This is a genomic window from Pseudomonas fluorescens group sp. PF-69, assembly GCF_054481235.1.
The window spans coordinates 4,756,572-4,814,242 of the sequence record NZ_JBTMNC010000001.1 but is presented as its reverse complement, the minus strand read 5'-3'; the positions used below and the strand labels follow the sequence as shown (position 1 = coordinate 4,814,242).

General features: G+C 60.1%; 50 protein-coding genes and 2 tRNA genes (2 of these 52 cut by a window edge). 22 read left to right on the top strand and 30 right to left on the bottom strand.

Annotated features, from left to right (window positions below):
* Positions 1–190, top strand: partial view of a hypothetical protein gene (locus ACX3YF_RS22670; RefSeq protein WP_458974295.1) — the 3' portion only. 119 nt of this gene lie to the left of the window's left edge; 190 of the gene's 309 nt are visible here — the last part of the coding sequence; its start codon lies off the left edge, out of view; it ends in the stop codon at positions 188–190.
* A gap of 402 nt (positions 191–592) precedes the next feature.
* Here the strand turns inward: ACX3YF_RS22670 and istB are convergent, their stop codons facing one another.
* From istB to adhP, 5 genes are all read right to left on the bottom strand, one after another.
* A complete protein-coding gene (istB, locus tag ACX3YF_RS22665; RefSeq protein WP_198131909.1) occupies positions 593–1,348 on the bottom strand; it encodes an IS21-like element ISPsy14 family helper ATPase IstB in 756 nt (251 codons plus the stop codon).
* A gap of 20 nt (positions 1,349–1,368) precedes the next feature.
* The gene (istA, locus tag ACX3YF_RS22660; protein ID WP_458974294.1) at positions 1,369–2,883 is read right to left on the bottom strand and encodes an IS21 family transposase; all 1,515 of its coding nucleotides are present in this window, start codon (positions 2,881–2,883) and stop codon (positions 1,369–1,371) included.
* A gap of 283 nt (positions 2,884–3,166) precedes the next feature.
* Positions 3,167–3,391: an IS66-like element accessory protein TnpA gene (gene tnpA, locus ACX3YF_RS22655; protein ID WP_223272751.1), complete on the bottom strand. Its 225-nt coding sequence runs from the start codon at positions 3,389–3,391 to the stop codon at positions 3,167–3,169.
* A gap of 169 nt (positions 3,392–3,560) precedes the next feature.
* A tRNA-Cys gene (locus ACX3YF_RS22650) sits at positions 3,561–3,634 on the bottom strand.
* 408 nt (positions 3,635–4,042) lie between these two features.
* On the bottom strand, positions 4,043–5,053 hold the full coding sequence (gene adhP / locus ACX3YF_RS22645) for an alcohol dehydrogenase AdhP (protein WP_130211630.1): 1,011 nt from the start codon (positions 5,051–5,053) through the stop codon (positions 4,043–4,045).
* A gap of 461 nt (positions 5,054–5,514) precedes the next feature.
* Here adhP and ACX3YF_RS22640 point away from each other — a divergent pair, with 461 nt between their 5' ends.
* The 6 genes from ACX3YF_RS22640 (at position 5,515) to ACX3YF_RS22615 (ending at position 11,391) form a co-directional block, all read left to right on the top strand.
* Complete coding sequence (locus ACX3YF_RS22640) at positions 5,515–5,955, top strand: VOC family protein (protein ID WP_458974293.1); 441 nt, start codon at positions 5,515–5,517, stop codon at positions 5,953–5,955.
* Between the two features lie 289 nt (positions 5,956–6,244).
* Positions 6,245–6,634: a DUF2946 family protein gene (locus tag ACX3YF_RS22635; RefSeq protein ID WP_198132010.1), complete on the top strand. Its 390-nt coding sequence runs from the start codon at positions 6,245–6,247 to the stop codon at positions 6,632–6,634.
* Between the two features lie 111 nt (positions 6,635–6,745).
* On the top strand, positions 6,746–8,833 hold the full coding sequence (locus tag ACX3YF_RS22630) for a TonB-dependent receptor (RefSeq protein WP_458974292.1): 2,088 nt from the start codon (positions 6,746–6,748) through the stop codon (positions 8,831–8,833).
* 60 nt (positions 8,834–8,893) lie between these two features.
* Positions 8,894–9,187 (top strand): hypothetical protein, encoded by a 294-nt coding sequence (locus ACX3YF_RS22625; protein WP_458974880.1) that lies wholly within the window; start codon positions 8,894–8,896, stop codon positions 9,185–9,187.
* Positions 9,188–9,349: 162 nt separating this feature from the next.
* The gene (locus ACX3YF_RS22620) at positions 9,350–10,411 is read left to right on the top strand and encodes an aromatic ring-hydroxylating oxygenase subunit alpha (protein ID WP_130211416.1); all 1,062 of its coding nucleotides are present in this window, start codon (positions 9,350–9,352) and stop codon (positions 10,409–10,411) included.
* 29 nt (positions 10,412–10,440) lie between these two features.
* The gene (locus tag ACX3YF_RS22615; protein ID WP_458974291.1) at positions 10,441–11,391 is read left to right on the top strand and encodes a PDR/VanB family oxidoreductase; all 951 of its coding nucleotides are present in this window, start codon (positions 10,441–10,443) and stop codon (positions 11,389–11,391) included.
* Between the two features lie 6 nt (positions 11,392–11,397).
* Here ACX3YF_RS22615 and ACX3YF_RS22610 read toward each other — a convergent pair whose 3' ends face one another.
* From ACX3YF_RS22610 to ACX3YF_RS22585, 6 genes are all read right to left on the bottom strand, one after another.
* Positions 11,398–12,111, bottom strand: coding sequence for a GntR family transcriptional regulator (locus tag ACX3YF_RS22610; protein WP_047529686.1), 714 nt, complete (start codon positions 12,109–12,111; stop codon positions 11,398–11,400).
* A 54-nt stretch (positions 12,112–12,165) separates the two neighbouring features.
* Positions 12,166–13,920, bottom strand: a complete 1,755-nt coding sequence (locus ACX3YF_RS22605; RefSeq protein ID WP_458974290.1) for an acyl-CoA dehydrogenase — start codon at positions 13,918–13,920, stop codon at positions 12,166–12,168.
* A gap of 43 nt (positions 13,921–13,963) precedes the next feature.
* A complete protein-coding gene (locus ACX3YF_RS22600) occupies positions 13,964–15,205 on the bottom strand; it encodes a thiolase family protein (RefSeq protein ID WP_130211419.1) in 1,242 nt (413 codons plus the stop codon).
* The gene (locus ACX3YF_RS22595) at positions 15,202–17,085 is read right to left on the bottom strand and encodes a feruloyl-CoA synthase (protein ID WP_130211420.1); all 1,884 of its coding nucleotides are present in this window, start codon (positions 17,083–17,085) and stop codon (positions 15,202–15,204) included. Before ACX3YF_RS22595 ends, ACX3YF_RS22600 begins: the two co-directional genes overlap by 4 nt.
* A 102-nt stretch (positions 17,086–17,187) precedes the next feature.
* On the bottom strand, positions 17,188–18,636 hold the full coding sequence (locus ACX3YF_RS22590; RefSeq protein WP_458974289.1) for an aldehyde dehydrogenase: 1,449 nt from the start codon (positions 18,634–18,636) through the stop codon (positions 17,188–17,190).
* 108 nt (positions 18,637–18,744) lie between these two features.
* Complete coding sequence (locus ACX3YF_RS22585; RefSeq protein WP_047529695.1) at positions 18,745–19,575, bottom strand: p-hydroxycinnamoyl CoA hydratase/lyase; 831 nt, start codon at positions 19,573–19,575, stop codon at positions 18,745–18,747.
* Positions 19,576–19,787: 212 nt separating this feature from the next.
* Here ACX3YF_RS22585 and ACX3YF_RS22580 point away from each other — a divergent pair, with 212 nt between their 5' ends.
* Positions 19,788–20,276 carry a MarR family winged helix-turn-helix transcriptional regulator gene (locus ACX3YF_RS22580; RefSeq protein ID WP_458945046.1) on the top strand — a complete coding sequence of 163 codons (489 nt, stop codon included), beginning with the start codon at positions 19,788–19,790 and terminating at the stop codon, positions 20,274–20,276.
* 5 nt (positions 20,277–20,281) lie between these two features.
* On the opposite strand, the gene ACX3YF_RS22575 is transcribed toward ACX3YF_RS22580, so the two are convergent.
* Positions 20,282–21,607, bottom strand: a complete 1,326-nt coding sequence (locus ACX3YF_RS22575; RefSeq protein ID WP_458974288.1) for an OprD family porin — start codon at positions 21,605–21,607, stop codon at positions 20,282–20,284.
* Between the two features lie 308 nt (positions 21,608–21,915).
* Here ACX3YF_RS22575 and mhpT point away from each other — a divergent pair, with 308 nt between their 5' ends.
* Positions 21,916–23,145 carry a 3-(3-hydroxy-phenyl)propionate transporter MhpT gene (gene mhpT, locus ACX3YF_RS22570; RefSeq protein WP_448646690.1) on the top strand — a complete coding sequence of 410 codons (1,230 nt, stop codon included), beginning with the start codon at positions 21,916–21,918 and terminating at the stop codon, positions 23,143–23,145.
* Positions 23,146–23,619: 474 nt separating this feature from the next.
* Here mhpT and ACX3YF_RS22565 read toward each other — a convergent pair.
* The 6 genes from ACX3YF_RS22565 to ACX3YF_RS22540 all read right to left on the bottom strand — a co-directional run bounded on the left by ACX3YF_RS22565 (position 23,620) and on the right by ACX3YF_RS22540 (position 28,146).
* A tRNA-Gly gene (locus ACX3YF_RS22565) sits at positions 23,620–23,695 on the bottom strand.
* A 63-nt stretch (positions 23,696–23,758) separates the two neighbouring features.
* Positions 23,759–24,319, bottom strand: a complete 561-nt coding sequence (pgsA, locus tag ACX3YF_RS22560) for a CDP-diacylglycerol--glycerol-3-phosphate 3-phosphatidyltransferase (protein WP_047529703.1) — start codon at positions 24,317–24,319, stop codon at positions 23,759–23,761.
* Positions 24,320–24,351: 32 nt separating this feature from the next.
* Entirely contained in the window at positions 24,352–26,175 is a 1,824-nt protein-coding gene (gene uvrC, locus ACX3YF_RS22555) for an excinuclease ABC subunit UvrC (protein ID WP_130211425.1), read from the bottom strand.
* Position 26,176: 1 nt separating this feature from the next.
* Positions 26,177–26,818 (bottom strand): response regulator transcription factor GacA, encoded by a 642-nt coding sequence (gene gacA / locus ACX3YF_RS22550; RefSeq protein WP_008015884.1) that lies wholly within the window; start codon positions 26,816–26,818, stop codon positions 26,177–26,179.
* 126 nt (positions 26,819–26,944) lie between these two features.
* Positions 26,945–27,388: a GNAT family N-acetyltransferase gene (locus ACX3YF_RS22545; protein WP_458974287.1), complete on the bottom strand. Its 444-nt coding sequence runs from the start codon at positions 27,386–27,388 to the stop codon at positions 26,945–26,947.
* Positions 27,388–28,146, bottom strand: a complete 759-nt coding sequence (locus ACX3YF_RS22540; RefSeq protein ID WP_458974286.1) for a carbon-nitrogen hydrolase family protein — start codon at positions 28,144–28,146, stop codon at positions 27,388–27,390. The genes ACX3YF_RS22545 and ACX3YF_RS22540 overlap by 1 nt, the downstream gene beginning before the upstream one ends.
* A 625-nt stretch (positions 28,147–28,771) precedes the next feature.
* Between ACX3YF_RS22540 and ACX3YF_RS22535 the strand changes: the two genes are divergently transcribed.
* From ACX3YF_RS22535 to ACX3YF_RS22475, 13 genes are all read left to right on the top strand, one after another.
* Positions 28,772–29,860 carry a 3-deoxy-7-phosphoheptulonate synthase gene (locus ACX3YF_RS22535; protein WP_288097680.1) on the top strand — a complete coding sequence of 363 codons (1,089 nt, stop codon included), beginning with the start codon at positions 28,772–28,774 and terminating at the stop codon, positions 29,858–29,860.
* A 287-nt stretch (positions 29,861–30,147) separates the two neighbouring features.
* Positions 30,148–31,029, top strand: a complete 882-nt coding sequence (locus ACX3YF_RS22530; protein WP_458974285.1) for an esterase/lipase family protein — start codon at positions 30,148–30,150, stop codon at positions 31,027–31,029.
* Positions 31,030–31,135: 106 nt separating this feature from the next.
* Entirely contained in the window at positions 31,136–31,417 is a 282-nt protein-coding gene (locus ACX3YF_RS22525) for a peptidylprolyl isomerase (RefSeq protein ID WP_047529711.1), read from the top strand.
* A 134-nt stretch (positions 31,418–31,551) separates the two neighbouring features.
* Positions 31,552–33,420 carry an extracellular solute-binding protein gene (locus tag ACX3YF_RS22520; RefSeq protein ID WP_448646693.1) on the top strand — a complete coding sequence of 623 codons (1,869 nt, stop codon included), beginning with the start codon at positions 31,552–31,554 and terminating at the stop codon, positions 33,418–33,420.
* A complete protein-coding gene (locus tag ACX3YF_RS22515; protein ID WP_288097689.1) occupies positions 33,420–34,481 on the top strand; it encodes a microcin C ABC transporter permease YejB in 1,062 nt (353 codons plus the stop codon). Before ACX3YF_RS22520 ends, ACX3YF_RS22515 begins: the two co-directional genes overlap by 1 nt.
* Complete coding sequence (locus ACX3YF_RS22510; RefSeq protein ID WP_130204043.1) at positions 34,481–35,503, top strand: ABC transporter permease; 1,023 nt, start codon at positions 34,481–34,483, stop codon at positions 35,501–35,503. The genes ACX3YF_RS22515 and ACX3YF_RS22510 overlap by 1 nt, the downstream gene beginning before the upstream one ends.
* 13 nt (positions 35,504–35,516) lie before the next feature.
* Entirely contained in the window at positions 35,517–37,094 is a 1,578-nt protein-coding gene (locus tag ACX3YF_RS22505; protein ID WP_458974284.1) for an ABC transporter ATP-binding protein, read from the top strand.
* 135 nt (positions 37,095–37,229) lie between these two features.
* A complete protein-coding gene (locus ACX3YF_RS22500) occupies positions 37,230–38,645 on the top strand; it encodes a sigma-54 interaction domain-containing protein (RefSeq protein ID WP_458974283.1) in 1,416 nt (471 codons plus the stop codon).
* Between the two features lie 288 nt (positions 38,646–38,933).
* Positions 38,934–40,325: a GntP family permease gene (locus ACX3YF_RS22495; RefSeq protein ID WP_090462260.1), complete on the top strand. Its 1,392-nt coding sequence runs from the start codon at positions 38,934–38,936 to the stop codon at positions 40,323–40,325.
* 7 nt (positions 40,326–40,332) lie between these two features.
* Positions 40,333–41,106, top strand: a complete 774-nt coding sequence (locus ACX3YF_RS22490) for a 3-hydroxybutyrate dehydrogenase (protein ID WP_130204047.1) — start codon at positions 40,333–40,335, stop codon at positions 41,104–41,106.
* 83 nt (positions 41,107–41,189) lie between these two features.
* Positions 41,190–43,145: an acetoacetate--CoA ligase gene (locus tag ACX3YF_RS22485; protein ID WP_458974282.1), complete on the top strand. Its 1,956-nt coding sequence runs from the start codon at positions 41,190–41,192 to the stop codon at positions 43,143–43,145.
* 288 nt (positions 43,146–43,433) lie between these two features.
* A complete protein-coding gene (locus ACX3YF_RS22480; RefSeq protein ID WP_130204049.1) occupies positions 43,434–45,971 on the top strand; it encodes a PAS domain-containing hybrid sensor histidine kinase/response regulator in 2,538 nt (845 codons plus the stop codon).
* Positions 45,972–46,035: 64 nt separating this feature from the next.
* Entirely contained in the window at positions 46,036–46,311 is a 276-nt protein-coding gene (locus ACX3YF_RS22475) for a peptidylprolyl isomerase (RefSeq protein WP_007933743.1), read from the top strand.
* 48 nt (positions 46,312–46,359) lie between these two features.
* On the opposite strand, the gene ACX3YF_RS22470 is transcribed toward ACX3YF_RS22475, so the two are convergent.
* The 12 genes from ACX3YF_RS22470 to ACX3YF_RS22415 form a co-directional block, all read right to left on the bottom strand.
* Positions 46,360–47,295, bottom strand: coding sequence for a sugar kinase (locus ACX3YF_RS22470; protein ID WP_448646698.1), 936 nt, complete (start codon positions 47,293–47,295; stop codon positions 46,360–46,362).
* A gap of 116 nt (positions 47,296–47,411) precedes the next feature.
* A complete protein-coding gene (locus ACX3YF_RS22465) occupies positions 47,412–48,629 on the bottom strand; it encodes an amino acid deaminase (protein ID WP_458974281.1) in 1,218 nt (405 codons plus the stop codon).
* 39 nt (positions 48,630–48,668) lie between these two features.
* Entirely contained in the window at positions 48,669–49,433 is a 765-nt protein-coding gene (locus ACX3YF_RS22460) for an IclR family transcriptional regulator (protein ID WP_047529736.1), read from the bottom strand.
* Positions 49,434–49,577: 144 nt separating this feature from the next.
* Entirely contained in the window at positions 49,578–49,967 is a 390-nt protein-coding gene (locus tag ACX3YF_RS22455) for a RidA family protein (RefSeq protein ID WP_047529738.1), read from the bottom strand.
* Positions 49,968–49,997: 30 nt separating this feature from the next.
* Positions 49,998–50,795, bottom strand: a complete 798-nt coding sequence (locus tag ACX3YF_RS22450) for an amino acid ABC transporter ATP-binding protein (protein ID WP_196584927.1) — start codon at positions 50,793–50,795, stop codon at positions 49,998–50,000.
* Complete coding sequence (locus ACX3YF_RS22445; protein WP_047529742.1) at positions 50,792–51,454, bottom strand: amino acid ABC transporter permease; 663 nt, start codon at positions 51,452–51,454, stop codon at positions 50,792–50,794. The genes ACX3YF_RS22450 and ACX3YF_RS22445 overlap by 4 nt, the downstream gene beginning before the upstream one ends.
* A gap of 8 nt (positions 51,455–51,462) precedes the next feature.
* Positions 51,463–52,125: an amino acid ABC transporter permease gene (locus ACX3YF_RS22440; RefSeq protein ID WP_047529744.1), complete on the bottom strand. Its 663-nt coding sequence runs from the start codon at positions 52,123–52,125 to the stop codon at positions 51,463–51,465.
* Between the two features lie 51 nt (positions 52,126–52,176).
* On the bottom strand, positions 52,177–53,025 hold the full coding sequence (locus ACX3YF_RS22435; protein WP_458974280.1) for a transporter substrate-binding domain-containing protein: 849 nt from the start codon (positions 53,023–53,025) through the stop codon (positions 52,177–52,179).
* Positions 53,026–53,282: 257 nt separating this feature from the next.
* Positions 53,283–54,347: a hypothetical protein gene (locus ACX3YF_RS22430; RefSeq protein ID WP_458974279.1), complete on the bottom strand. Its 1,065-nt coding sequence runs from the start codon at positions 54,345–54,347 to the stop codon at positions 53,283–53,285.
* 225 nt (positions 54,348–54,572) lie between these two features.
* Complete coding sequence (locus ACX3YF_RS22425; protein WP_458974278.1) at positions 54,573–55,637, bottom strand: hypothetical protein; 1,065 nt, start codon at positions 55,635–55,637, stop codon at positions 54,573–54,575.
* Positions 55,638–55,862: 225 nt separating this feature from the next.
* Positions 55,863–56,927: a hypothetical protein gene (locus ACX3YF_RS22420; RefSeq protein WP_458974277.1), complete on the bottom strand. Its 1,065-nt coding sequence runs from the start codon at positions 56,925–56,927 to the stop codon at positions 55,863–55,865.
* Positions 56,924–57,671, bottom strand: the 3' portion of a protein-coding gene (locus ACX3YF_RS22415; RefSeq protein WP_458974276.1) for a hypothetical protein. The gene runs 2,987 nt beyond the window's last position; 748 of the gene's 3,735 nt are visible here — the last part of the coding sequence; its start codon lies beyond the right edge, outside the window — the gene reads right to left on this strand; its stop codon occupies positions 56,924–56,926. Before ACX3YF_RS22415 ends, ACX3YF_RS22420 begins: the two co-directional genes overlap by 4 nt.

Genomic DNA, 57,671 nt, shown 5'->3' with positions numbered 1-57,671 from the left:
GATCGAGTACCGTGCCTACTGCCCTATGAGCGACGACCGAATCTTCGCGGACTTAGCAATGTGGGACAGTCTTGAGAACGCACAAAAAGTGGCAAAGGCGTTCAACGATGGAGATCCGAGATTCTCTGAGTATATGTACGCTATTGAAAACCTGACGTTCATGAGTCACCTCGTTCCAGAGATGAGTTGACCCCGACAGACTGCCAGAGCAGGCAAGAGACACCGATGCCTTTGCTGTCAGGTATCGGTGTCGTCACTTCCAGTGTAAGTGTTCTCAGATCACCTATTGCGTAAGCGTCCAGCCAACACACCTTACGGAGTTGCTGCCGCATAAGTGGGCGCCCGTCTAACTGGCAAGGTGTGTTGGGCTAACTGGCCATCAGACACCAACCGCAAACTATGACGCTCTATGTAGGCGTTCCGGCAATACATCTTGCGGCCCATCACCAAGTGTGACGGTGTGCGTAGCCTGATACACAGAGCCTCGGTGCGGATTCCACGCCATCCGGCCACCCAGCCCACCAACATCCGGCCACCTATTCCACGGTCATCCGGCCAGGCAGTCGGAGCGCAGCGACGCAGGTTTGCATTGTTAGTCTGAAGTCCCTGCCGCCGTCAATTTCGTCACACGCCTGCGCATCGATTCGCCCTTCAGTTCGATCCTATATGCGTTGTGCACCAGCCGGTCGAGGATCGCATCGCCCAAGGTCGGATCGCCGATCAGTGCATGCCATTTGTCCACCGGCATCTGGCTAGTCACCAGTGTCGAGCGGTTGCCGTAGCGGTCGTCCAGCAGTTCGAGCATGTCGCGCCGTTGCGCGGCGGTAAAAGGCGCCAGGCCCCAGTCGTCCAGAATCAGCAAGTCGGTTTTGGCATAACCCGTCATCAGTTTCGCGAAGCGGCCGTCGCCGTGGGCCAGGCCCAGTTCTTCCATCAAGCGCGGCAGGCGCAGATAGCGCACGCTGTAACCGTCGCGGCAAGCTTTGTGAGCCAGCGCGCAGGCGAGCCAGGTTTTGCCTACGCCAGTCGGGCCGCCGATGATCAGGTTCAGGCCATCACGCAGCCACTGGCCGCTGCCGAGTTGCAGGATCAGTGCCTTGTCCAGGCCACGGGGGCTGCGGTAGTCGATGTCTTCCAGGCAGGCGTTATGGCGCAGTCGTGCGGCCTTGAGGCGAGTAGTCAGGCGGGCGTCTTCGCGCTCGGTCAACTCGCGGTCGACCATCAGACCGAGGCGTTCGTCGAAGCTGAGATCGTTGATGTCGGGTGTTGCGTGTTGTTCGTCAAGCGCCTTGATCATGCCGTGCAGGCGCAAGGTTTGTAGCTTGTCGAGTGTCGGGTTGGGCAGCATGTTGGTGCTCCTTTTTCAGGTCAGTGGTAGTAGCCGGGGCCGCGCAGGTTGATATGTTCTTCAGGCAGTAACGGCAGGTTTTGCTGGGCCAGTGGCAGCCGTTCCAGTCCTTGGCGCAGGATTGATTCGAGGCTTTTGTAACTGCACGCGCCTAGGGCCAGCGCACGCTGGCAAGCGGCTTCCAGCCGCTCTTCGCCGTGCTGCTTGCTCAGGCGCAGGATGCCCAGGCAGGCGCGGAAGCCGTGCTGCGGGTGGATTCGGCGTTCGAGGATGTGGGCGATGACGCCGGCAGTGTTCGGCCCGGTTTGCTCTGCCCAGCGGATCAGCCGTTGCGGCGTCCATTCGGCGTGTTCGCGGTGACTTTTGGGCATGTGCTCGGTGTGGGTGGTGTGGCGGCCTTTGTGCGACGAGCGAAGATGGCTGGCCACGCGCTGGTTGGCGTGGAAGCACTCGACGGTCTGTGCAGTCAGTCGCACTTCGAGTTGGTGCTTCACCAACTGGTACGGCACCGAGTAGAAGTGACCGTCGACCTCGACGTGGTAGTCGATGTGGACTCGCACCTTTTTCCATTCGGCGTAGACGTAAGGGTGTTCTGGCAGTGGTTGCAGCGCGGGCTGGTCGATGGTCTCGAAGGCCGAACGGCGTGAGCCGGGCAGCTTTTTGAAGGGCTTTTGGTTGAGGCGATCCAGCAGCAGTCCGATGGCCGTGTTGAGTTCACCCAGCGAAAAGAACTGCCGATTGCGCAGCACCGCCAGGATCCAGCGCTCGACCACTTGAACACCGACTTCGACCTTGGCTTTGTCCTTGGGTTTTCGTGAGCGAGCAGGCAATACGGCGACGCCGTAGTGCTCGGCCAGATCGCGGTAGCTGGGGTTGATATCGGGCTCGTAACGGTGCGCCTTGGTCACGCCACTGCGCAGATTGTCGGGCACCAGGATCTGTGCGGTGCCGCCGAAAAAAGCAAAACAGCGGGCGTGTGAGCCCAGCCAGTCGGGCAGTTTCTGCGACCAGGTCGCCTCGGCGAAGGTGTAGCTGGAGGCGCCGAGGACGGCGACGAAAATCTGGGCCTGGCGGATCTCTCCGGTTCGCCGGTCGATGATCGGCACGGTCTGACCCGCGTAATCGACGAACAGTTTTTCGCCGGCGCGATGTTCCTGGCGCATGACCACGTCGACCTTGGCCGCCCAGAGGCGGTAGTGCTCGCAGAACCAGCTGTATTGGAAGACTTGGGGATGGGTGAGTCGGTACTCTTGCCAGAGCAGGGCCAAGGTTACGCCGGGGCGGCGTAGCTCGGCGTGGACATGAGCCCAGTCCGGCGTCGGACGTTGGTCGCTGGGAACGGCGGGCGGCGGTGGAAAAAGCCTCCGTTGCAACTCGGCGTCCGTGAGCACAGACGGCCAAGTCAGGCCGCTGGCAGCAAAGCGATTGAGGTATTCACCGACGCTGGCTCGACCCACTTGCAAACTGACAGCGACTTGGCGGGCAGATAGGCCGACCTCGAACTTGAGACGTAGCACTTCTCGAATCTTACGCATGGATAACCGCTCCACGACGACCTCTCTGCTTCGATAAAAGAGGTCGATGGTAGTGAATTAATCCTGCGTGGCTGCCTGCCTTAAGGGTGGCCGGTTGAGCGTGGAATGAGTGGCCGGATCACCGTGGAATCAGTGGCCGGATGTTCATGGAATAGGTGGCCGGATGGCCGTGGAATCCGCAGCCTCGGCCAATTTTTCATCAATAAAATCGACCCATAGCAGACACTTAACGTCTCATTTAAGACGTGCGGGAATGTCGTATGGTGCCCGTGCCTATGGCAAGTCATGCGCATTGCGAATTTGCTCCGGACAGCTGCATGGGTAACGGAATAAATGCAGGTTGCAGCGCCGTGCTTTTCTGCGCTTGCACCCGAATCCATTTGTAGACGAGGTTTGCGTTGAGGCTATGGCTGAGCGCGATGCTGGCAATCGAAGCGCCGGGCTGGGCACACTCTTGAATGACCTGGGCTTTGAAGGACTTGGAGTAGGAACGGCGTTGTGGCTGCATGAAATACCCGCTTAAAAGGCTAGAACTGGTGCCCACTTACATTTAAGTGCACACCATGTCTTGGCTTCGCAGGGCTGGGTAGATGACTTGGCCGGACGGATACGAACGCTTCACTTTTTTTAGCCCAATAAAAAACCCCGTAGACGTTAATCTACGGGGTTTCTAATAGTGGAGGCCGAGGTCGGAATCGAACCGGCGTAGGCGGATTTGCAATCCGCTGCATAACCATTTTGCTACTCGGCCTCAAAACATTTGTTGTGAGTAGCACAACAACAAACGCGTAAAACTCTTATGAGATACTACATCTTGAATCCTGCGCTATCTCATTGAAAACATTGAGCTTTTTCAGCGGTCAGTGCTTTCGATGGCGTGAATTATGTACTCATTTCTTGAGGCTGGCAACCCCTTGATTTCAAAAAAAATTCTGGGGCCTGGTTTCATTACTCATTGAGGTCAGGTCCCTTTCGCCACGGGTGCGCTCGCCTCCGATGGTTCAAGACAAGGCCGGGAAATGGCAGCTTTTAGAAAAGGCCAGCGGGATCGCTTTTTACGATCACTCGAGTGGAATATGGCGCGAGCCGGCAAGTGAGCGGCACCAGATCCCTTCGCCCAGCAGCGTTGGAAACGGCGCCCCTCCCCCCCAATGGCCTGTTAATGACTCAAATCAATGACCATGCGGCCTTTGATTTTGCCCTGCTGCATTTCGTCGAAAATCTCATTGATATCTTCGATCGGACGCAACGTTACCTTCGGCACCACCTTGCCTTGCGCGGCAAACTCGAAGGCTTCGGCGAGGTCTTGTCGAGTGCCGACCAGTGAGCCAACCACCTCGATCCCGTCAAGCACCAACCGCGGAATATCGAGGCTCATGGCTTCAGGCGGAAGCCCGACTGCGACCAGGCGTCCACCGGCACGCAGGGCATCCACCGCAGAGTTGAACGCGACCTTGGCGACGGCCGTCACGACAGCGGCGTGAGCGCCACCGACCTTCTCCTGAATGACTTTTGCGGCATCCTCGTTACGTGAGTTGATGACCAGATCGGCGCCCATTTCCCTGGCGAATTGCAGTTGATCGTCGTTGATGTCCACGGCAATAACTCTGGCGTTGAACACATTTTTTGCATACTGCAACGCCAGATTCCCCAAACCGCCCAGCCCGTAGATCGCGATCCATTGCCCAGGGCGAATGTTGGAAACCTTCACAGCTTTATAAGTCGTCACTCCGGCACAGGTCACGCTGCTCGCTGCGGCAGAATCAAGCCCATCAGGCACTTTCACGGAGTAATCGGCGACCACAATGCACTCTTCGGCCATGGCGCCATCCACGGTGTAACCGGAGTTTTTTACCTCGCGGCAGAGTGTCTCGTTTCCGCTGTTGCAGTATTCACAATGCCCGCACCCTTGGAAGAACCACGCGACGCTGGCTCGATCACCGGGTTTCAGCGAAGTGACGCCCGGCCCCACCTCTTGCACGATACCGATGCCTTCATGACCCAGGATCACCCCGGTCTTATCGCCGAAATCGCCGTTCTTGACATGCAGGTCAGTGTGGCAGACGCCGCAGCACTGCATTTTGAGGCGCGCCTCACCATGCTTCAGAGGCCGTAATGTTTTTTCGATCACATTCACGCGATGCCCTTGGGCAACAACTGCAGCTTTCATACTTATCTCCTTGTATCCGTGAGTGAGCTTGCGTTTCAGCAGGTACAACAAGTGCGAAAACAGTACGGCACAACCCATCAAGCGGTCCGAGGTCTGGCGCAATGCCCGCAACCCGGCTTCAGGGTCGGGATTCAATGGATGCCATTGCTGCGCTGCCTGGTCGCCGGCGCTACCGATCTTATGGCACAAGTCGCTGAAAAGGGGGATGCCTATTGGCCAGGCAACTGGCGCAAGTACACATGTTCTGTGCCTTTCTTTGACGGAGGTCAACTGGCGACGCTGATCGACAGGGCGTCGCCCCTTTCAGTGACAGTCGCCGCGGCCCTTGAAGCCAGGCGATTTCCCAGGTGTGGCGCGGTCATGTCGACATGACCTTTCGTGCCATGCTTGAAACCTGTTACGGGTGTATCTTCGTCAGTTCCGGCACATGTGCTGCGAAATCGAAATCGAGGAGACCTGACATGGTGAACGTCATCGGGATCGATCACTTGGCCATTCGCGTCAGTGATCTGGAACGCTCAAGGGCATTCTACGATCAGGTACTCGGTTTCCTGGGATTCACCATCGAATGGGAGTTCGACCGGGTTATCGGCTGGACCAACGGCGAAACCATGTTCTGGATCACCGAAGCCGATGCCCAGGGTCGCAAACATAAGCACCGGACAGGCGATGTCGGCTATCACCACTATGCGTTCGAGCTGGGCGCGCGTGAGGACGTCGATGCGCTCTACGCGTTCCTGCTGGATCAGGGGGTTACGATTGTCGACGCACCCACTGATTATCCGGATTATGGCGAGGGCTACTATGCGGTCTATTTCCTCGACCCCGATGACCTGAAGCTTGAGGTGATGTTTTTCCTGGAAAAACAAAAGCGTCGCCTGCTCGGCAAATCGCGGAACTGACGCGCGGCGAAACCAGCGACTGCCCCTGGCGGCATCCCTCTGAGTTCCACTGCCGAAATTGCGACAGCTTGCACACCCAATACTCTCGGCCAGATAGATGCCCTCACCCTCCGAGCCAAAGTACCTGGAGATTGCCCCCACGCCGCGACAAACTGCGTCAACTTGTCCCATGCCTGCCCTGTGGATGAGCGCAACTTCCGGTCCCGGAGCGCGAAAAAATCAGGCAAGATAGCGCCCCATTGAACGTTGCCCGTTGCAATCGAATACCGTCCCACCGCTGGACTCGTCGATGTTCCCACTCAAGCGCATGACCCCCTGGATCGCCTGCCTGGCTCTGCTGCTGAACATGCTGGCCATGCCCATGAGCCGTGCGATGCAAACGCCAGATCTGCAGTTGATGCTCTGGGGAGGCTTTTGCTCGGGCGGCAGCTCCCAGGCGCTACCGGCTTCAATCGATAAACGACTGGTCGCGCTACCAACGCCCCCGAACAAAAGCGTCATGCAACATGGCGATTGTTGCTGTGGGCATGCAGGCCTCGCGGCTGTGCCCGGCGATTACTATCGCCATTATTTACCGCGCTACAGCGCCGATATCGCCTTCGATAACCCGCCCCTGCCCACCCTGCATCCCCGGGTGCGCTGGCCCAGCCTGACACCTCGCGCCTCCCCCTCCGCCTGATTACCAACCCTTTGCCCGCCGTCACCTGTTCGGCGTGGTTTCTATTGCCTGGGCGTTGTGCACACCAATGCGCTCCCCGGGAAAGCTCTTGGTCATCAGGAAGTCTGAGTTATGCCTGCTTTTACGACTTTGCTTCGCGCAAAGGCTGTGCCCGTGTCTCCTTTCAAATGCTCGCTGCTGACGTGCGGTCTGTTCGCCTTGGCACCGTTGCCTTGCGCCCTCGCAGAAACCCCCAAGGTCGAAGACTCGACCCTGACCCTGGGCACCGTGACGGTCCAGGGCAACACCGGCAGCAGCGGCCCTCTGAGCACCAGCAGCGTGCTCAGCTCGGTGGATATCCTTGGCGCCGACATTCTGGAAAAGATGCCGGTCAACTACAGCTGGGAACTGTTCAGTCGCGCCCCCGGAGTGATGCTCACCGAGTTCAACCAGGGCACCACTTCCGGAAAGATTTCCTTTCGCGGGTTCAACGGTGAAGGAGAGGTCAACGCGGTGAAGCTGCTGATCGATGGCATCCCGAGCAACAGTAACGACGGCAACATGCCGTACATGGACATGATTTTCCCCATGGAACTGGACAGCATCGAGGTGGTGCGCGGCACCAGCGATGCGCGCTATGGCCTGAACAACATCGCCGGCAACGTCAATATGCTGACCCGCACTGGCGGCGACTACACCAAGGCACGAATTCGCTACGGCAGTTACAACACCCAGGAAACTCAACTGGCCAAGGGCATCGAAGGCAGCAACTGGACGCAGAACTACTTCTTCGCCTACCAGAAGTCCGACGGTTATCGCGATCACGCCGAGGCGGACAGGTATTCGATGTCCGGCAAATGGTTCTACACTCCGGACGACAATAGTTACCGCATCGGCCTGATCGCCCGTCACTACGAAACCGAGGCGCAGGAACCCGGTTACTTGAGTGAAGAGGATGCTCACCAACACCCGACCATGACCAATAGCTACAACGCCACCGACAAAGGCACGCGGCGGATGAACCAGGTCAGCGTGCACTTCGACACCGAGCTGGCCGACACACTGGCCTGGTCGGCAAAAACCTACGTCAACACCTTCGACGACCGGCGCTGGACGCAATACTGGAGCACCAGCGCCCAGCAAGAGCGCGACACCTACGAAACCCAATACGGCGCCCTCACCTCCCTGACCTGGCGTCCTGAGGTCAGCTGGCTGCATGACTTCGCCCTGGAAGGCGGCGCGGACATGCAGCAGCAACAGAACAAGAGCGAGCGCTACCGCACCAGGGACCGTGCGCGCCTGGCACAAACCCGTGATCAGCAATTCGACTTCGACACCTACGGCGCCTACGTACAGGCCGAGATCAAGCCGTTCGAGTCGCTGAAGATCGTCCCGGCGTATCGCGTCGACAAGATCCAGGGTGATTTCACCAACGAAATGACCGGCATGGACTACGACATCAATGACTACGGGTTGATCAAACAACCCAAGCTCAGCGTGGTGTATTCGCCGTGGGGCGTAGCCAGCGTCTATGCCAACTGGGGCCGCACCTTCCAGGTGGGCACAGGCGCGGCGGCCTACAAGATTCCACCGCGCAATACCGACCTGGCCCCGTCCATCAACGATGGCTGGGAAACCGGCGTCAAGTTCACCCCGGCGGACTGGATCGACGGCCGCGTGGCCTATTGGCAACAGGAGGCCAGTGGCGAAGTCAGTCGTCGGCTCAACGACCCCAGTGGCGAATCGGATAACGTGGGCGAAACCCGGCGCTGGGGCTATGACGCGCAGATGAACCTGCACCCGAACGAGCGGACCGACATCTGGATGGCCTACTCCTGGCAGTATTCGAAAATCCTCCAGCCGAGCTCGACCTTGCCCAACAGCAAAGGCCAGGAAATCGACCACATCCCTCATCACCTGTACAACGCCGGCGTCAGCTACCAGGCCACGCCTGCCCTGCAATTGACGGCCTGGATGAATGGCCAGACCAACTACTACCTGGAGCGCGAGAACACCAAGGGGACCTACGGCGGCTATGTCTTGATGAACCTCGGCGCCACCTACCAAGTGACCCGGTCCGTCAGTGTCGATCTGCAATTGAAAAACCTGACCAACCGCTACTATGAATACGTCTGGTATGACCCGGATGGCGCCAGGGCCTCGTTGCACTCGCCGGGTGACGGGCGAGCGCTGTATACCGGGGTGACCCTGGATTTCTAAATTGACGAGTCGCTTGGGCTCAATGTTTACGGCCTGGATCCGAGGGCGGGGGAGCGAAACTTGAACAATGAAGGTAACGCTCCCGCCACATCTCAATCCAGCGCCCTGGCTGGACATCCGACTCGGCGGCCAATTGAAGCGGGAGGTTCCGGGTTAAACCAGGCTATCGAGACCAGCGCCCCGAAACACGAGGGGCGCAACCTCGAAGTGATGTGGCTGTTCAATCGGCTCAAATTCGACTTCAAAACCATCGCCGACTTTCGCAAAAACAACAAACACGCCTTTTGTAGCGACGTGCCGTTCGTTGGTCCGGTTTTGCCTGGGCGCCAAGTCCATATGCGCGCCGTGAACTGAAATCGGCGATGATTCGCTACTGAACCAACCGCTAATGGATCCACTAAAACAAAATCGACCGATAATCGCCCGATAACTCACCGATAAAAGATTGACTCTCCATCCAGTGGCTTATTTAATGGATCCATTAAATAAAAACAATCCGTTAACTGGAGAGTCACCATGTACCCCAAGAACACTTGGTACGTCGCCTGCACCCCCGATGAAATTGCGCAAAAACCACTGGGTCGGCAGATCTGCGGTGAAAAAATGGTGTTTTATCGTGGCCAGCAAGGCGCGGTTGTGGCTGTCGAAGACTTCTGCCCGCATCGCGGCGCACCGCTCTCACTGGGCTATGTCGACAACGGCAACCTGGTCTGCGGCTACCACGGACTGGTCATGGGGAGTGACGGCAAGACCGTGGCAATGCCCGGGCAGCGGGTGCGGGGGTTTCCGTGCAACAAGACGTTTGCCGCCGTTGAGCGCTATGGCTTCATCTGGGTGTGGCCCGGCGATCAGACCCTGGCCGACCCCGCGCTGATCCATCACCTGGAGTGGGCGGTGAGTGACCAGTGGGCCTATGGCGGCGGCCTGTTTGACATCCAGTGCGATTACCGCCTGATGATCGACAACCTGATGGACCTGACCCACGAAACCTATGTCCACGCCTCCAGCATCGGCCAGAAGGAAATCGACGAAGCACCGCCCGTGACCACGGTCGAAGGCGATGAAGTGGTGACCGCCCGACATATGGAAAACATCATGGCCCCGCCGTTCTGGCGCATGGCCCTGCGTGGCAATAACCTCGCCGACGATGTGCCGGTGGATCGCTGGCAGATCTGCCGCTTCACCCCGCCCAGCCATGTGCTGATCGAAGTCGGCGTGGCCCACGCCGGCAAAGGCGGCTACCACGCCGCACCCGAGCACAAGGCCGCGAGCATCGTGGTGGATTTCATCACCCCGCAAACCGAGACCTCGATCTGGTATTTCTGGGGCATGGCGCGCAACTTCAACCCCCACGACGAAGCACTGACCGCCAGCATTCGCGAAGGCCAGGGCAAGATTTTCAGCGAGGACCTGGAGATGCTCGAGCGCCAGCAACAGAATCTGCTGGCCCACCCGACACGTAACCTGCTCAAGCTGAATATCGATGCCGGCGGCGTACAGTCACGCAAGATTCTGGAGCGACTGATCGCCAAGGAGCGCGCCGTCGAACCGCAACTGATCACCACGACCACCGCCTGAACGGCGCGACAACTCTGCGAGGACTTAACATGATCGAAGTGGTGGTGGTTTCCCGTAACAACGAAGCCCGGGACATTTGCAGCTATGAACTGGCCAGCGTCGATGGCCACCCGCTGTCGGCCTTCAGTGCCGGCGCGCATATCGACGTGCACCTGCCGAACGGGCTGATCCGGCAATATTCCCTGTGCAATCACCCTGAAGAACGGCATCGCTACCTGATCGGCGTGCTCAAGGATCCGGCCTCGCGAGGAGGCTCCCAAAGCCTGCATGAACAGATTCATGAGGGTGCCCGCCTGCAGATCAGCGAACCGCGCAACCTGTTCCCCCTGGCGCACGACGCCCGACGCAGCCTGCTGTTTGCCGGCGGCATCGGCATCACCCCGATCCTGTGCATGGCCGAACGGCTGGCGCATGTCGGTGCCGACTTCCACTTGCATTATTGCGCCCGCGCCGAAGAACGCGCGGCGTTTGTACAGCGCCTCAAGGCGTCGACATTTGCCGAGCGGGTGTTCCTGCATTTCGATGAGCAACCCCACACGGCCTTGAAAGCCGCCCAGGTGCTGGCGGCGCCCGAAGACAACGTGCACCTGTATGTCTGCGGCCCCGGCGGTTTCATGCAACATGTGCTCGATAGCGCCCGAGCCCAGGGCTGGCAGGAGGACTGCCTGCATCGCGAGTACTTCGCGGCGGCGCCGGTGGACAGCAGCCTCGACGGCGTTTTTTCGGTGAAGGTTGCCAGCAGCGGTCAGGTCTTCGACATACCCGCCGACAAGACGGTGGTCCAGGTCCTGGAACGCCACGGTATCGAGATTGCCGTGTCGTGCGAACAAGGGGTATGCGGTACCTGCATGACCCGCGTGCTCGAAGGCATACCGGAGCATCGCGACCTGTTCCTCACCGAGCAGGAACAAGCCCTCAACGACCAGTTCACGCCCTGCTGCTCACGCGCGAAAACCCCGCTGCTGGTGCTCGATATCTGAAATGCCTCACGGCGTGGGCAAAATGACCTTCATTCGCGCGCTGGCGGTGGCTGCGCTAAAGATCTCGGCATAACGCAAGGTCGCGTTGGCGTGCTCGCGCATGATGGCTTCGGCCCGCGCGCCCTGGCGATTGATCAGGGCATCAAACACCGAGTGATGTTGCATATGGGCATAGTTGAAACGGCGGTATTCGCGAACCATGTCCTCGCGATCCACCGCCAGCGCGGTCACCGACGCGAACGGTAGATGATCATTGCGTGCCAGTGCATCGGCAATCGCCGGGTTGTGGCTACCTTCAACGATGACCTGATGAAAACGCATATTCAGATCGTGATAGACCTCGAGGTCGTCCTCGGTCACATAGCCCTTTTCGAACAGTTGATCGCCTTCAACCAGACAGCGCTCAAGGGCCGCACGCGCTTCATCGGATAAACCGCGCTCGGCGGTTTGACGCGCAGCCAGGCCTTCGAGCACGCCACGCACTTCGACGGCGCCGGCAATGTCGTCCGGGCTGACTGAGCGAACCTGATACCCGCGCCCGCCAAACGGCACAAGCAGTCCTTCCTGTTCGAGGGTACGAAATGCCATGCGCACGGGCATGCGCGACACACCAAACAGCTGCGCCGTGGGGATTTCCATCAGGCGCTCGCCGGCCGCCAGCTCCCCGCTGGCGATCATTTTGCGCAGTGCAACCAGCACCAATTGACCGGGTTTACTCATCCGGGCGGCTTCCAGAAACGTGGGCCGCCATAGTACCGCAAGCGACAGCCCCCGTCAGATGAACGCCAGCGCTGCGCGCGCACCGTCTATGGCGCTCAGGTGCTGCGTCACCCGGGAGGGCAGGTAATCGAAAAAGAACCCGGCGCTTTGCAGCTTGGCGGCACGCAACGGATCGTCTTCGGGCAACGCCCTGGACACCCGCGCGGCACGCGTCCATGCCATGGCCAACAGGGCCACACCACATAACTGGAGAAAGTCCGGTGCAGCCCGATAGGGGTACTCAATGTCCTCCAGCGACCGTTCACGTATGGCCTTGACCACACTGTCCAGCGAGTCGCACAGGCTGCCCAGGGCGCGTGCAAAACCTGCACCCTCGGCGCATTGGCCAGCGTGCTCGGCCTCGGCGCGCAACGCTGCCAGCAGCAGGCCGAAGGCACGGCCTTCATCACCCAGCACCTTGCGTAGCAGCAGGTCATTGGCCTGAATCTCGTTGCTGCCCTCATAGATCATCGCGATGCGACTGTCGCGCAGCGTTTGCTCAATGGCGAACTCGGCAACGTAGCCATAACCGCCGAAGACTTGCAATGCATTGCTCGCCTGACGAAAACCCTGGTCGGTGAAAAACGCCTTGATGATTGGCGTCAGCAACTGCGCCAGTTGGCCGGCGCACTCCCGCGCCTGCGGGTCAGGGTCATGCTCGGCCTGGTCCAGCAAATGCGCGGCCCAATAGCCGATGGCTCGCATACCCTCGCTGGTAGTGCGCAACTCCAGCAACACGCGGCGCATGGCCGGGTGATAGCGGATGGGGTCAGCCGCCTGGCCCGGCACCCCTTGCGGCCTTGACGGCGCACGCATTTGCAAGCGCTCGGCGGCGTACTGCCGAGCGTTCTGCCACGCCGCCTCGACATGCCCCAGGCCTTGCAGGCCGACATGCAGGCGCGCCGAGTTCATCATCACGAACATCGCCGCCAGGCCGCGATGGGCATCTCCGATCAGCCAGCCCTGGGCGCCGTCGAACACCAGGGAGCACGTGGCACTGCCCTTGATGCCCATCTTGTGCTCAATGCCGTCACACCGCACACCATTGACTTGACCATCGTCCAGCAGCTTGGGTACCAGAAACAGTGAAATGCCGCGACTGCCCGGCGGCGCATCTGGCAGACGCGCCAGCACCAGGTGCAGGATATTGGCCGTGAGGTCGTGCTCACCGCCGGAAATAAATAGTTTGTTGCCATGCAGGCGATAACTGTCGTCGCCTTCGGGGGTCGCGCGACAACGCAGCAGCCCGACATCGCTGCCGGCCTGCGGCTCGGTCAGGCACATGGTGGGCAAGACATGACCACTGACGATCTCGGGCAAGTAGCGCGCCTGCAACCAGGGCGCGGCGTGGGTCTTGAGACAAAGATAGGCGCCGTGGGCAATCCCGGTGTACATGGCCCAAGCGTGATTACTGGCGTACAGCATCTCTTGCAGCGCCGCGTCGAGCAGTTGCGGCAACCCTTGGCCGCCCAGCCCTTCGGCGCATGCCAGCGCCGGCCAGCCACCGTCGACATAGGCCCGATAGGCCTCGGCAAAACCCTCTGGCGTGCTGACCTGGCCTGCGACCCAGCGGCAACCTTGACGATCACCGCTGCCGTTCAAGGGCGCCAGTACACCCTGGCTGAATCGACTGGCTTCCGCCAATACCTGAACGGCCAATGACATGTCCAGCGCCTCGAACGCTGGACTACGACTCCACGCCCGGGGTGCTTGCAGCCAGTGTTCAAGCACAAATTGCATGTCGCGCAGGGGCGCCTGATAGTTCCACATGGGAAACCTCATCGGATAAGAAGAAGTAATGCCGCTTAAAAGCTCAGGCGCGATACGCCGGGTTCTCGATCAACAACGCCATGCCCTGTCCACCGCCCACACACGCAGCGGCAATCCCATAGCGCAGGTTGTGCTCGCGCAACTGCCGGGCCAGGGTCATGACCAGGCGCAGGCCGGTGGCGGCCAGTGGATGCCCCAGCCCGAGGGAGCCGCCCTGGACGTTGAGCCGGGCGCTGTCCAGTTCCAGTTCCTGGGCCACCGCCAGTACCTGGGCCGCCTGCGCTTCGTTGATCTCGAAACGGCCGATGTCACCCAGGTTCAACCCGCTGCGCTGCAGCAGTAGACGGATCGCCGGCGCCGGGCCGATCCCCATGAACTCCGGAGCCACGCCGACCACCGCGCTGGCCAGCAGCCGGGCCAGCGCCGGACGCGTGCAGGCCGAAGCACGCCCCACCAGCGCTGCCGCCGCACCATCGACCACTGCGCAACTGTTGCCGGCAGTTTGCACTCCATCGGCATGCACGGCACGCAAGCGCGCCAGGGCCGCAAGGTCGGTGGGCCGTGGGTGGCTGTCCTGGGTGACGGCACTGGCCCGACGCGCCAGGCTGATGCCCCTCGGCCGATACCCCTCGAGCTCGAACACCTGGTTATCTACCGCCACGATCTCTTCAACCCAGGCGCCGTCACGCTGCGCCTGCAATGCGCGCTGATGGCTATCGCAGGCGTAACGGTCCACGACCTCGCGACTCAGGCCATAGCGACGCGCAAGGTTGTCGGCGGTGCCGATCATGTCCAGTCCCGGGGCCGGGTCGTATAGAGCCTCCCAGAGAAAATCCTTGAATTGCACCTCGCCGCCGAGACGAAACCCATCCCGGTGGGTGTAGGCCGCAATCGGGTTGCGTGACATGGATTCACTGGCCACGCACAGGGCCAGTTGCACCTCATCGCGCAGCTGTTCAGCGGCCTGGCGCAACAGCTCGAACCCGGTGGCGCAGATGCGCTGCACCCCCAGTGCAGGAACCGTTTGCGCCACACCGGCGTACAACCCGATATGCCGAGGCAACAAGTAGGCATCAAAGCTGGCCTGGGCCATGGAGCCGGCCAGCACGCTGTCCACCGCCAGGGGGTCAACCCCAGCCCTGGCCAACACCTCACGGCCAACCTTGATCCCCAGGTCGATGGGCGACACCTGTGACAAGGAGCCGCCAAGATCGACCCAAGGTGTGCGCACCGCCTCGAAAATCGCCGCATCGGCAAACGCCGAATACTGCCCCACACCGCTCAAGGCTTGGGCCCGGCACGCAGAATCGTGGCATCTTCACCGCGATACAGCGCTTCGACCCTGGCCGCGCGCCATTGCAATACCGCGCGCTGGTTGATCGAACCTTTGTCGGTAATTTCCCCGCGATCGATGGACGCAGGCTCGTCGAGCAAGGCAATCCATTCCAGGCGACTGGCATTGCCGGTTGCCACGCGATTGAGCCGCTGCAACCAGTCGAAAAACCACTGGCGCACCGGGGCACTTTCCAGCACTTCGGCGTCGCTGGCGTCAGCGTTCAAGCCCGCCAGCCGGCGGCACTCGTAGAGCCTGGGGAACACCAGGGCTCCCAGGCATTCACGGTCCGGCGCGGTAATCACCAAGTCCTGCACATAGGGAGAGCCTTCGAGCACTGCGCGATTGCGCAGCGGACCGACGCTGACAAACACCCCTGAAGACAGCTTGAAATCCTCAGCGATTCGCCCGTCGAACATCAGCCCCAGTTGCGGCTGATGGGGGTCGGCGAGCTTGAGCGCATCGCCCGAACGATAGAAGCCCTGTTCGTCGAACGCCTCGGCGGTTTGCTCGGGCGCCCGCCAATACCCCGGCATGATGTGCGGCCCGCGAAAGCGCCCTTCGAACTTGCCGTCCACCGGCACCAGGCGCACCTCGCAGCCCGGTGCCGGCAAACCGATATAGCCGGCCATGGACAATGGCCCGGTGGTGAAGGTGCAGGACGGTGCGGCTTCGGTCATGCCCAACCCGGCCATCATGCGAATGCGTTCTGCGCAGTGCAGCTCGGCCACACGGTCGAGGCGGTCCCAGACACTTTGCGACAGGCCGGCGGCGGCGAAGAAAAACAATTTCATTCGCGCAAAAAAGCGTTCGCGCAACTCAGCGTCTTGTTCCAGGGCGTTGACCAATTCTTCCCAGCCCTTGGGCACCGTCAAATAGGCCGTGGGCGACACTTCCTTGAGGTTGCGCAGGGTTTCGGCAAACCCCTGGGCCGTGGGTTTGCCATCGTCGAGGTAAAAGGTGCCACCGTTATAGAGCACGATGCCCACGTTATGGCTGCCGCCGAAGGTGTGATTCCACGGCAGCCAGTCCACCAACACCGGGGGCTCTTCACCGAACACCGGAAACGTCTGCAAGAGCATTTGCTGGTTGGCGCAGAGCATGCGTTGGGTGGTGATGACCGCCTTGGGTAATTGGGTCGAGCCCGAGGTGAACAGAAACTTGGCGATGCTGTCCGGGCCGGTGGCATCGAATGCCTGGTCGGCGGCACTGCCGCCCGGGGTTTGCAGCAGGCTGGCGAAGCTGACCTGGGCGCGCCCGGGCACTTGACCGCGCACAGTGATCAGCGGCGTCTCGGCAGGCAACACGGCGTCGATCGCGCGCTGGTAGGCCACGCCATCGCTGACGAACACCAGCCCCGGTTGCAGCAGGTCGCATACATGCCGCAGCTTGGCGAAATCCTGGGACAACAACGAATACGCCGGCGACACCGGGCAGTAAGGAATACCGGCGTACATGGCACCGAGGGCCACCTGCAAATGCTCGATGTCGTTGCCCGACAGCAGCGCCAGCGGTTTATTCGCCGAGAGCCCATAACTCAGCAGGCTCTGAGCAATCGCCCGCACGCTCTCCAACATTTCCCTATAGGTGACACGGCGCCAATCGCCACCGGCCTGGCGTGCGGCAATAAATGTCTGTTCGGGACGCACCCGGGCCCAATGCACCAGACGATCGAGCAAGCGCGCCGGCAACGCGGCCAGCGGCTCCAGGGAACGCATATGCAGCACGCCCTGCTCTTCAGTAACCTCCACCGGTGCGCGGCCGATGGACACCTCGCGGTATCTCGGCGCAGGTTGCTCGGGCTGGGGTTGCGATCTGAATTCGGAACTCACAGGGATGTCCTCCAAAGGGCATGCCGACGGACGCCGCGGGGCGAATCGTGGATGCCGCGTTGTTATTGTTATGTATGACCTGCACGAAGCGGCGACGCCGGCTCAGATCGGGTAGTGCCGTGGTCCGTTCTGCAAGGTCACCCAACGCAATTGGGTGAAATGCTCAATCGAGGCCTTGCCGCCAAAGCTGCCGTAACCACTGGACTTGACCCCGCCAAAGGGCATCTGTGCCTCGTCATGAACGGTCGGGCCATTGATATGGCAAATGCCCGACTCCACCCGCTGCGCCAGGGCCAGCGCACGCCCGGTGTCGCGACTGAAGATCGCCGCCGACAGGCCGAATTCTGAATCGTTGGCCAGGCGCAGCAGTGCTTCATCACCGTCTCCACGCAGCAAAACCGCCACTGGGCCGAAGGACTCTTCGCGGTACAAACGCATGTCTTCGGTGACGCCATCGATGAGGGTCGGCTGCAGGATGCTGCCGTCCAGTTGACCGCCCACCACCCGCCGCGCCCCCTTGGCCAGGGCATCGTCGATCAGGGCTTTGATGCGCGTACCGGCACTGGCGTCCACCAGCGATCCCAAGACCGAATCCGGCGCAGCAGGATCGCCCGCGCGCAGGGTCGCGACCTTGGCGGTGAGCTTGGCGATAAACGCATCGGCGACCTTGGCGTCGACGATCAAGCGTTCGGTGGACATGCATATCTGCCCCTGGTTGAAGTAGGCACCAAACGCCGCCGCAGCAACCGCCGCGTCCAGGTCCGCGTCGTCCAGCACCAGCAACGGCGCCTTGCCGCCCAGTTCCAGCAAGGCCGGCTTGAGGTGACGCGCCGAGAGTTCGCCGACAATCCGCCCAACGTGGGTGGAACCGGTGAAGTTGACCCGCCGCACAGCCGGGTTGGCTATCAGCCGTTCGACAATCGCGGCGGCATCCGCCGGGGCATTGCTGATGACGTTGACCACGCCATCGCCCAGACCGGCGTCCTGCAATACCTGGCCAATCAGGCGGTGCACCGCCGGGCTTAACTCCGAGGCTTTGAGTACCACGGTATTGCCGCAGGCCAGAGGCATCGCTATGGCGCGAGTGGCAAGGATGACCGGAGCGTTCCAGGGCGCGATACCCAGCACCACGCCGCAAGGCTGACGCAGGGCCATGGCAAAACTGCCAGGCACATCGGAAGGAATGACTTCACCCGTGATCTGGGTGGTCATCGACGCCGCTTCGCGCAGCATATTGGCCGCCAGGCGAACGTTGAAGCCATACCAGTTGGCCATGGCGCCGGTCTCGCCGGCGGCGGCAATGAATTCGGCGCTACGCGCCTGCAGTTGCTCGGCAGCGTTGAGCAACCGGGTGCGACGTTCGTTGGGGGCCTGCGCGGCCCAGCCGGGGAACGCCGCCTGGGCGGCCGCGACGGCAGCGTCGGCATCTTCCAGGGTCGCGGCGGCAACCCGCGAGACGACCTCGCCGGTCACCGGGTTGCGACGCTCGAAGGTTCGACCGTCGCGGGCGGGGCACGACTGGCCGCCGATCAACAGGGGCACGTCCAGCATGGTGATTCCTCTTTATTGTCTTTATCGGGAATGCATTGAAACGGTGTCACCGTAGCGCCAGGGCGCGGCAGCGAACAGCGAGAAACGCCCGCCGTTCGCTGACAGGCCTCAGCGTTTGTACGACTGCAGGCCGGGCTTGATGCTCTTGTCGTCGAGGAACTGCTTCATGCCCTGCTCACGACCGCCTTCGGTGTCGAGCAAGCGCGACTGATCAAGCTTGGCGTAGAGGTAATCCTCGTTCTGCTCCCAGGTCAGCTCGCGGCAACGCTTGAAGCCGTGCTTGGCGGCGCGCAGCACCACCGGATTTTTCTCCAGCAGGTTACGCGCCAGTTCGATGGTCACTGCGCGCAGTTGAGCCAGGGGCACGCTTTCATTGACCAGGCCCATTTCGGCGGCTTTCTGCCCGCCAAAGGTCTTGCCGGTCATGATGTAGTACAGCGATTGGCGATGGCCCACGGTGTCAGCCATGGCCTTGCTCACCAGGTTGCCCGGCGGGATGCCCCAGTTGATTTCCGAGAGGCCAAAGGTGGCTTCATCGGCGCAGATCGCCAGGTCGCACGCCACCAGGGGGCTGAAGCCGCCGCCGAAGCACCAGCCGTTGACCATGGCAATGGTGGGCTTGGCGTACATGCGCAGCAGTTTCCACTGCCATTGCGAAGCTTCGCGGCGGATTTTCTCCTGGAGGATTTCCGGGCCGGCATCCACCTCGCGAAAGTATTCCTTGAGGTCCATGCCGGCGGTCCAGGCTTCGCCGGCACCGGTCAATACCAGCACGCCGGCGGCCGGATCCTGCTCCAGGGTTTCCAGCACGTCGATCATTTCCCGGTTCAGGGTCGGGCTCATGGCGTTGCGTTTTTCCGGGCGATTGAGAATGACCCAGGCGATGCCTTCCTCGATCTCAACCTTGACGGTGGTCCAACGGCCTTCGTAATTGCTCATGGCGGTACGCTCTTGTTCTTGGTGTGAAGATGATTCGAAATTAAACCGCAAAATTAGTTATGTCAATTAACTATTATGCTCAATAACCATTTTTTTCACGTTGTAAGACCTAAGCTTTTCAGGCGCTTTGAAAAGACGGCATAGCCAGCGCTCGCCAATCTCGTCAAACTAGATAGCCTTCTTAATTTCCATCTTTGAGGATTGCACTGTTAATGGCCAAGCCTTCCCACATCGCCGACGCCAACCAGGCCCCGCCGGACATCACCGAGGAGCGTGTGCCGCTGGATTCGGCTCTGGACGACCTGATCGGTTACGCCATGCGTCGCGCCCAGCTCAAGCTGTTCCAGAACCTGATCGCTCGACTGTCCGATCACGACCTGCGCCCCGCTCAGTTCTCGGCCCTGGCGATCATCGAGCAGAACCCCGGCCTGATGCAGGCGGACCTGGCTCGGGCCCTGGCGATCGAGCCGCCCCAGGTGGTGCCCTTGCTAAACAAGCTGGAAAGCCGCGCCCTTGCGGTGCGCGTGCGCTGCAAGCCGGACAAGCGCTCCTACGGAATCTTCCTCAGCAAGACCGGCGAAACCCTGCTCAAAGAGCTCAAAGAGATCGCCGCACAGAGTGACCTTGACGCCACCGCAGCCCTGGACGATCAGGAACGTGAAGAGCTGCTGCGCTTGCTGAAGAAGGTGTATCAGGACTGACAGGCTTACCAGAGCGCCAGGGTATAGAGCACCAGGAAACGGGTCTGGTTTTCATCGCGAAAAGCCGCGCCGCCCGGGAAGTCGTTGCGGTAGATCGACTTGCGCGCCACCAGCCCGACGTCCTTCAACGGGCCGCTCTGGATCACGTAGCCCAGCTCCATCTGGAACTCGCGCTCCTTGCGATCCTCGGCATTGAAAGCCGCCAGCTCGATGTTGTCACCGCGTACATAACGCAGCCGGCTCCTCAGGCCCGGCACACCCGATGCCGCGAAGTCATAGTCGTAGATCGCCTGCCAGGTGTGCTCCTTGGCGTTGAGAAAGTCCGAACTCATGGTCAGTTCGCTCATGCCCATCAGCTCAGTCCCGGAGATGTAAGGCGTGGCCGTTTCCCCACTGGAATGCATATAGCCAAGGCTGAACCGGTGACCGCCCAGGCGGTAGCCAAACAGCGCCGAGAGATTGCGGTTATCCACGCTCCCCGCTTTGGCACTGCCGTCCTCTCGACTGAAGAAACTGCGCAGGTCACTGGTGAGCACGCCATCGCCCAAGGGCAAATTGTGCAGCAACGCCAGGGTGTCCTGCTGGTAGAGGTCCGCCACCTCCGAGTGATAGGCGCGCAGACTGAGGTCTTTATTGACCTGGTAATCACCGCCGACGTAAGCCAGGTGCGAGGTCGTTGCGGTCGCGTTGAAGCGCCGGTTGGGCGCGGCGATGGTCATGGCCTGGTAGTTGGTGGAGTCACGTTTGTTTATGCGGTCGATGTAGCCGGTATTGAGGGTCAGGCCGTCGATGTCCCTGGAGCTCAAGGTGGTGCCGCGAAAGGTTTGCGGCAACAGACGCGACGGGCTGGCGAAGGCGAACGGCAGGAAGATCGACACGTCACCGGTCTTCACAGTGGTTTGTGCAAACCGCAGCTTGGCGGTTGGCGCCAGGCGCGAATATTCATCGGCGGCACGCTTGTCGCTGGCCGAAACCGGCAATAACTCGGTACCGCTGCGGTCCGGTGAAGAGTCGAGCTTGACCCCCATCAGCCCTCGTACATCCAGGCCAAAACCCACTGGGCCTGGGGTATAGCCCGATTCCAGGTTGAGGATGAATCCCTGGGCCCATTCCCGCGCGGCGGTCTTCGCACCGTCGTCCTTGTAGTCACGGTCCAAGTAGTAATTGCGCAAGGTCAAGGTACCGTGGCTGTCATCGATAAATCCCGCCGCCCACAACGGGGTGGGCAGGACACTCAACATCAGCAACGCGCTGATCAGGTGTGGAGTACGGTTCGACACACTGGAGGTGGACGCCACTGCAACGGCGCCCTTCAAAGGGAGTTCTGGCATATTCGATGTCCATTTTTTGTTGTTGTTTTTGGGGTGACACACGCTCGGCTCTCTCGGCTTCGCGGACAAAGAATGGAAACAGCCGACGGTTCTCGTCAACAGCTAATAGCCGATAATCGAACATTAATATTCATATCTATTTTTCTGTCCAATATTGAAACTGACGATAAGCATATGAATTTACTGTGTTTATTTGATGTTTTTTTATTTTTTTATACGACATTCATTTTTTAGTTATATTTGTTATCTTAATTGCCAGCAGCCAATCGCGCTCGCCACCACAACAAAAACAACAATGAGGTTTGCCCATGGACAGTCCATCGCGTCGTTCGACGCTGACTATTGCGTTGTGCTTTATCGTTGCGCTGATCGAGGGGTTCGATCTGCAAGCCGCCGGAACCGCCGCCGCAGGGTTGCGCCAGAGTTTTGCGCTGGACCCGAAGATGCTCGGCTGGGTATTCAGCATCGGCATCATTGGCCTGCTGCCAGGGGCGTTCTTCGGCGGCTGGGTCGCCGACCGAATCGGACGCAAGAAAATCCTGGTGCTCGCCGTGCTGTTGTTCGGGCTGTTTTCCCTGAGCACCGCGTTTGTCGAAACCTACTCAAGCCTGCTGTTGGTGCGTTTTCTGACCGGCCTGGGACTGGGCGCCGCGCTGCCCAACCTGATCGCCCTGTGCGCCGAAGCGGCAAGCGAACGCAACCGAGGCACCGCCATCAGCGTCATGTACTGTGGCGTGCCACTGGGTGGCGCATTGGCGGCGGTGGTGGCGATGTTTTCCAGTGAACACTGGCAGACAACGTTTGTCATCGGCGGCCTGGCGCCCTTGCTGGCTGTGCCGTTGATGATCCTGCTGCTGCCTGAATCCAATGCCTTTCGCCAGCAGCGAGGAAGCCCCCTCAGCGCGCGCTCCTCCACCGGCCAGGCGCTGTTCGGTGAAGGGCGTGCGCGCACTACGCTGGCGTTGTGGCTCAGCTACTTCTTCACCCTGACCGTGATGTACATGCTGCTTAATTGGCTGCCTTCGCTGTTGCTGGAACAAGGTTTCAGCAAACCCCAGGCGGGCATCGTGCAGATGCTATTCAACATCGGCGGTGCACTTGGGTCGCTGCTCGGCGGCGTGCTGCTGGACCGTTGCAATGCCCTCAAAGTGGTGTTGTTCGTGTACGCGGGATTGTTAGCGGCGCTGGCTGGGGTCGGGTTGTCGGCGGGCATCGTACCCATGGCCATCGCGGGTTTCGCCGCCGGTTTGTTCGTCATGGCCGCACAACTGGTGCTCTATGCTTCGGCACCGCCCTCCTATCCAACCGCTGTACGCGCCACCGGTGTCGGTGCGGCCGTGGCCATCGGCCGCCTGGGCTCGGTGGCCGGACCGCTCGCGGCCGGGCAACTTCTCGCGGCAGGTGCGGGCACCACCGGGGTACTGCTGGCGACTTCCCCCGGGGTGGTGATCGCCGCGCTGACCATCATCAGCGTCATGATTCGGACGGCGCCGCTGAGCCCGCCCGAGCTTGGCACTGCCCGACACACCGAAGCCTAGAACAGGCGTAACAGAACCCCTCGGACACCAGCACTGCACCTGCTCGATGATCAGCTTGATCAGCTTGATCAGCATGGTGGCCGAGCGCTTGGTCGCGCCTTTATTGAGGATTGCACCGAGCTGAAGCCGGTGATGATTCGCCACTGATCGTGCGAAAAAACCCAGGACCGCCCGGATTAGTGGACCGGGCGGCCTCGGGCTTGCCTTGCGACAACGCTCTAAGGCCAAGATCTCGAGTGCGCGCCATGGCGCCCTGCCCTCAGGCCCAGTCTGCAGGGTTTCAGCGCCAGATGCTCATCTCGTTATCCAAGCTGCTCCAGCAACAAACCGATTCAGTGCGCGTCCGAATTCAAGTCGGGACTTAACACACTGGGTGGTGCTGGACTTGAGTGATTCCTGCAGAAACGAAAAAAGGACCCGAAGGTCCTTTTTTCGATCGCCGCACACTTCAGTTGAAATATGCAGCGCTATGTTTGGAGCGGGAAACGAGACTCGAACTCGCGACCCCGACCTTGGCAAGGTCGTGCTCTACCAACTGAGCTATTCCCGCGTCTTGGTGTGGCGCATTCTATAGAATTCAGAAGCCCCGTCAACCCCTTGATTCAAAAAAGTTTTATTTTTTTTCTACGTCGGTCTTCAGATGCGGCCAGGCAGCCCGCAAGTACTGGACCATGGACCACAATGTCAGACCGGCAGACACCATCAGCAAGGCATACCCCATCAGGACCCAGAAGCTGAAATCCGACGGATTGGCCAGCAGGATCACCAGCGCCAGCATTTGCGCGGCGGTTTTCCATTTGCCCAGGTTGGACACCGCGACGTGCGCGCGGGCACCGAGTTCGGCCATCCACTCCCGCAGGGCAGATACAACGATTTCTCGACCGATGATGACGGCAGCCGGCAGCGTGAGCCAGAGGTTGCCGTGTTCCTGTACCAACAGCACCAGGGCAACGGCAACCATCAACTTGTCGGCAACGGGATCGAGAAAAGCCCCGAACGGGGTACTTTGCTCAAGACGGCGGGCCAGATACCCGTCCAGCCAGTCCGTGGCAGCGGCAAATGCGAAGACAGAGGCTGACGCCACGTAGCTCCATTGGTAAGGCAGGTAGAACAGTAAAATAAAGATCGGGATGAGCAGGACGCGTAGAACGGTAATCAGATTAGGGATATTCATCGGCACAACTGGCTACGAGGTGAGGTGGCATTCTACTCGCTGTGCAGATTTGCATAAATCAACTCTGCGAGCTTTTTACTGATCCCGGGGGCTTTGGCGATCTCGTCGATGCTGGCACGAGACAGCTCCTGCAATCCACCAAAATGTTTCAACAAATCGCGGCGACGTGTCGGTCCAACGCCGGCAACGCCCTCCAGTGTAGACGTACGTCGGGTTTTGCCACGACGGGCGCGATGCCCGGTAATAGCAAAGCGGTGAGCTTCGTCGCGAATCTGCTGGATCAAATGCAGTGCGGGGGAATCGCCGCGCAACGTGAACTCGTGAGCGGCGTCATTGAGGTACAGGGTTTCGAAACCGGCCTTACGCGTTGCCCCCTTGGCCACACCGAGCAGGATCAGATCCGGTACCGCCAGCTCATTGAGCACATCTCGCGCCATGGACAACTGCCCCTTGCCGCCATCCACCAGCAGAATGTCCGGCAGTTTGCCCTCCCCGTCCTTCAGCTTGCTGAAGCGCCGGGTCAGCGCCTGGTGCATCGCCGCGTAGTCATCACCTGCGGTAACGCCTTCGATGTTGTAGCGGCGGTAGTCGGACTTGATCGGGCCTTCAGGGCCGAATACCACGCAAGAGGCGACGGTGGCCTCACCGCTTGAGTGACTGATGTCGTAGCATTCAAGGCGCTGAGGCGGCTCGTCCAGTTTCAGCACCTGCGCCAGGGCTTCAAAGCGCTCGGCAACGTGTTGGCGGTTGGCCAGGCGCGCGCCCAGTGCCTGTTCGGCATTGGTCACAGCCAATTGCTGCCAGCGCGCTCGTGTGCCACGCACCCGATGGCTGATGGTCAGTTCGCGACCGCGCAGCTCGTCAATGGCCGCAATAAGCGTCGGGAAGTCTTCGTGAACCACGTTGACGATCAGCTCGCTCGGCAAGTCGCGTTCCGGGCTGCTGATGAAATACTGGCCGAGAAACGCCGCCATGACTTCGGAAACATCCTCTTCGATACCGACCTGCGGAAAGAAGTTCTTGCTTCCCAGTACTCGCCCACCACGCACGCTGATCAAGTGAACACAGGCACCGCCCGGATTGACGAACGCCGCGATGACATCGACATCGCCCGTCCCGCCTTCCATGCTTTGCTGATCCTGAACCCGACGCAGCAACGAGATCTGGTCGCGCAACTCCGCAGCGCGCTCGAACTCGAGATTGATCGCCGCTTCTTCCATTGCAGCGGACAACTCGTCGCTCAGTGCATTGCTGCGACCTTCGAGGAACATCACCGAGTGTCGCACGTCTTCGGCGTACACCTCAGGCTCCACCAGACCGACACAAGGCGCCTTGCAGCGCTTGATCTGGTATTGCAGGCAAGGGCGCGTACGGTTCTTGTAGTAACTGTCTTCACACTGCCGGACGAAAAAGGTCTTTTGCAACAGGCTCAGGCTTTCGCGAATCGCGCCGGCACTGGGGTACGGACCAAAATATTTGCCCTTGGCCTTTTTCGCGCCGCGATGAATGCTCAAGCGCGGGAACTGGCCATCCGAGAGGAAAACATAAGGGTAGGATTTGTCGTCACGCAGCAGGATGTTGTAGGGCGGGCGCCATTCCTTGATCAGCGTCTGCTCAAGCAACAGGGCTTCGGTTTCGTTGGCCGTAATGGTCGTTTCGACTTGAGCGATTCGCGCCACCAACGCAGCGGTCTTGGGCGCCAGGCCGGTTTTCCTGAAGTAGCTCGACAGGCGATTCTTGAGGTTCTTGGCCTTGCCGACGTAGAGCAGGCGCGCATCGCTGTCGAACATGCGATACACACCGGGACGCCCGCTGACGGTCGACAGAAAGGCGCCTGGATCAAAATTATCAGTCATTTCAGAGGCTGGCATCGACCATGCCGTGACGAACCGCCAATAGCGTCAACTCGACATCACTGCTGATCGAAAGCTTTTCGAAAATGCGGTAACGGTACGTGTTCACGGTCTTCGGCGACAGGCACAACTTGTCGGAGATGATCTGGACTTTCTGGCAGCCGACAATCATCAGCGCGATTTGTATTTCCCGCTCCGACAAGGCATCGAAGGGAGAATCGTTGGTCGGCTGGAAGGATTTGATCGCCAATTGCTGGGCAATCTGAGGACTGATATAGCGCTGCCCGGCGAACACCAGGCGGATGGCCTGGACCATTTCCGGCAACCCGGCGCCCTTGGTCAGGTACCCGGCAGCACCGGCCTGCAACAGGCGTGTAGGGAACGGATCTTCCTCGCACACGGTCACGGCTACGACTTTGATGTCCGGATGACTGCGCAATAATTTGCGCGTGGCTTCAAGGCCACCGATACCGGGCATTTTGACATCCATCAATACCACATCAGGTTTCAGCTCACGCGCCTTGAGCAGGGATTCCTCACCCGATTCAGCCTGGCCAACCACTTGCAGGCCATCGATGTCAGCCAGCATTCGTGTAATGCCTGTACGAACGAGATCATGGTCATCGACTACTAGAACCCTAATCAAGCAGACACCTCGCGATATGGTCTTATTGGGTTGCCGACACCTTAGCAAAAAGCAACTGGCAGACCTAGCGGCAAGCGCCATATAAAAAGTTTCAATACATCTTGAAAGGCTTGTGGCAAGCGTGTTTCAGCGATGCGAACCCTCAACATCGCGCTGCATTCTCAGGAAACACTCGTCCGCGCCCACCACCTGTAGGCCCTTTCTTTCATACAAGGCTCGCGCCGGATTATTTTCAAACACTGTCAAACGCAATGCCGGGCGTCGTTCCTGGCGAACCATGGCCAATACCTGATCGATCACCCAGGAACCGGCCCCCTGCCCTCGGCATGCTTCGACGATGTGCAGTTCGCGGATGTACAGGGCCCGGGGATCCCGACTCAGACTGACATACCCCACTCGACTGTCATCACGCATGATGATCCGGTTTTCACGCCCCACCCAGGCGACGTCGAACGCCTCGTCCTGCCATAACAGGTCGTATCGAATGTAATAGCGCAGCATGTTCCTGCAGGTCAGTTCGCGCGCGAAATCGAGATCACCCTCCGTCGCCGCGCACCATTCGAAGCCCATCAAACCTCCCTGACCGGCACGATTTGTCCGTTCCATCCGTCAGTATCGCGTCGAGCAACGACCATCAAGTCACCGGCACCCGGTGGAACTGCAATCAAGGAGCCGCCCGCCGACCAGATTGCGCTGCGCCCCGCCGACTCCCAACCTCCCGTGGCGCCTCCGTGGTTCGCCATCAGCACGACCATCGAATGGGTTTGCGCATAACCTTTCAACAACGCCGTATCCGGGCCATAACCCTTTTCGGTGATCAACACTCCGGCCGCGTACACGTCAGCCCCTTGCTGTGCTGCCGCAGCGGCATGGGAGGCATGGGTAAAGTCTGCACACACCGCCAGGGCGACCGTATCGGCACCGACAAGCAGCGTCTTGCCGCCATATCCGGGTGCGAATGCGACCTCTTCTCCCGGGTGCAAATGCTGCTTGCTATAGACCCCGAGTGAACCGTCGGCGCCCAGTACAAGCGCTCCGATCAATACGGGAGCAGCGTCAGACAGACGTATCGGCATCCCGACCACCGTCGTCACCCCGACTTCCTGCGCAAAATCACGCAGCGGTTGCAGCACGGCAGCCTCCGGCGCGAGCGCCAACTGTGCTGCGAGTCCGCGCTCGTAACCGGTCAACGACAACTCAGGGAACACCAGCAATTGCACGCCATGCTCGGCTGCCACCTGCATGAAGCGTTGATGCCGGGCGATATTGCCGGCAAGGTCGCCGGCAATGGAAGACGATTGGGCGGCGGCGATGATCAGAGGCGGCATGTTCCGTCCTTGTGACGTGATGTATTCGGAAACGCAGAGTGTGTCACAACCTCCAAGGTGCTCAACTGATTGAGAATGCCCTGAATCATCGATAGCAATTTCTGATTGAATCCTTGTACCTGGCTCGAGTAAGCTCGGACCATCCATCGGAGATACACCATGATCAACACCCTCTCACCGCTTCCTACCGCCAGCGCCCCGCGCTCGGTTGCGGCTGCCCGGGTGAGCGACATTTGTGCTCCGGTCAGCTTTTATTTTGGGTATTGGTTTAGCCACTGGCGCGCCTGATACCCACCCGGCGCCCACTTTAAACGGGTCGCCACCAGAGAATTCTCAACCCCCGGTCGGCCTCCCGACCGGGGGTTTTGTTTTTTCAGCACCTGACATTTTCTGCGACACACCAGACATCTTGAGGATCAACGCAATGAACTACGCCACTTATTACCGTTACGACAGTTTTACCGCCTGGCGATTTACCACCCTCCGCTCGGGACAGCCTGCCGCCTCCGATCGGTCACCCACAGGTGGCAAGCACACACACGTAGCCAATCCGGCCAATTGTCGAACACCCCAGTAGGGCCGAGTGCGCGGGAACGAACCCGCCGCCTGCCCAGGAAGCCTGAACATGAACTCGTCCGTCTCTGCTCTGCCACTGTCCACCCTGAGTCCTGCCAACGAAGCGCTGACCCTGCGCCTGCCAAGCTCGTTGCAACTCAAACAGCAATTGCCACTGACCAACGCCCTGACCCAGCAAGTCGCTGCTCATCGCCAGGCTGTTCGGGCGATCCTCAACGGTGAAGACTCCCGTCTGCTGGTCATCGTCGGCCCCTGCTCGATCCACGATCCTAAGTCCGCGCTCGAATACGCCGGCAACCTGGCTCAACTCGCCGCCGAAGTCAGCGACGACATGCTCTTGGTGATGCGTGCCTACGTCGAAAAACCTCGCACCACCGTCGGCTGGAAAGGCCTGGCTTATGATCCGCACCTGGATGGCAGCGACGACATGGCAGGCGGCCTGACCCTGTCCCGCGAACTGATGCGCGAAATGCTCCTCATGGGTTTGCCGGTTGCCACCGAGTTGCTGCAACCCATGGCTGCCGGTTACTTCGACGACCTGCTGAGCTGGGTGGCCATCGGCGCCCGAACCACCGAGTCACAGATCCATCGCGAAATGGCCAGCGGCCTGGGCATGCCGGTCGGTTTCAAGAACGGCACCGACGGCGGGGTCGGGGTCGCCAGTGACGCCATGCGCTCGGCCGCACATCCGCACCGCCATTTCGGCGTCGATAGCCAAGGGCATCCGGCGATCATCCAGACCCCGGGCAATGCGGACACTCACCTGGTGTTGCGCGGCGGTCATGGCGGGCCGAACTACGACCGGGCCAGCGTCGCCAAAGTGCACGGCGATTTGACCCGGCTGAAGATCCCGGCACGGATCATGGTCGACTGCAGCCACGCCAACAGCGGCAAAGATCCGCTGCGCCAACCGGCGGTGTTCAACGATGTGCTCGAACAGCGCCTGCAAGGCGATCGCTCGCTGATCGGCATGATGATCGAAAGTCACTTGTTCGAAGGCTGCCAGCCGCTGAGCCCGACGCTGAAATACGGCATGTCGATCACCGACGGCTGCCTGGGCTGGGCCGGCACGCAAGCGTTGCTGCGTCAGGCCGCAGAGCGCCTGCGCGTACAACGCAGCATTCCACAACCGGTATGACCCCGACTCACCGACCGTCTTCACCCGGGGACTGGTCGGCGGTTGGAACCTTTCAGATTTAGCGGAAAAATGGCCTACATAAAGTAGGCCATTTGTTGATTTACACTCAGCAGACACTGAAATGCTCTCCGGACATTCCGATCAAGACTTCATTCACATCCGAGTTCTCTCACTGTTTCTAGCCCGTTTTCATCGGGATACAGCGGCTTTTTCATACATCGCGCGGCCGTCGGAGTGCTTTAGAGTGAGGCACGACACACCTCCCTGAACGGCTGAAAGGAATGAACATGCAAAGGAATGCAAACACTCAATATCCAATCCTGCTGGTCCACGGGCTTTTCGGTTTTGACCGAATCGGCACCTTCGAGCTCTTCCACGACATCAAACAGGCCTTGCGCAGTGCGGGTGCCAAGGTGTTCGTGCCACACCTGTCGGCGACCCACAGCAACGAAACGCGGGGCGAGCAGCTACTGGCGCAGATCGAACGGGTTCTGGAAGGGACCGGCGCGAATAAAGTCAACCTGATCGGTCATAGCCAGGGGGCACTCGCCGCCCGGTATGCGGGAGCGGTTGCTCCACAGTGCGTGGCCTCGGTGACGTCTGTCAGCGGGCCGAACCATGGCTCGGAACTGGCTGACTTCCTGCGCAAGGCGCTGACACCCGGAGGTCTGCCGGAACACGTGGCGGAAACGGTCGCGACCCTGTTCGCAGACTTCCTCTCGTTACTCAGCGGTCATCGTCATCTGCCCCAAAATGCCATCGCCGCGCTGAACGCCCTGAGCACCGAGGGCGTGAGCCACTTCAATGAAAAGTACCCTCAAGGCCTACCGAAAACCTGGGGTGGCAAGGGGCGGGAACTGGTCAACGGCGTTCGCTATTACTCCTGGAGCGGTATCCTGCAGACCAGCATTCTGGACGACGGGTTGGAGGCACTCGATCCGCTGCATGGCTTTTTGCGTGCATTTTCCCAGTATTTCACCACTGAAGCGCAGCAGAACGATGGCATGGTCGGTCGATACAGCTCCCATCTGGGCACCGTCATCCGGTCCGACTATGCACTCGATCATCTCGGCACACTCCAGGCGCCGGCCGTTCAACTTGCCAAAAAGGTCGACCCGATCGACCTGTATGTGCGGCATGCCGAACGCCTGAAAAAAGCCGGTCTTTGATAGGACTCTCACTGTTCCGGCCCTTTGGAACGGAACTTTGAGGAGAAATAGCCCACCGAATCCGGTAGGCTCAGCACTTTGCCGAATATTGAAAGGAGTATTTCCCATGGCTAAAGCCACTGCCCGCCACATCCTTGTTGCCAGCGAAGCCAAGTGCAACGAACTCAAGGCCCAGATCGAGGCTGGCGCAGATTTCGCCGAAATCGCCAAAGCCAACTCCACCTGCCCTTCCAGCCGCCAGGGCGGTGACCTGGGTTCGTTCGGTCCGGGCCAGATGGTCAAGGAATTCGACACCGTAGTGTTCAGCGCACCGATCAACGTGGTGCAAGGTCCGGTCAAGACCCAGTTCGGTTACCACCTGCTGGAAGTGACCAGCCGTCAGGACTGATCGACGCCTGTGTTTTGCGCACAACGGCCCGCCTTTTGGTGGGCCGTTGTGTTTCAGATACGCAATAGGCTGGCGAGGGACGCGCCGCTAGCGTACAAATTGTCGTTAACGACCACCCGGCTCTAAGGCTGACAATGCGACTGGCTTTCCCGACTTTATTCTTCACTGCCGTGGCCCTGATTTCAGGCGCCGCCGGTGTGAATGCCGCCCCGCAACATGCGTTGACCGTCTATGGCGAACCGGCCAAATACCCTGCCGGTTTCAGCCACTTTGCCTACACCAATGCACAAGCCCCCAAGGGCGGCACGATGCGTCGCTCGGCGATCGAAATCGGGCACTTCGATCACGTATTGCCATATATCGACAAAGGCATTGGCGTCACGCAGATTGACGGCCTGATCTACTCGCCGCTGGCCCAGCGCTCGCTGGATGAGCCCTATACCGTATACGGCCTGGTGGCGCGGCAGATGGAACGCTCCGATGACGGCTTGTCACTGCGCTTCTACCTGAACCCCAAGGCGCGTTTCGCCGATGGCAAGCCGATCACTGCCGAAGACGTGCGCTACACCTTCGATCTGTTGATGACCCAGGGCAGTCTGCGCTATCGCACTCAATTCGCTGACGTCAAAGGCGTCGAAGTCGAGGCGCCATTGACCATTCGCTTCGACTTCAAGACCAACGAAAACCGTACCCTGCCGCTGGACATCGCGACTCTGCCGGTGTTTCCCGAGCACTGGTGGAAGACCCGCGACTTCGCCGGTGGCGGCGGTTACGAACCCCCACTGGGCAGCGGGCCCTACAAGGTCAGCAAGGTCGACTCCGGGCGCAGCATCACCTTCGAGCGCAATCCCGACTGGTGGGGCAAGGACCTGCCGGTCAGCCGCGGCCTCTACAACTTCGATCATTTCAGCATCGAGTACTTCGGCGATACCGACGTGGCACGCCAGGTGCTGCGCGGGGGAGCCTATGATTACAATCGCGAGTTTTCCGCCACCGGTTACTCCATCGGTTATGAGAGCCCGGCCCTGAGCGACGGTCGACTGCAAAAAGCGCATCTGGCGACCGATGCGCCGCAACCGAGCCAGGGTTTTGTGTTCAACCTGCAAAAGCCCATGTTTCAGGATCGCCGGGTGCGTCAGGCACTGGCCATGCTCTGGGATTTCGAATGGAGCAACCGGCAGATGATGCGCAACATGTACATCCGCCAGCAAAGTTTCTTTTCCAACACCGACCTCGCGGCCCGGCAACTGCCGGATGCCGGCGAGCGAGCGATTCTTGAACCGCTTCGCGGGCAGATTCCCGACGAAGTATTCACCACTGTGTTCGAAGCCCCCAAAACCGACGGCAGTGGCGTGATCCGCGACAAGCAGTTGCAGGCCCTGGACCTGTTGGAACAGGCCGGCTGGAAACCGGATGGCGATCAATTGGTCAACGCCGACGGAGATCCGCTGAGCTTCACTTTCCTGGTCAGCCAGAACGGCATGGACCGATTGCTGCTGCCCTACAAGCGCACCCTGAAACAGATCGGCATCGACATGAATATCCGCCGCATCGATTCCTCGCAGTACGTCAATCGTCTGATGAGCCGCGACTACGACATGATCGTCACCGGCTACCCGGTCACCACGTCTCCGGGAGGCGAACTGCTCAACTATTTCGGTTCGGCGGCAGCCACTGACCCGGGCTCCAACAATTACATGGTCCTGAAGAATCCGGCCATCGATACCCTGATCAACGGCCTGGTGCGCGCCAACACCCAGGCCGACATGTTGCGCTACGCCCATGCCCTGGACCGGGTGTTGCAGTGGAACTACTACTGGATTCCCAACTACTACCCGCCGGGCACCTCCACCGTGTGGTGGAATCGCTTCGGCATGCCCGACGTGCAAGCGAGCAATGACGAAGCCATCGAAAGCTGGTGGGAAGTGAGCACCACGCCCTTGACCAACCAGCAAATGACCGCCGAGCGCATCCGCCGTGGCAAACCCGGAGGGCCACACTGATGTGGACTTACATTCTGCGGCGCCTGCTGCTGATCATTCCGACGCTGGTGATCATCCTGCTGGTCAACTTCGTGATCGTCCAGGCCGCACCCGGTGGCCCGGTGGAACAGGCCATCGCCCATTTGCAAGGCATCGGCGGCGTCAGTGTCGGCGGCGGCTCCAGCGAAGCCATGAGCGGCAGTTCCCGGGCCAGTCGCGGGCTCGACCCACAACTGATCAAGGACATCGAAAAGCAATACGGCTTCGACAAACCGGCCCACGAACGCCTGTGGCTGATGCTCACCAGCTACGCACGCCTGGATTTCGGCAAGAGCTTCTTCCGTGGCGCCACCGTCACCGACCTGATCCTGGAAAAAATGCCGGTGACCATTTCCCTCGGGCTCTGGGCGACGCTGATAACTTATCTGGTGTCGATCCCGCTGGGGATCCGCAAGGCCGTGCACCACGGCAGCCATTTCGATATCTGGAGCAGCACCGCGATCATCATCGGCTATGCGATGCCGGCGTTCCTGTTCGCGATGTTCCTGATCGTGGTGTTCGCCGGGGGTACGTCGCTGAACTGGTTCCCGGTGCGCGGGCTGGTCTCGGACAACTTCGAGTCACTGTCGACCCTGGGCAAGGTCGTCGACTACTTCTGGCACCTCGTGCTGCCGGTGACGGCGCTGGTAATCGGCGGGTTCGCGACCCTGACGATCCTGACCAAGAACTCGTTCCTCAATGAAATCACCCGCCAGTACGTGGTCACCGCCCGTGCCAAGGGCTTGAGCGAACGCCGCGTGCTGTACGGCCACGTGTTCCGCAATGCGATGCTGCTGGTGGTGTCGGGGATTCCCCAGGCATTTATCAGCGTGTTTTTTGCCGGTTCGCTGTTGATCGAGGTGATTTTCTCCCTCGACGGCCTGGGCCGCATGAGTTACGAAGCGGCGGTTTCGCGGGACTATCCGGTGGTGTTTGGTTCGCTGTTCATCTTCACCTTGTTCGGCCTGCTGATAAAACTGGTGGGTGACCTGTGCTACACCCTGGTCGACCCGCGTATCGACTTCGCCGCGAGGAACGCCTGATGTTCAAGCTTTCGCCGTTGGGCCGTCGCCGCTTCGAACGCTTCAAGAAAAACCGCCGTGGCTGGTGGTCGCTGTGGCTGTTTGTCGGTCTGTTCATGCTGACCCTGGGCGGCGAACTGATCGCCAACGACAAGCCACTGATCGTCAGCTACCAGGGCTCGTTGTATTTCCCTGCCCTCAAGCGCTACACCGAACAGGCATTCGGCGGGCAACTGCCGTTCCAGGCCGACTACCGCAGCGACTACGTGCAGAACCTGATCAAGAAGGACGGTGGCTGGCTGCTGTTCCCGCCCATTGCGTTCAGTGACGACACGCCGAACTATGACCTGAACAAACCGTCCCCGAGCCCGCCCTCCAGCGTGAACTGGCTGGGCACCGACGATCAGGCGCGGGACGTGATGGCGCGGGTGATTTTCGGCGCGCGAGTGTCGATTCTGTTCGCCTTGATGCTGACCTTCGTCAGCGCGCTGATCGGCATCGCTGCCGGCGCCCTGCAAGGCTATTACGGCGGCTGGGTCGACCTCATCGGTCAACGGCTACTGGAGGTCTGGTCCGGGCTGCCGGTGCTGTACCTGCTGATCATCCTGTCGGGCTTCGTCGAACCGAATTTCTGGTGGTTGCTGGGGATCATGGCGCTGTTTTCCTGGCTGGCCCTGGTGGACGTGGTGCGCGCCGAGTTCCTGCGCGGACGCAACCTTGAATACGTCAAGGCCGCCCGGGCGCTGGGGCTGAGCGATCGCAAGGTGATCGTGCGACATATCCTGCCCAACGCCATGAACGCGACATTGAGCTACCTGCCGTTCATTCTCACCGGGGCCATTTCCACCCTTACCGCGCTGGACTTTCTCGGGTTCGGCATGCCCGCCGGCAGCGCCTCCCTGGGTGAGCTGATCGCTCAGGGCAAACAGAACCTGCAAGCGCCATGGCTGGGGCTGACGGCGTTTTTCACCCTGGCGCTGATTCTTTCGTTATTGGTGTTCATTGGCGAAGCGTTGCGCGACGCCTTCGATCCCCGATCCTGATGCGGATATTGATATGACCAACCTGATCGAAATCCGTGACCTCAGCGTGGCCTTCAGTGGCGAGACCGTGGTGCGCAATCTGTGCCTCGACATCCGCCCCGGCGAATGCCTGGCGCTGGTGGGCGAGTCCGGCTCCGGCAAATCGGTGACCGCCCACTCGATCCTGCAACTGCTGCCCGAGGGCGGCACTGAAAGCCATGGCAGCATTCGCTATCGCGGCCGTGAACTGCTCGACGCTCCGTCCAGCGTATTGCGCGAACTGCGCGGTAACCGGATCGCGATGATCTTCCAGGAGCCGATGACCTCGCTCAATCCGCTGCACAGCATCGAAAAGCAGATCGGTGAAACCCTGCTGGTGCACAAGGGCCTGGCTGGCAAGGCGGCGCAAGCGCGGATTCTGGAGTTGCTGCATCTGGTCGGCATCCAGAAACCCAAGGAGCGGCTCAAGGCTTATCCCCACCAACTGTCCGGCGGCCAGCGTCAACGGGTGATGATCGCCATGGCCCTGGCCTGCGAACCGGAATTGCTGATTGCCGACGAACCCACCACGGCCCTGGATGTGACGGTGCAGCGCAAGATCCTGCTGCTGCTCAAATCCCTGCAACAACGCCTGGGCATGTCGTTGCTGCTGATCAGTCACGACCTCAACCTGGTGCGCAGCATCGCCCAGCGGGTGTGCGTGATGAAGGCCGGCGAAATCGTCGAGCAGGCACCCTGCGAAACGCTGTTCACCGAACCGAAGCACCCTTACAGCTGCGTCCTGCTCAATGCCGAACCGGAAGGCGAAGCCCTGCCCCGGGACGAGCGGGAGAAAGTCCTGGAGGTGGAGGATCTGCGGGTGCAGTTTGCCGTCGGTGGCGGCCTGTTTCAGCGCAAGACTTACCTCAAGGCCGTGGATGGCATCAGCCTGAATGTGCAGCGCGGCAAGACCCTGGGCATCGTTGGCGAATCCGGTTCCGGCAAATCCACCCTCGGCCAGGCCATCCTGCGCCTGCTTGATTCCGAGGGCAGTATTCGCTTTCAGGGCCATGCGTTGAATGGCCTGACTCAGAAACAGCTACGGCCGTGGCGCAAAAAGATGCAGGTGGTGTTCCAGGACCCCTTCGGCAGTCTCAGCCCACGAATGTCCGTGGCACAGATCATCAGTGAAGGCCTGGAAGTCCATAGCCAGTTGAGCCCCGACCAATGCGACGCCGAAGTGATACGGGCGCTGCAGGAAGTCGGCCTCGACCCGCAGAGCCGCCATCGCTATCCCCACGAGTTTTCCGGAGGCCAGCGCCAACGCATTGCCATCGCCCGCGCGCTGGTGCTGAAACCGGCGTTGATCCTGCTGGACGAACCGACCTCGGCCCTGGACCGCACCGTGCAAAAGCAAGTGGTCGCCCTGCTCCGCCAGCTTCAGGAAAAACATGGCCTGACTTATCTGTTCATCAGCCATGACCTGGCAGTGGTCCGTGCCCTGGCGCACGACATGATCGTGGTCAAGGACGGCAAAGTGGTCGAAAGCGGCGCCAGCCACGACGTCTTCGATTCGCCGCAGCACCCGTACACCAAGGAGTTGTTGGCCGCGGCGCATTCGGGGGCGTCATAATCCGGCACATGCCGCTGAACCGCATCGCGGCCATCGCGAGCAGGCTCGCTCCCACAGGGAAATGTATTTCAATGTGGGAGCGAGCCTGCTCGCGATGTGGCCGGCACTGACAACACACCATCAGGACATGCCCCCATGAACACCACCGAAAGCCTCAAGGACTACCAGCGCGTCCGCCTGCTGGCGATCCGCTCATTGTTCGAGATCATCGAACAGTCGAGCGAGGGCACGGTGATTGTCGACCGCGACGCCAATATCGTGTGGATGAACGAGCGCTACGCCAAGCGTTTCGGCCTGCAATCGGCGCAAAACGCGATCGGCAAGGCCTGCGAAAGCGTGATCCCCGGCAGCCTGTTGCGCGAAGTGGTGCGCACCGGACGCCCGATTTTGCTCGACATGCAGGACACCCCCAAGGAGCCGCTGGTGGTCATGCGCCTGCCGATTCAGGACGACGCCGGCGAAGTGATCGGCGCCATCGGCTTTGCCCTGTTCGACGAACTTCGCAGCCTGTCGCCGATGCTCAAGCGCTACATGAGCATGCAGGAAGAACTGGCCTCGACCCGCTCGTTGTTGCGGGCGCGGCAGACCAAATACAACTTCGCCCATTTCATCGGCACCAGCGCCGCCAGCCTGGAAGTCAAACGTCGTGCTCGCCGCAGTGCGAGCACCGACTCGCCGGTGTTGCTGCTGGGTGAAACCGGCACCGGCAAGGAACTGCTGGCCCAGGCGATCCACAATGCTTCGCCGCGCGCGCTCAAGGCGTTTGTCAGTATCAACAGCGCGGCCATCCCCGAATCATTACTGGAAGCGGAATTCTTCGGCACCGCGCCCGGCGCCTTTACCGGCGCCGACCGCAAGGCCCGCGCCGGCAAGTTGCAGATCGCCCAGGGCGGGACGCTGTTTCTCGACGAGATCGGTGACATGCCCCTGCCGCTGCAAAGCAAATTGCTGCGGGTGTTGCAGGAAAAGGAGTTCGAACCGGTAGGTTCCAACGACGTGATCCAGAGCGATGTGCGCGTGATCGCCGCGACTTCAACCGATCTGGAGGCCGCGATCAAACGCGGCGAATTTCGCGCTGACTTGTATTACCGCCTCAACGTCCTGCCCATTCAGGTTCCGCCGCTGCGCGACCGCCTCGACGACCTGCCCGCCCTCAGCGAAGCGATTCTTGAAGAGCTGCGCAGCCAGCACGAACTCAACGGCGAGGCACTGGCGCTACTGGGGCAGCATGCCTGGCCGGGGAACATTCGCGAACTGCGCAACGTGCTGGAACGGGCCGCGTTGCTCAGTGACGACCTGCGGCTCACGGTGGCGGATATCCGCGCGGCCATCGGGACGTTTACACCCGTGCAGCGCATGGCACCGACGCAATTCGAACCGGTGGAGCACGAGACCTTCAGCGCTGCCCGGGCACGCTTCGATCGGCAATTGATCGAAACCACCCTGGCGCAATGCGGGGGCAAGGTGATTGAAGCGGCGGCGCGACTGGGGCTGGGTCGGTCGACGCTGTACAAGAAGATGCTGGCGTTGGGAATTGCAGAGTCTCTATAAAGAGACATGGATCTCCATTGTTAGACAGGCCATTGCGGGCACGCTCGCTCCCACAGGTTTATTGGATCGCCTGCAAAAAATTCGGCCAACTGTGGGAGCGAGCTTGCTCGCGATGAGGCCGGCCCAGCAAACAAAAGTCTCAATATAGAGACAAAATCCTGGACCCACCCCAAGAAAATCTAAATATTCCCTTATATTTCAGATACTTAACTATCTGGCACACAATTCGCTACAGCGCTCTCCTACAAAAGATCCACCCTACAAAAATAACAACCCAGGAGACACACCATGAGTGTGATCATTGCCTTGGCAGCCCTCGCGCTGTTGATGCTGGCTGCTTACCGTGGCTACAGCGTTATCCTTTTTGCCCCGATCGCCGCCCTCGGCGCCGTTCTGCTCACCGACCCCTCTGCTGTTGCGCCTGCTTTCACCGGCGTGTTCATGGAGAAAATGGTCGGCTTCATCAAACTGTATTTCCCGGTGTTCCTGCTCGGTGCCGTGTTCGGCAAGCTGATCGAGCTGTCGGGTTTCTCGCGCTCGATCGTCGCCGCTGCCATTCGCTTGCTCGGCACCCGCCAGGCGATGCTGGTGATCGTGCTGGTTTGCGCCTTGCTCACTTACGGCGGCGTGTCGCTGTTTGTGGTGGTGTTCGCGGTGTACCCGTTTGCCGCTGAAATGTTCCGCCAGAGCAACATCCCCAAGCGCCTGATTCCGGCGACGATTGCCCTCGGCGCGTTCTCCTTCACGATGGACGCCTTGCCCGGCACTCCGCAGATCCAGAACATCATTCCCAGCACCTTTTTCAACACCACGGCCTGGGCCGCGCCCTGGCTGGGCGTGATCGGCACGATCTTCGTATTCTGCGCCGGCATGCTGTTCCTGCAGCGCCAGCGCAACAAGGCCCAACGCGCCGGTGAAGGTTATGGCACCGAACTGCGCAACGAGCCGGAAACCGCCGCCGATATCAAGCTGCCCAACCCGTGGATCGCCCTGTCGCCGCTGCTGGCCGTGGGCATCATGAACCTGCTGTTCACCCAGTGGATTCCACAGTGGTACGGCAAGACCCACAGCCTCGCGCTGCCGGGCATGGCCGCGCCGGTGACCACCGACATCGCCAAACTCACGGCGATCTGGGCGGTCCAGGCGGCGCTGCTGGTGGGCATCATCATGGTGCTCGCGTTCGGCTTCCAGGCGATCCGCAGCAAACTCGCCGAAGGCAGCAAAAGCGCGGTCAGTGGTGCGTTGCTGGCGGCGATGAACACCGCGTCGGAATACGGCTTCGGTGCGGTCATCGCGTCCCTGCCCGGCTTCCTGGTCCTGGCCGATTGGCTCAAGAGCATTCCCAACCCGCTGGTCAACGAAGCGATCACCGTGACCCTGCTGGCCGGCATCACCGGTTCCGCCTCGGGTGGCATGAGCATCGCGTTGGCGGCCATGTCCGAACAATTCATCGCTGCGGCCCATGCGGCCAATATCCCGCTGGAAGTGCTGCACCGTGTAGCCGCGATGGCCAGTGGCGGCATGGACACCCTGCCGCACAACGGCGCGGTGATCACCCTGCTCGCAGTCACCGGCCTGACCCACCGCGAGGCTTACAAAGACATTTTCTGTATTACGCTGATCAAGACCCTGGCTGTTTTCGTGGTGATCGGCACTTTCTACGCCACTGGCATTGTGTGAGGTATTCATGACGACTCTTTCGGGCAAGACCGCACTGGTTACCGGCTCCACCAGCGGCATTGGCCTGGGCATTGCCCTCAGCCTGGCCAAGGCCGGGGCCAACCTGATCCTCAACGGCTTCGGCGATGCCTCCCAAGTGATCGCCGAAGTGGCGCAGTACGGTGGCAAGGTCGGCCATCACCCGGCCGACGTCAGCGACCCGGCACAGATCGCCGAAATGATTGCCTATGCCGAGCGCGAGTTCGGTGGCATCGACATTCTGGTCAACAACGCCGGCATCCAATACGTAGCGCCGGTGGAGGAGTTCCCGGTGGAGCGCTGGGACTCGATCATCGCGATTAACCTGTCGTCGGTGTTCCACAGCACACGCCTGAGCCTGCCGGGCATGCGCGCCAAGGGCTGGGGTCGGGTGATCAACATTGCTTCGGTGCATGGCCTGGTCGGCTCGGTGGGCAAGGCGGCTTATGTCGCGGCCAAGCACGGGGTCATCGGCTTGACCAAGGTGGTCGCCCTGGAAACCGCCACGACCCAAATCACCTGCAACGCCATTTGCCCGGGCTGGGTGCTGACACCGCTGGTGCAGAAGCAGATCGATGACCGCGCCGCTACCGGGATCGACCCGCAACAGGCGCAACATGATCTGCTGGCCGAGAAGCAGCCGTCTCTGGAATTCGTCACGCCGCCGCAACTGGGTGAACTGGTGCTGTTTCTGTGCAGCGAAGCCGGCAGCCAGGTGCGCGGCGCGGCGTGGAACATAGATGGTGGCTGGCTGGCGCAGTAAGCACCGTTGAACCCTTGTGGCGAGAGGACTTGCCCCCTCGCCACAAATGCCCGCTTGAACTCATGAATAAGAAGAGGCAAACCATGTCCGACACCCTCTGGCAACCCAGTGCGGAACGCATCGGCAAGACCCGCATGGAGGCCTTTCGGCGCTTCATCAATCAGCGACACCACCTGCACATCGATGACTACCCTGCCCTGCACCAATGGTCCATCGATCAACGCGTGGATTTCTGGCAGGCCATCGTCGACTTCTTCGACATCCGCTTCCATCAGCAACCTGACGCGGTGCTGGTAGAAGGCCCGCAAATGCCCGGCGCCCAGTGGTTCCCCGGTGCGACCCTGAACTTCGCCGAGCACCTGTTGCGCCGGCGCGATGATGCCGTGGCCGTGGTGGCCGTGGCAGAAAACGGGCAGCGCGAACACTTGACCTGGGGGGAGCTGGCCGAGCATGTCGCCGGCTTTCAAAACGGCCTGATCGCCGCCGGTGTCGGCCTCGGCGACCGGGTGGCCGCGTGCATGCCCAACACCTGGCAAACATTGGTGGCGATGCTCGCCACCACCAGCCTCGGCGCGATCTGGTCCTGCTCTTCACCGGACTTCGGCACCCAAGGGGTGATCGACCGTTTCGGCCAGATCGAGCCGAAAGTGCTGCTCACCTGCGCCGGCTATCGCTATGCCGGCAAGGAGATCGACCAGACTGTCAAGGTCAACGAAATCCTCGAACGCCTGCCCTCGTTGCAACAGTTGATCGTCGTGCCCTATGCCCGGCCGCAGGCTCACATCGAAGACTTCCGCACGGCGGCCAATGTGACGCTGTGGGACGATTTCTACGACCCCGGTGGCGAGCCGGATTTCGTCGCCGTGCCATTCGCCCATCCGCTGTACATCCTCTATTCCAGCGGCACCACCGGCGTGCCCAAATGCATCATCCACAGCACCGGGGGCGTGTTGCTGCAACACGTGAAGGAGCACGGCTTGCACAGCGATCTCGGCCCCGGCGAACGCCTGTTCTACTACACCACCTGCGGCTGGATGATGTGGAACTGGCTGGTCTCGGCGCTGGCGGTGGGCAGTGCCGTGGTGCTGTACGACGGCTCACCGTTTCATCCCGACCCCGAACGCTTGATCGACCTGATCGACGACGAGCGCATCAGCGTTTTCGGCACCAGCCCCAAGTACCTCGCCACACTGGAAGCCAGCGGCGTCAAACCCCGGCAAAGCCATGACCTGAGCAGCCTGAAAACCCTGCTTTGCACCGGTTCCGCGCTTTCACCGCAGAGTTACGACTACGTCTACCGTGACCTCAAGGCTGACGTGTGCCTGGCCTCGATGTCGGGCGGCACCGATATCGTCTCCTGCTTTGTCAACGGCAACCCGTTGCAACCGGTGCGTCGCGGTGAAATGCAAGGCAAGAGCCTGGGCATGGCGGTTGAAGTGTGGAACGAGGACGGCCGACCGGTCATTGGTGAAAAAGGCGAGTTGGTGTGCGTCCGGCACTTCCCGGCGATGCCCATTGGCTTGTGGAACGACCCCGACGGCGAAAAGCTGCGGGCGTCGTATTTCAGTCAGTTCCCTGGCGTCTGGGCCCAAGGCGATTACGCCGAACAACTGCCCCACGGCGCGATGATGATCCACGGCCGCTCCGACGCCGTGCTCAACCCCGGCGGCGTGCGCATCGGCACGGCGGAAATCTACCGCCAGGTGGAAAAAATCCCGCAGGTGCTCGACAGCGTGGCCATCGGTCAGCAGTGGCAGGATGACGTGCGGGTGGTGCTGTTCGTGCGACTGCGTGAAGGCGTTGAACTGGACGAAGCGCTGCAACAACAGATTCGCCAGACCATTCGCGCCAACACCACGCCACGCCATGTGCCGGCAAAGATCGTCGCGGTCACGGACATCCCCCGGACCATCAGCGGCAAAATCGTCGAATTGGCAGTGCGCAATGTGGTGCATGGGCAAACAGTGAAGAACACCGATGCGCTGGCCAACCCCGGGGCATTGGAGCAATTCCGCGACCGCCCGGAACTGCGGGACTAAGGTATTCCACTGCAGGAGCGACCCTGCTCGCGATGACGGTACGTCAATGTTGACGGTGCCACCCACATCGCGGGCAAGCCCGCTCCCACAGGGTTTGCTTGTCAGATGCAACATTCGCGTAAAGATTGGCCAGTTGTCTTAATACGCGTTGATGCCCATAGCAAAAAACACCTACGAAGCATTCAATGGATAAAATGACCCGGACCTCCGAAATGCCGGGGCATCCAGCGTTTGCCGCTCAGCCAGTTGAGTAGACGCCGTCATACCGACTTGATGCAGGACACCTAGATGAACGCCTCACCGACCGGCAGCGATGCCCAGGCCTTGATTGCCAGACTGGACTGGGAAAGCAGCCCGCTGGGCTCTGCCAGCACCTGGCCGCAGAGCCTGCGAACCGCCGTGGACATTGTGATTCATTCACCGATGCCGATGCTGTTGCTCTGGGGCGAGCAGCTGACGCAGATCTACAACGACGGCTTCGCCCTGCTCGCCGGCAGCAAGCATCCGTACGCTTTCGGACAGCCGACACACCTTATCTGGCCAGAGTTAAAGGACTTTACCGATCCGATTTACAAAGCCGTCCTGCAAGGGCAAGTGCGGACCTACAGCGAACAACGCTTCACCCTGCAGCGCGACGGCAAGGATTCCGACTTCTGGCTCGATCTGACCTACAGCCCCATTCGCGACGAAAGCGCCGAGGTGGCCGGGATTCTGGTCACCGCCATCGAAACCAACGAACGCCGTCGAATCGCCCTCGAACTGGAACAGCGTTCCGCCGCCAGCCTCAAGGCTCAACAGGAAACCGAGGAACGCCTGCAACTGGCCCTCGCCGCCACCGACACGGTCGGCACCTGGGACTGGGACATCAGCGAGGACCGCTTCCTGGCTGACGCCCATTTCGCCCAATTGCATGGCATCGACCCGGCCATGGCCAGCCAGTTGCCGATCACCGAGTACCTTCACGGCGTGCACCCGGAAGACCGTGCCCTGATCGCCCGCAGCATCAAGCATTGCATCGCCCATGGCACCGAATACGCCGAGGAATACCGCCTGCTGCAACCCGATGGCGAGTTGCGCTGGGTGTTTGCCCGCGGTCGTTGCTACAAGGACCACCATGGCCGGCCAATCCGCTTCCTGGGTGCCGCCCTGGACCTCACCGAGCGCAAAAACACCGAGCAGGCCCTGCGCCAGAGCCAGACCGAGCTGCAACTGATCATCAACGCCATGCCGATCCTGATCAGCTATGTCGACCGCGAGGAACGCTTTCGCCTGAACAACGCCGCGTATCTGGACTGGTACGGCCTGACACCCCAGGAGCTCTACGGCCGGACCGTTCGAGAGGTGTTGGGCGACGAGGCCTACGCCTTGCGCGCCGGGTACATCGCCGAAGCCCTGTCCGGCAGGCCCTGCTGTTTCAGCATCAAGACGCCGCACCGTGACGGGAGCATCCGTCATGCACTGATGAACTATTTGCCGCGCCACGGTGCAGACGGCGCGGTGAACGGTTTCTACATCTTCGTGATCGACGAAACCGAGCGCAAACAGACCGAAGAAGCGCTGCGCAACCTCAATGAAACCCTCGAAGAACGGGTTAGCGCCCGAACCCGGCAACTGGCCGAGGCCAACGAAAAGCTGCTGAACGAGATGTTCGAACGCGAGCGCGCCGAAGAAGCCCTGCGCCATGCACAGAAAATGGAAGCGGTGGGCCAGCTCACCGGCGGCATTGCCCATGACTTCAACAACATGCTCACGGGAATTATCGGCAGCCTCGACCTGATGCAACGCTACATCGCCGACGGCCGCGCCGCCGAGATCGCCCGTTTCACCGAGGCAGCGGTGTCCTCGGCCAACCGCGCCGCCGCCCTGACCCATCGTCTGCTGGCGTTCTCCAGGCGTCAGTCGCTGGATCGCAAACCGCTGAACGCCAACGACCTGATTCACTCCCTGGAAGACCTGTTCCGCCGCACCAAGGGCGACCATATCGAGCTCAAGCTGCGCCTGGCCAAAGACGTCTGGACGGTCAGTACTGACGTCAGCCAACTGGAAAACGCCCTGCTCAATCTGGTGATCAACGCCCGGGACGCCATGCCCGATGGTGGCGAGTTGTGCATTGAAACCGCCAACGTCTACCTCGACGGCAGCGACATCACCACCCTGGAACCGGTCAAGGCCGGGGATTACCTGATGATCGCCGTCAGCGACAACGGCACGGGCATGACACCGAAGATCCTGGCCAAGGCCTTCGATCCGTTCTTCACCACCAAACCCATTGGCCAGGGCACCGGGCTGGGCCTGTCGATGATTTATGGTTTCGCCCAGCAGTCCGGTGGCCATGTGACCCTGTTCAGCATGCCCGGCCAGGGCACCAGCGTGCGCTTGTACCTGCCGCGCCTGCACGGCGTTGAACCGCAAGACGTGTTATCGCCGGTCATCAGCGAGGCGCCCTCGGCCATTGCCGGTGAAACCGTGGTCCTGGTGGAAGACGACCCGGCCGTACGCATGCTGGTGTTCGACCTGCTCAAGGAGCTCGGCTATCACGCCTACGAAGCCGAAGACGCAAAGAGCGCCCTGCCCCTGCTCGAATCCGGACTGCGGGTCGATCTGCTGGTGACGGATGTCGGCTTGCCCGGCATGAATGGCCGGCAACTGGCGGAAATTGCCCGTCAGCACCGGCCTCAACTCAAAGTGCTGTTCATGACCGGTTACGCGGAAAAAGCCGCCGAGCGTCAGGGGTTTCTCGAGGAAGGCATGGACATGGTGGCCAAACCGTTTTCCATTGATCTGTTGGCCAACAAGATTCGCACGATGATCGGCCAACCGCAGTGAGTTAGGGCATAATCGCGCGCCCCGCGTCACACCCATGTCACCACCGTTGCAAGGTATCCGCCCCATGAAAGCTCAAGCCCGCCATATTCTGGTGAAAACCTCGGAAGAAGCCGAGCAGCTCAAACAACGCATCGCCAAGGGCGAAGCCTTCGATGTGCTGGCCAAGAAGTACTCCACCTGCCCGTCCGGCAAGCGCGGTGGCGACCTGGGCGAAGTGCGGCCGGGGCAGATGGTCGGAGCCATCGACGCGGTGATTTTCAAGAAACCGCTGCGGGTGGTGCATGGACCGATCAAGAGCAAGTTCGGCTATCACCTGGTGCAGGTGTTTTACCGGGATTAAAGTCCCCTGTGGCGAGGGAGCTTGCGCCCTCACCACAGGATGTGCCTTTCAAGCTCTGGGAATGAGCGCCCCCGGCACCTGAATCACCCGACTCGCCAGCCGGTGCCCCGCCTCCGCCGCCTCGACCGGGCTTGCGCCCTTGAGCCGCGCAGCCAGGTACGCCGCACTGAACGAATCCCCCGCCGCCGTGGTGTCCACCACACGCTCGACTTTCTGGGCCGGCACTTCGAACGACTCACCCTCACACCGAATCAGGCACGCCTCGGCGCCACGCTTGAGCACCACTTCGGGCGTGCCGATCTGCTCGTACGCGCCAAACACCGCCGCGCAATCGGAGAAATGGAACAGCGCCTGTTCGTCATCGACGGTCAACAACGCCAGGTCGACATAAGGCAGCACGCTGCGGTAGGCCGCCCGCGCCTCCTCGACCGAGGCCCACAGCCGTGGCCGGTAGTTATTGTCGAAGACGATTCGCGCATCGCGCTGGCGGGCCTCGATCAGGGTTTCCAGCAACTTTTCCCGGCCCTTCACGCCCAGTACCGCCAGGGTAATGCCGCTGAAATACAGCACGTCATAGTCCGGCAGCGCCGCCAGGATCGGCGCGGCGGCCGGCGTCGTAAAGCAATCGCGCACCGCTGCTTCATTGCGCCAGTAGAGGAAACGACGCTCGCCAGCGGCGTCGGTCTGGATGCAATACAGCCCCGGCAAGCGTCCGGGCAGGCGTTGCACCCTGCCCAGGCCAATGTTTTCCTCGGCCCAGCTCCGGCACATGGCATCGCTGAAACTGTCATCGCCCAGGGCCGTGACGTAGTCCACCGTGCCCGCGCTGCCCAGCTCTCGGGACAGGTACACCGCGGTGTTCAAGGTATCGCCACCGAAGCTCTGTTGCAGGCTGCCATCGGCGCGGTGCTGCAGTTCGATCATGCATTCGCCGATCAAGGCAATGCGCGGGGTATGGGGGCCCAGGGTGTTGAGGGTGCTCATGGTTGTGCGGTCTCTGGTGTCCGTTGTTGTCTGGGCGGACGCGCTCGCCCCCACAGGAGAAGGCCTTCCAGGGTGGGAGTGAGCTTGCCCGCGATGGCCGCGACTCGGTTCTGAACTTAGAAACAGGTTTCCATGGTTTCGATGACGTTCAATTGCTCATCCACCAGGCACCCCGTACGCCACTTGTCGAACGTCAGGCACGGGTGCGAAGTGCCGAACGAAATGATGTCGCCCACCCGCAACTCGACGCCCGGCGCCACGGTCATGAACGCGTGCTGGTCCATCACCGCCGTCACCTTGCAGGCACTCACATCGTCGCCCTTGGCGGGCAGCACGCCGGCCTTGTAACGCAACAACGGCACCGGCAAACCAGCGTCGTAAGCCACATCACGCTTGCCCAGGGCAATCACCGCGAACCCAGGCTCCGGTAACGACTGCACGTGCGCCCAGACTTCCAGCGCCGGGCGCAACCCTTCGTGCAGGTCACTGCGGCGGTCGAGCACGCAACATTGCGCTTCCTTGTAGATGCCATGGTCGTGCGCGACATAGCTGCCTGGACGCAATACGCTGAGGAACCGTCCTGCAGCATTCTGCGCTTCGAACTCCTCGGCGATCAGGTCATACCAGGCCGATCCCGAAGCGGTGATGATCGGCTTGGCAATCGCGAACGCGCCGCTGTCCTGCAACTGCACCGCCAGGCGCACCAGGGAACCGGCGAACGCGCGAATGCCACTGATGGCGTGATCACCATGAATCACCCCTTCATAGCCTTCGATCCCGGTCAGGGCCAGCGCCGGTTGCGCGGCGATGGCTTTCGCCAGGTCGATCACTTCCTGTTCGCTGCGGCAGCCGCAACGCCCGCCGACCACGCCGTACTCGATCATCACGTTCAGGCGCACACCGCGCGAGGCGAAATAGGCACCGAGGTCGGCAACGTTGTCCGGGTGATCGACCATGCAGTAGAAGTCGAACGCCGGATCGGCCAGCAGATCGGCGATCAGCGCCATGTTCGGCGTGCCGACCAGTTGGTTGGCCATCAACACCCGACGCACGCCATGGGCATAGGCCGCGCGGGTTTGCGTGGCGCTGGCCAGGGTAATGCCCCAGGCACCGGCGTCGAGCTGCCGGCGAAACAGTGCCGGGGTCATACTGGTCTTGCCGTGGGGCGCGAGTTCGGCGCCGCTGTTGCTGACGAAATCCTGCATCCAGCGAATGTTGTGTTCCAGCGCCTGGCGATGCAGCACCAGCGCGGGCAGGCTGACGTCACGGACAAGACTGGCGCCCGTCCGGGCAAAACCCTTTTCCACGGCAGCAGTATTTTCGGCAGTAGTCATGGTCGAACTCCTCACATTCGCGGCCGCAGGCAGCCGCTGTTATTCGTTGATGCGACGGGCCAGGCTGTTGGCGCTGTCGATCAGCACCCGGCGGTAGTCGTTGTAATTTTTCTTGGCATCGGCCCGGGGGGCGACGATGCACAGGGTCGCGATGGCCACGCCGCTGGGGTCTTTGACCGGGGCGGCGAAGCAATGGGTAAAGGTGTCGGCGACGCTGTCGAAGGAGAAAAAGCCATCGATGCCGGCCTGACGGATTTCCTTGAGAAACTGCTCCAGCGGCAGGCGCTCGCCATCGGGCAGGATGAAGTCGTCATGGTCGATCAGGTCGATGATTGCCTGGTCGCTCAGGTGCGCCAGCAGCAGGCGCCCGGACGCGGTCCAGGGGATCGGGGCGTTTTCGCCGATGTCCGATGAAATGCGAAAATGCCGCTCGCCCTCCTTCATCAGCGCCACGGTGTACTTGCGCCCGTTGAGCAGGCACATCTGCGCGGTTTCGTGGGTCTGGCTGACGATCTCCTGCAAAGCGTGATCGGCCTCACGGGACAGGTCGAAATGGCGCAGATGCGCCTGCCCGAGGAAGTACAGCTGGCGCCCGAGGTAAACGTGACCGTCCTTGCCCACCGGCTCCAGAATCCGTCGTTCCAGCAACGAGGCCACCAGTTCGTAGACCGTGGATTTCGGGCTGCCGATGCCACTGGCGATTTCGTTCGGGCGCAGGGGCTGGCCGATCTCCTTGAGGAAATCGAGGATGTCGAACGCCCGGTCCAGACCGCGTGCCCGGCGTTTGATGGTGTCTTCGGTCATGTCAGTGATTCCCATACAAAGTGCCGGGAGTTTACCTAGAGTGCGGCGGCGACCGTAAGGCCGTCATCGCTAGCAGGCTAGCTCCCACATGTGGAATGCGTTCCCCTGTGGGAGCTAGCCTGCTAGCGATGAAGCCACCTCGGTTCAAGCCTTTTTCTTGTACGCGATGCAATCGATCTCGACCTTGCAGTCGACCATCATGTTCGCCTGTACGCAGGCCCGGGCCGGGGCGTGTTCGGGTTTGAAGTACTCGGAGAAGACCTTGTTGAAACTGGTGAAATCCCGCGGATCCTCCAGCCACACGCCAGCACGCACCACATCTTCCAGGCCATAACCGGCCTCTTGCAGAATCGCGATCAGATTCTTCATGGTCTGGTGGGTCTGTTCGACGATGCCGCCCGTGATGATCTCGCCATCCACCGCCGGCACCTGCCCGGAAACGTGCAGCCAGCCATCGGCTTCAACGGCTCGGGCGAAAGGCCGAGGCTGACCGCCGGCGGCGGTGCTGCCGGTGCCGTAACGAGTAATGCTCATGAGTGTTTCTCCTGATTGAAAATCGAATGTTTAAAAGCGCGTGTTCTTGAGGAATTCCGTCAGTCGTGGCGATTTCGGCCGTTCGAACAGCTCCTTGGGCGGACCCTGCTCTTCGATGCGCCCCTGATTCATGAACACGATCTTGTCCGAGACTTCGAAAGCGAAGCGCATTTCGTGGGTCACCAGCAGCATGGTCATGCCGTCTTCGGCCAGGCCCTTGATCACGTTCAGCACTTCGCCGACCAGTTCCGGGTCCAGCGCCGAGGTCACTTCGTCGAACAGCATCAGGCTCGGGTTCATCGCAATCGCCCGGGCAATCGCCACGCGCTGCTGCTGACCGCCGGACAACTGGCCAGGATAGTGATCGCGACGTTCCAGCAAACCCACGCGTTCCAGCCATTTTTCCGCCAGCGCCACGGCCTCGTCCTTGTGCAGTTTTTTCACCTTGAGCAAACCCAGGGTGACGTTCTGCAATGCGGTGAGGTGCGGGAACAGGTTGAATTGCTGGAACGCCATGCCAGTCATGGCGCGATGACGGGCGATGACCTTTTCCGGGTGGCGGATGCGTTTGCCATTGACCTCGTCATACCCGATGGATTCGCCATCGAGCATGATCTGCCCGCCCTGGAACTCCTCGAGCATGTTCACGCAGCGCAGCAGCGTGGTCTTGCCCGAACCGCTGGAGCCGATCAGCGTGACCACGTTGCCGCGCTGCAGGGTCAGGTCGACGCCCTTGAGCACTTCCAGCGGGCCGTATTGTTTGTGCAGGCCGCGAATGTCCAGCAGAGGCTGTCCGCTCGGGACGTTGGAGGGTTGTACTTGAGTCATGGCAGGGCCACCCGCTTTTCAATGTGCCGGCCGAGTAATTCGATGCCGTAGTTGATGACAAAAAACAGAAAACCGGCGAACAGGTAAAACTCCAGGGTCATGAAGGTCCGGGCGATGATCTGCTGGGTGCTGAGCAGCAATTCGGCCACGCCAATCACCGACAGCAGCGTCGAAGCCTTGACGATCTCGGTGGACGAGTTGACCCAGGTCGGCAGGATCTGCCGCAGTGCCTGGGGCAATAGCACGTAACCGAGGGCCTGATAGAACGTCAGGCCGATGGCCTTGCTCGCTTCCATCTGCCCACGGGGCAATGCCTGCAACGCACCGCGCACGATCTCGGCGACGTGGGAGCCGCAAAACAGCGTCAGGCCCAACGCACCCGCCTGAAACGCGCTGATCTGCCAGCCCAGCGCCGGCGCCATATAGAAGCAGGCCAGTACCAGTACAAACACCGGGGTGCCGCGAATCACGTCCACGTAGAAACGAAACGGCGCGCGCATCCAGAACTTGCCGTAGGTCAACACCAGACCGGCGAATACGCCGACCACGGTGCCGAGCAAAATCGCCAGGGCCGACACCTGAACACTGGTCAGAAAGCCTTGCCACAGCACTTCCCGGGCGACCCACAACTCATGCAGCCAACTGGGGGATTCGTACATGGGGCCTCCTAGCGGCGGATCGCCAGACGCTGCTCGAGGTAACGCAGCAGCATGGCAATGAGGTAACAGGCCGCGACATACAACGCCGTGGTCACCAGCCAGGTTTCGATCACCCGGTAGCTCTCGACATTGATCTTGCGCGCGTAATAGGTCAGCTCCGGCACGGCAATGGCTGCGGCCAGCGAAGTGTCCTTGAACAGCGAAATGAAGTTGTTCGACAAGGCCGGCAGCACATTGCGCAACATCACCGGCACGGTGACGTAAGCCTTGACCTGCCACTCGCCCAGGCCGATTGCCAACCCCGCTTCACGCTGGCCCTTGGGGATGCTCAGCAACCCGCCACGAAACACTTCGGTGAGGTAAGCCCCGGCGTACAGCGACAGCGTGATGATGAACGAGGGAATCTTGTCCAGCCGAATGCCGAGGCTCGGCAAGGCAAAGTAGATCAACAGAATCAACACCAGAATCGGCGTGTTGCGGATCACCGTCACATACACCGATGCCAGCACCCGCAATGCGCGGTGCTTCGACAGCAAAGCAAACGCCATCATCAGGCCGATCACGCAGCCGATGGCGATCGACACCAGCGCCAGCTCGAGGCCCAGGCCGAGCCCTGCCAGCAAGGTGTCGAAATCGCGCCACACGGCGGCAAAGTTCAACTGATAGTTCATGGTTGACAGTACCTTGAGCGGGGCGCATTTCGGCGCCCCACTCTCACGGGATCATTTGAATTCGACAGGGAAACCGATGGCAGGGGTAGGCAGGTCGACACCGAACCATTGTTTGAACGAAGCCGCGTAGGTTGGGAACTCAACGCCGGTCATGGCTTCATGCAGCGTGGTGTTGACGAAGTTCAGCCAGTCCTGATCGCCGCGTTTAACCGCGCAAGCGTAGGTCTGCGGGCTCCAGGCGTAGGCCGGGCTGTGGTAGCGACCGGGGTTTTGCACCATCAGGTATTTCACCGAGGACTGGTCGGTGGCTGCCGCGTCGGCACGGCCCGAGTTCACCGCCTGATACATCAGGTCCACGCTGTCGTACTGATCGACCTTGGCCTTGGGCAACGCCTGATGCACCAACTCTTCGGCATAGACGTTTTGCAGCACGGCCACTGTGAGGCTGTCACCGGCGGCCTTCATGTCATCGATTTCCTTGTACTTGCTGTTCGCCGGCAACAACAGGCCAACCCCTTCGCGGTAGTACGGCAGGGTGAACGCCACTTGCTGCGCACGGCTGGCGGTCACGGTGATGAACTGGCAACTGATGTCGACCTTGTCGGTCAGCAGGTTAGGAATCCGCGCATCGGACGACTGCACCACGTACTCAACCTTGTTCGGGTCGTTGAACAAGCCCTTGGCGATCATGTGCCCGATATCAATATCGAAACCCTGCAACTTGCCATCCGCCCCCTGGAAGTGCCACGGCGCATTGGTGCTGCCGGTGCCCACAATCAGTTTGCCGCGGGCCAGAACGCTATCGAGCTTGCTGTCGGCTGCCTGGGCCACGCCCACGGCAGCAGCAGAGGCCGCGAAAAGAAAAACACACGCTTTGAACAAGGAAGGACGGCGATGCATGGCAAGCACTCCAGATGATGGTTATTCCGCTATACCGGAACATGGTATGTAACAACGGAATAGACAGCAGAAAGTGTGCCACAGGTTGCGCGGAGAATGTTGGGGAGACTGAAAAGTGTTCCGAATCAGAAGGATGCGTAAAAACCAGGAAAACGTGTTACGAAAGGAACAATTGGCGAACGCTACCGTTGGCTACAAAGGACGGGTAGCAGGTTCACAATTGGTGCGCCGTCTCTCCAACCGCGCACCGCCCCCGCTCAATCGACATAGTTGACGTATCCCGCCATCAAGTTCGGCCGCTCGAACGTATCGATATCCTCGACGCGCTGATGCATTTCGCTGACGATCTGCTTGAACGTCGCATCGTCCATGTCGATCCAGAAACGCGGATTGCGGCCGGTGAGGCGGTCGTACTCGGCGGTGGTGGGGTCGAGGTGGCGGTATTCTTCGTATTGCGGCAGGTCCGGCAACGGGCGGCTGACATCCATGTAGTTCTGGATGAAATCCCACAGGGCGCAAGGCGGTTGAAAGTCGGGGCCGGGGCACAGCAGCGCGCCGAAGTTGATCATGATGTTGCGGTAACGATGGGCAAGGTAAAGCACGTTCAACGGCATGCCCTGACTGTCCGGGGACGTGGCGATGTAGGCGTCAAACTCGTAGAACGGCGCGGTGAGTTCACCGATGGTGCCGTTCTTTTTGTATTCACCGTTGTTTTTGTAGTCGAAGACCGTGACCAGGCCGGTGCGGCGGTTGAGTTCCCAGATGGGGCCTCGGGAGGGTTTTATCCAGAGGTTGGGGAAGTGCTTGATGACGAATGAACCGATGGCCCAGCAGAGAAGCGGGAGGCCGAGAAGCCAAGAAAATACTTGGATAAATATAACTTTGGTTGACTCCCAAATAGGATCATTTCCTGTTGATACACCTAAAAAGTAGGCGGGAATACTGATAATACAAAATAAAAAAAATAAAAAACGTCCGCCGCTTAACATATACATCCAGAAATGGGAGCTTGCAGGAAGAAGTGCATATCTAAAACATTCATGATCGTCCCTGATGTGGAAATCGATATGTTCGAATGGGCTCGAAATATGGGTTCCTGCGGCTATTTGCTCTTCACGCTCCTTTTTGAATTTTTCATGCAAGCGAAGCTTCTTGGGAGAGAATTTTTCGAGAGCACTTGCAGGTGTTAAGTCATTCGCACCACCCCACGGCAATCTGGCCTTGGCAAAACGCATGATCCATGGTCGTTCAGTTGATTGCTCTTGCTGGGGCACTTCGGTCGCCCCATAGGCCGTCTTGGCGTAATACGATTCCTGGGTCATTTGTTAGTTTCTCGTGATGTATGTGTAACTTCATCTGTCCAGTAAAGTGCACCCTCACTGCCGAAATCGGGTTTTATATGGGTGGCAACAAATGGCGTACCATCCTTCGGTGGTGGCGCAGGAAAATGCCAGCGTATAAGGCGTCCTGGCGCGGAAGTCATGTTTGGCGTTGGGGATGAGTTGAGGGTTGGGGCCTTCCCCCAACACACGCATACTTTTTGTCGCTCAGTCGACATAGTTGACGTATCCCGCCATCAAGTTCGGCCGCTCGAACGTATCGATATCCTCGACGCGCTGGTGCATTTCGCTGACGATTTGCTTGAACGTCGCATCGTCCATGTCGATCCAATAACGCGGGTTGCGGCCGGTGAGGCGGTCGTATTCGGCGGTGGTGGGGTCAAGGTGGCGGTATTCCTCGTATTGCGGCAAGTCCGGCAACGGGCGGCTGACGTTCATGTAGTTCTGGATGAAATCCCACAGGGCGCAAGGCGGCTGGAAGTCGGGGCCGGGGCATAGCAGCCCGCCGAAGTTGATCATGATGTTGCGGTAGCGATGGGCGAGGTAAAGCACGTTCAACGGCATGCCCTGACTGTCCGGGGACGTGGCGATGTAGGCATCAAACTCGTAGAACGGCGCGGTGAGTTCACCGATGGTGCCGTTCTTTTTGTATTCACCGTTGTTTTTGTAGTCGAAGACCGTGACCAGACCGGTGCGGCGATTGAGTTCCCAGATGGGGCCTCGGGAGGGTTTTATCCAGAGGTTGGGGAAGTGCTTGATGACGAATGAGCCGATGGCCCAAGAGAGAAGTGGGAGGCCGAGAAGCCAGGAAAATAGTTGAATAAACAAGGTTTTCGTTGATTCCCAAATAGGCTCATACCCAATGGAAACAACTGCGAAGTAAGCGGGGATACTGAAAATAAAAAGCAGAAAGAACGAAAAACGCCCTACTCCTTGCATGTATATCCAAAAGTGGGAGCTCGCAGGAAGGAGTGCATACCTAAAACTTTCGTGATTATCCCTCATATGAAAATCAATATGCTCGAATGGGCTCGGAGTATAAGTGCCTTTGGCTATTTTCTCTTCACGCTCTCTCTTCAGTTGCTCCTGATTTCGAAGGTCTCGTGGCGAGTAATCCTCCACAAAACTAACGGGCGTTACTTCATCGGGGTTACCCCAAGGCAGTCTGACCTTGGCAAGCCGCATGATCCATGGTCGTTCATTGGATGGCTCTTGTTCGGGCACCTCGGTCGACCCATAGGCCGTCTTGGCGTAATACGACTCCTGAGTCATTTGTTAGCGCCTCGTGATGTTTGTGTCACTTCATCTGCCCAATAAAGTTCACCCTCACTGCCGAAGTCGGGTTCTATATGAGTGGCATCAAATGGCGTCCCGTCCCTCGGTGGTGGTGCAGGAAAGTGCCAGCGTAAAAGGTGTCCTGGCGCGGAAGTCATGTTTGGCGTCGGGGATAAATTGAGGGTTGGGCCCCTCCCCCAGCACACGCATATTTTTTGTCGCTCAGTCGACATAGGTCACGTATCCCGCCATCAAGTTCGGCCGCTCGAACGTATCGATTTCATCGACGCGCTGGTGCATTTCGCTGACGATTTGCTTGAACGTCGCATCGGCCATGTCGATCCAGTAACGCGGGTTGCGGCCGGTGAGGCGGTCGTACTCGGCGGTGGTGGGGTCGAGGTGGCGGTATTCTTCGTATTGCGGCAGGTCCGGCAACGGGCGGCTGACGTTCATGTAGTTCTGGATGAAATCCCACAGGGCGCAAGGCGGCTGGAAGTCGGGGCCGGGGCATAGCAGCCCGCCGAAGTTGATCATGATGTTGCGGTAGCGATGGGCGAGGTAAAGCACGTTCAACGGCATGCCCTGACTGTCCGGGGACGTGGCGATGTAGGCATCAAACTCGTAGAACGGCGCGGTGAGTTCACCGATGGTGCCGTTCTTTTTGTATTCACCGTTGTTTTTGTAGTCGAATACCGTGACCAGGCCGGTACGGCGATTGAGTTCCCAGATGGGGCCTCGGGAGGGTTTTATCCAGAGGTTGGGGAAGTGCTTGATGACGAATGAACCGATGGCCCAGCAGAGAAGCGGGAGGCCGAGAAGCCAAGAAAATACTTGGATAAATATAACTTTGGTTGACTCCCAAATAGGATCATTTCCTGTTGATACACCTAAAAAGTAGGCGGGAATACTGATAATACAAAATAAAAAAAATAAAAAACGTCCGCCGCTTAACATATACATCCAGAAATGGGAGCTTGCAGGAAGAAGTGCATATCTAAAACATTCATGATCGTCCCTGATGTGGAAATCGATATGTTCGAATGGGCTCGAAATATGGGTTCCTGCGGCTATTTGCTCTTCACGCTCCTTTTTGAATTTTTCATGCAAGCGAAGCTTCTTGGGAGAGAATTTTTCGAGAGCACTTGCAGGTGTTAAGTCATTCGCACCACCCCAAGGCAATCTGGCCTTGGCAAAACGCATGATCCATGAGCGCTCAGCAGAGCGTTCTTGCTGGGGCACCTCGGTCAACCCGTAAGCGGTCTTGGCGTAATACGACTCCTGAGTCATTTGTTAGTGCCTCGTGATGTATGTGTCACCTCATCTGCCCAATAAAGTTCACCCTCGCTGCCGAAGTTGGGTTTTATATGAGTGGCATCAAACGGCGTCTCATCCTTCGGTGGTGGTGCAGGAAAGTGCCAGCGGTGATTGTTTTGCTCCAGTACACACTGAGCCCGGACTTGCCATTGATGGGCGATGCCGGATGAGCCTGTGACCGGGTCGAAGGCATAGCTCGCTGGGGTTTTGAAAAACAGTTCCAGACCCTGCGGTAGCAGGCGTTGGGCATTGGGTGGGACGAGGCGGCTATCGATCAATTTGGTGAACGGCACGGTTTCACTTTTGAGGCGGCCACCCTTGAGTTCGAAGGTATTGAGCCGGCAGTGGGCATTGATGTTCAGGGTGCCGAGGTTTGCAATTAAGCCCGGCAAGTTACTTTCAATGCGAATGCAGGTATTGGACGAGATCACCTGAAAAGGCGTCCTGGCGCGGAAGTCGAGTTTGGCATTGGGGACGAATTCAGGGTTGGGGCCTATGTTGATGCGAATGTCGGCAAACAAACTGATCAGATAATAGAAACCATGCTGCGGATCCAACAGGTGCGCATTACCTGAATGAACTTGCGTGCCGAACGGGCCATTGACCAGCCATTCTTCGATGGGCTTGTCGCTCAGCCACCAGGCCAATCCGGCACCGATCACGATCAATATCAGCGCGGCCCAGCCACCTGGGCCCAGACCGAGAAAGGTGATGCCG

Bases quoted from the DNA above. Each gene is read 5' to 3' on its own strand.
- ACX3YF_RS22585 (WP_047529695.1), bottom strand. From the start codon at position 19,575: ATGAGCAATTACGAAGGCCGTTGGACCACCGTCAAGGTTGAGATCGAG.
- ACX3YF_RS22455 (WP_047529738.1), bottom strand. From the start codon at position 49,967: ATGAGCATTACTCGTTACGGCACCGGCAGCACCGCCGCCGGCGGTCAG.
- ACX3YF_RS22525 (WP_047529711.1), top strand. From the start codon at position 31,136: ATGGCTAAAGCCACTGCCCGCCACATCCTTGTTGCCAGCGAAGCCAAG.
- ACX3YF_RS22470 (WP_448646698.1), bottom strand. From the start codon at position 47,295: ATGAGCACCCTCAACACCCTGGGCCCCCATACCCCGCGCATTGCCTTG.
- ACX3YF_RS22520 (WP_448646693.1), top strand. From the start codon at position 31,552: ATGCGACTGGCTTTCCCGACTTTATTCTTCACTGCCGTGGCCCTGATT.
- tnpA (WP_223272751.1), bottom strand. From the start codon at position 3,391: ATGCAGCCACAACGCCGTTCCTACTCCAAGTCCTTCAAAGCCCAGGTC.
- ACX3YF_RS22545 (WP_458974287.1), bottom strand. From the start codon at position 27,388: ATGGGCTTCGAATGGTGCGCGGCGACGGAGGGTGATCTCGATTTCGCG.
- ACX3YF_RS22635 (WP_198132010.1), top strand. From the start codon at position 6,245: ATGTTCCCACTCAAGCGCATGACCCCCTGGATCGCCTGCCTGGCTCTG.
- ACX3YF_RS22575 (WP_458974288.1), bottom strand. From the start codon at position 21,607: ATGCCAGAACTCCCTTTGAAGGGCGCCGTTGCAGTGGCGTCCACCTCC.
- ACX3YF_RS22495 (WP_090462260.1), top strand. From the start codon at position 38,934: ATGAGTGTGATCATTGCCTTGGCAGCCCTCGCGCTGTTGATGCTGGCT.
- ACX3YF_RS22435 (WP_458974280.1), bottom strand. From the start codon at position 53,025: ATGCATCGCCGTCCTTCCTTGTTCAAAGCGTGTGTTTTTCTTTTCGCG.
- istB (WP_198131909.1), bottom strand. From the start codon at position 1,348: ATGCTGCCCAACCCGACACTCGACAAGCTACAAACCTTGCGCCTGCAC.
- uvrC (WP_130211425.1), bottom strand. From the start codon at position 26,175: ATGACTGATAATTTTGATCCAGGCGCCTTTCTGTCGACCGTCAGCGGG.
- ACX3YF_RS22630 (WP_458974292.1), top strand. From the start codon at position 6,746: ATGCCTGCTTTTACGACTTTGCTTCGCGCAAAGGCTGTGCCCGTGTCT.
- ACX3YF_RS22440 (WP_047529744.1), bottom strand. From the start codon at position 52,125: ATGAACTATCAGTTGAACTTTGCCGCCGTGTGGCGCGATTTCGACACC.
- mhpT (WP_448646690.1), top strand. From the start codon at position 21,916: ATGGACAGTCCATCGCGTCGTTCGACGCTGACTATTGCGTTGTGCTTT.
- ACX3YF_RS22620 (WP_130211416.1), top strand. From the start codon at position 9,350: ATGTACCCCAAGAACACTTGGTACGTCGCCTGCACCCCCGATGAAATT.
- ACX3YF_RS22425 (WP_458974278.1), bottom strand. From the start codon at position 55,637: ATGACTCAGGAGTCGTATTACGCCAAGACGGCCTATGGGTCGACCGAG.
- ACX3YF_RS22540 (WP_458974286.1), bottom strand. From the start codon at position 28,146: ATGCCGCCTCTGATCATCGCCGCCGCCCAATCGTCTTCCATTGCCGGC.
- istA (WP_458974294.1), bottom strand. From the start codon at position 2,883: ATGCGTAAGATTCGAGAAGTGCTACGTCTCAAGTTCGAGGTCGGCCTA.
- ACX3YF_RS22580 (WP_458945046.1), top strand. From the start codon at position 19,788: ATGGCCAAGCCTTCCCACATCGCCGACGCCAACCAGGCCCCGCCGGAC.
- ACX3YF_RS22615 (WP_458974291.1), top strand. From the start codon at position 10,441: ATGATCGAAGTGGTGGTGGTTTCCCGTAACAACGAAGCCCGGGACATT.
- ACX3YF_RS22460 (WP_047529736.1), bottom strand. From the start codon at position 49,433: ATGACCGAAGACACCATCAAACGCCGGGCACGCGGTCTGGACCGGGCG.
- ACX3YF_RS22475 (WP_007933743.1), top strand. From the start codon at position 46,036: ATGAAAGCTCAAGCCCGCCATATTCTGGTGAAAACCTCGGAAGAAGCC.
- ACX3YF_RS22535 (WP_288097680.1), top strand. From the start codon at position 28,772: ATGAACTCGTCCGTCTCTGCTCTGCCACTGTCCACCCTGAGTCCTGCC.
- ACX3YF_RS22605 (WP_458974290.1), bottom strand. From the start codon at position 13,920: ATGTGGAACTATCAGGCGCCCCTGCGCGACATGCAATTTGTGCTTGAA.
- ACX3YF_RS22515 (WP_288097689.1), top strand. From the start codon at position 33,420: ATGTGGACTTACATTCTGCGGCGCCTGCTGCTGATCATTCCGACGCTG.
- ACX3YF_RS22510 (WP_130204043.1), top strand. From the start codon at position 34,481: ATGTTCAAGCTTTCGCCGTTGGGCCGTCGCCGCTTCGAACGCTTCAAG.
- ACX3YF_RS22430 (WP_458974279.1), bottom strand. From the start codon at position 54,347: ATGACCCAGGAATCGTATTACGCCAAGACGGCCTATGGGGCGACCGAA.
- ACX3YF_RS22465 (WP_458974281.1), bottom strand. From the start codon at position 48,629: ATGACTACTGCCGAAAATACTGCTGCCGTGGAAAAGGGTTTTGCCCGG.
- ACX3YF_RS22480 (WP_130204049.1), top strand. From the start codon at position 43,434: ATGAACGCCTCACCGACCGGCAGCGATGCCCAGGCCTTGATTGCCAGA.
- ACX3YF_RS22490 (WP_130204047.1), top strand. From the start codon at position 40,333: ATGACGACTCTTTCGGGCAAGACCGCACTGGTTACCGGCTCCACCAGC.
- ACX3YF_RS22445 (WP_047529742.1), bottom strand. From the start codon at position 51,454: ATGTACGAATCCCCCAGTTGGCTGCATGAGTTGTGGGTCGCCCGGGAA.
- ACX3YF_RS22640 (WP_458974293.1), top strand. From the start codon at position 5,515: ATGGTGAACGTCATCGGGATCGATCACTTGGCCATTCGCGTCAGTGAT.
- ACX3YF_RS22500 (WP_458974283.1), top strand. From the start codon at position 37,230: ATGAACACCACCGAAAGCCTCAAGGACTACCAGCGCGTCCGCCTGCTG.
- ACX3YF_RS22450 (WP_196584927.1), bottom strand. From the start codon at position 50,795: ATGACTCAAGTACAACCCTCCAACGTCCCGAGCGGACAGCCTCTGCTG.
- pgsA (WP_047529703.1), bottom strand. From the start codon at position 24,319: ATGAATATCCCTAATCTGATTACCGTTCTACGCGTCCTGCTCATCCCG.
- ACX3YF_RS22530 (WP_458974285.1), top strand. From the start codon at position 30,148: ATGCAAAGGAATGCAAACACTCAATATCCAATCCTGCTGGTCCACGGG.
- ACX3YF_RS22485 (WP_458974282.1), top strand. From the start codon at position 41,190: ATGTCCGACACCCTCTGGCAACCCAGTGCGGAACGCATCGGCAAGACC.
- ACX3YF_RS22590 (WP_458974289.1), bottom strand. From the start codon at position 18,636: ATGCTGGACGTGCCCCTGTTGATCGGCGGCCAGTCGTGCCCCGCCCGC.
- ACX3YF_RS22610 (WP_047529686.1), bottom strand. From the start codon at position 12,111: ATGAGTAAACCCGGTCAATTGGTGCTGGTTGCACTGCGCAAAATGATC.
- adhP (WP_130211630.1), bottom strand. From the start codon at position 5,053: ATGAAAGCTGCAGTTGTTGCCCAAGGGCATCGCGTGAATGTGATCGAA.
- ACX3YF_RS22420 (WP_458974277.1), bottom strand. From the start codon at position 56,927: ATGACTCAGGAGTCGTATTACGCCAAGACCGCTTACGGGTTGACCGAG.
- ACX3YF_RS22505 (WP_458974284.1), top strand. From the start codon at position 35,517: ATGACCAACCTGATCGAAATCCGTGACCTCAGCGTGGCCTTCAGTGGC.